Source organism: Bartonella sp. AA9NXGY (assembly GCF_042196845.1).
Taxonomy (GTDB): Bacteria; Pseudomonadota; Alphaproteobacteria; order Rhizobiales; family Rhizobiaceae; genus Bartonella.
Window position 1 is genome coordinate 230,685 of record NZ_JBHIRB010000001.1, and the last position, 50,215, is coordinate 280,899.

General features: G+C 37.3%; 42 protein-coding genes, 3 tRNA genes and 1 pseudogene (1 of these 46 running past the window's edge). 40 read left to right on the forward strand and 6 right to left on the reverse strand.

Annotated features, from left to right (window positions below):
• From ACFIM6_RS00950 to ACFIM6_RS00985, 8 genes are all read left to right on the forward strand, one after another.
• Positions 1-113: the 3' portion of a twin-arginine translocase subunit TatB gene (locus tag ACFIM6_RS00950; RefSeq protein WP_375611254.1), read on the forward strand. 328 nt of this gene lie to the left of the window's left edge; 113 of the gene's 441 nt are visible here — the last part of the coding sequence; the start codon falls outside the window, past its left edge; it ends in the stop codon at positions 111-113.
• A complete protein-coding gene (tatC, locus tag ACFIM6_RS00955) occupies positions 110-892 on the forward strand; it encodes a twin-arginine translocase subunit TatC (protein ID WP_375611255.1) in 783 nt (260 codons plus the stop codon). Before ACFIM6_RS00950 ends, tatC begins: the two co-directional genes overlap by 4 nt.
• Before the next feature lie 61 nt (positions 893-953).
• Positions 954-2,231, forward strand: coding sequence for a serine--tRNA ligase (serS, locus tag ACFIM6_RS00960; protein ID WP_375611256.1), 1,278 nt, complete (start codon positions 954-956; stop codon positions 2,229-2,231).
• Positions 2,232-2,364: 133 nt separating this feature from the next.
• On the forward strand, positions 2,365-3,024 hold the full coding sequence (locus tag ACFIM6_RS00965; RefSeq protein ID WP_273791164.1) for a protein-L-isoaspartate(D-aspartate) O-methyltransferase: 660 nt from the start codon (positions 2,365-2,367) through the stop codon (positions 3,022-3,024).
• Positions 3,025-3,179: 155 nt separating this feature from the next.
• Positions 3,180-4,361 (forward strand): peptidoglycan DD-metalloendopeptidase family protein, encoded by a 1,182-nt coding sequence (locus ACFIM6_RS00970; RefSeq protein ID WP_375611257.1) that lies wholly within the window; start codon positions 3,180-3,182, stop codon positions 4,359-4,361.
• A gap of 686 nt (positions 4,362-5,047) precedes the next feature.
• Entirely contained in the window at positions 5,048-5,500 is a 453-nt protein-coding gene (gene yajC, locus ACFIM6_RS00975; RefSeq protein ID WP_375611258.1) for a preprotein translocase subunit YajC, read from the forward strand.
• Between the two features lie 462 nt (positions 5,501-5,962).
• The gene (locus tag ACFIM6_RS00980; RefSeq protein WP_375611259.1) at positions 5,963-6,349 is read left to right on the forward strand and encodes an Mth938-like domain-containing protein; all 387 of its coding nucleotides are present in this window, start codon (positions 5,963-5,965) and stop codon (positions 6,347-6,349) included.
• 878 nt (positions 6,350-7,227) lie between these two features.
• Positions 7,228-8,088, forward strand: a complete 861-nt coding sequence (locus ACFIM6_RS00985; protein ID WP_375611260.1) for a phytoene/squalene synthase family protein — start codon at positions 7,228-7,230, stop codon at positions 8,086-8,088.
• Positions 8,089-9,000: 912 nt separating this feature from the next.
• Here the strand turns inward: ACFIM6_RS00985 and ACFIM6_RS00990 are convergent.
• On the reverse strand, positions 9,001-10,890 hold the full coding sequence (locus ACFIM6_RS00990; protein WP_375611261.1) for a peptidyl-prolyl cis-trans isomerase: 1,890 nt from the start codon (positions 10,888-10,890) through the stop codon (positions 9,001-9,003).
• A gap of 154 nt (positions 10,891-11,044) precedes the next feature.
• Here ACFIM6_RS00990 and tpiA point away from each other — a divergent pair, with 154 nt between their 5' ends.
• The 15 genes from tpiA (at position 11,045) to ACFIM6_RS01065 (ending at position 26,059) form a co-directional block, all read left to right on the forward strand.
• On the forward strand, positions 11,045-11,809 hold the full coding sequence (tpiA, locus tag ACFIM6_RS00995) for a triose-phosphate isomerase (RefSeq protein ID WP_375611262.1): 765 nt from the start codon (positions 11,045-11,047) through the stop codon (positions 11,807-11,809).
• Between the two features lie 82 nt (positions 11,810-11,891).
• Positions 11,892-12,344 (forward strand): preprotein translocase subunit SecG, encoded by a 453-nt coding sequence (secG, locus tag ACFIM6_RS01000; RefSeq protein WP_375611263.1) that lies wholly within the window; start codon positions 11,892-11,894, stop codon positions 12,342-12,344.
• A gap of 129 nt (positions 12,345-12,473) precedes the next feature.
• Positions 12,474-14,102 (forward strand): CTP synthase, encoded by a 1,629-nt coding sequence (locus tag ACFIM6_RS01005; RefSeq protein WP_375611264.1) that lies wholly within the window; start codon positions 12,474-12,476, stop codon positions 14,100-14,102.
• A gap of 36 nt (positions 14,103-14,138) precedes the next feature.
• Positions 14,139-14,975 (forward strand): 3-deoxy-8-phosphooctulonate synthase, encoded by an 837-nt coding sequence (gene kdsA, locus ACFIM6_RS01010; protein WP_273791141.1) that lies wholly within the window; start codon positions 14,139-14,141, stop codon positions 14,973-14,975.
• Positions 14,976-15,046: 71 nt separating this feature from the next.
• Positions 15,047-16,315, forward strand: coding sequence for a phosphopyruvate hydratase (gene eno / locus ACFIM6_RS01015; RefSeq protein WP_375611265.1), 1,269 nt, complete (start codon positions 15,047-15,049; stop codon positions 16,313-16,315).
• Positions 16,316-16,430: 115 nt separating this feature from the next.
• Positions 16,431-16,838 (forward strand): NINE protein, encoded by a 408-nt coding sequence (locus tag ACFIM6_RS01020; RefSeq protein ID WP_375611266.1) that lies wholly within the window; start codon positions 16,431-16,433, stop codon positions 16,836-16,838.
• 386 nt (positions 16,839-17,224) lie between these two features.
• Complete coding sequence (locus tag ACFIM6_RS01025; RefSeq protein ID WP_375611267.1) at positions 17,225-17,635, forward strand: TM2 domain-containing protein; 411 nt, start codon at positions 17,225-17,227, stop codon at positions 17,633-17,635.
• Positions 17,636-18,019: 384 nt separating this feature from the next.
• Positions 18,020-18,472 carry a TM2 domain-containing protein gene (locus ACFIM6_RS01030; protein ID WP_375611268.1) on the forward strand — a complete coding sequence of 151 codons (453 nt, stop codon included), beginning with the start codon at positions 18,020-18,022 and terminating at the stop codon, positions 18,470-18,472.
• Positions 18,473-18,654: 182 nt separating this feature from the next.
• Positions 18,655-18,966 (forward strand): septum formation initiator family protein, encoded by a 312-nt coding sequence (locus ACFIM6_RS01035; RefSeq protein ID WP_012754998.1) that lies wholly within the window; start codon positions 18,655-18,657, stop codon positions 18,964-18,966.
• Positions 18,967-19,101: 135 nt separating this feature from the next.
• The gene (gene pdhA, locus ACFIM6_RS01040) at positions 19,102-20,142 is read left to right on the forward strand and encodes a pyruvate dehydrogenase (acetyl-transferring) E1 component subunit alpha (RefSeq protein ID WP_375611269.1); all 1,041 of its coding nucleotides are present in this window, start codon (positions 19,102-19,104) and stop codon (positions 20,140-20,142) included.
• 16 nt (positions 20,143-20,158) lie between these two features.
• A complete protein-coding gene (locus ACFIM6_RS01045) occupies positions 20,159-21,526 on the forward strand; it encodes a pyruvate dehydrogenase complex E1 component subunit beta (protein WP_375611270.1) in 1,368 nt (455 codons plus the stop codon).
• Between the two features lie 14 nt (positions 21,527-21,540).
• Positions 21,541-22,884: a pyruvate dehydrogenase complex dihydrolipoamide acetyltransferase gene (locus tag ACFIM6_RS01050; protein WP_375611271.1), complete on the forward strand. Its 1,344-nt coding sequence runs from the start codon at positions 21,541-21,543 to the stop codon at positions 22,882-22,884.
• A 220-nt stretch (positions 22,885-23,104) separates the two neighbouring features.
• Positions 23,105-24,565 carry a dihydrolipoyl dehydrogenase gene (lpdA, locus tag ACFIM6_RS01055; RefSeq protein WP_375611272.1) on the forward strand — a complete coding sequence of 487 codons (1,461 nt, stop codon included), beginning with the start codon at positions 23,105-23,107 and terminating at the stop codon, positions 24,563-24,565.
• 67 nt (positions 24,566-24,632) lie between these two features.
• Complete coding sequence (lipA, locus tag ACFIM6_RS01060) at positions 24,633-25,595, forward strand: lipoyl synthase (RefSeq protein WP_375611273.1); 963 nt, start codon at positions 24,633-24,635, stop codon at positions 25,593-25,595.
• A gap of 2 nt (positions 25,596-25,597) precedes the next feature.
• On the forward strand, positions 25,598-26,059 hold the full coding sequence (locus ACFIM6_RS01065) for a type II toxin-antitoxin system RatA family toxin (RefSeq protein ID WP_375611274.1): 462 nt from the start codon (positions 25,598-25,600) through the stop codon (positions 26,057-26,059).
• A 597-nt stretch (positions 26,060-26,656) separates the two neighbouring features.
• Here ACFIM6_RS01065 and ACFIM6_RS01070 read toward each other — a convergent pair.
• The 3 genes from ACFIM6_RS01070 to rirA are packed head-to-tail and all read right to left on the reverse strand — an operon-like array spanning position 26,657 to position 28,800.
• Entirely contained in the window at positions 26,657-27,145 is a 489-nt protein-coding gene (locus tag ACFIM6_RS01070; RefSeq protein ID WP_375611275.1) for a CinA family protein, read from the reverse strand.
• Positions 27,142-28,332 carry a bifunctional 2-C-methyl-D-erythritol 4-phosphate cytidylyltransferase/2-C-methyl-D-erythritol 2,4-cyclodiphosphate synthase gene (locus tag ACFIM6_RS01075; protein ID WP_375611301.1) on the reverse strand — a complete coding sequence of 397 codons (1,191 nt, stop codon included), beginning with the start codon at positions 28,330-28,332 and terminating at the stop codon, positions 27,142-27,144. Before ACFIM6_RS01075 ends, ACFIM6_RS01070 begins: the two co-directional genes overlap by 4 nt.
• A gap of 24 nt (positions 28,333-28,356) precedes the next feature.
• On the reverse strand, positions 28,357-28,800 hold the full coding sequence (gene rirA / locus ACFIM6_RS01080; protein WP_375611276.1) for an iron-responsive transcriptional regulator RirA: 444 nt from the start codon (positions 28,798-28,800) through the stop codon (positions 28,357-28,359).
• A 172-nt stretch (positions 28,801-28,972) separates the two neighbouring features.
• Here rirA and ACFIM6_RS01085 point away from each other — a divergent pair, with 172 nt between their 5' ends.
• The 8 genes from ACFIM6_RS01085 (at position 28,973) to ACFIM6_RS01120 (ending at position 40,156) form a co-directional block, all read left to right on the forward strand.
• Entirely contained in the window at positions 28,973-31,240 is a 2,268-nt protein-coding gene (locus tag ACFIM6_RS01085) for an ATP-binding protein (protein ID WP_375611277.1), read from the forward strand.
• Between the two features lies 1 nt (position 31,241).
• Complete coding sequence (locus ACFIM6_RS01090; RefSeq protein ID WP_375611278.1) at positions 31,242-32,600, forward strand: sigma-54-dependent transcriptional regulator; 1,359 nt, start codon at positions 31,242-31,244, stop codon at positions 32,598-32,600.
• A 4-nt stretch (positions 32,601-32,604) separates the two neighbouring features.
• Entirely contained in the window at positions 32,605-33,981 is a 1,377-nt protein-coding gene (gene trkA / locus ACFIM6_RS01095; protein WP_375611279.1) for a Trk system potassium transporter TrkA, read from the forward strand.
• Positions 33,982-33,991: 10 nt separating this feature from the next.
• The gene (locus ACFIM6_RS01100; RefSeq protein ID WP_375611280.1) at positions 33,992-34,801 is read left to right on the forward strand and encodes a hypothetical protein; all 810 of its coding nucleotides are present in this window, start codon (positions 33,992-33,994) and stop codon (positions 34,799-34,801) included.
• 147 nt (positions 34,802-34,948) lie between these two features.
• Complete coding sequence (clpP, locus tag ACFIM6_RS01105; protein WP_375611281.1) at positions 34,949-35,581, forward strand: ATP-dependent Clp endopeptidase proteolytic subunit ClpP; 633 nt, start codon at positions 34,949-34,951, stop codon at positions 35,579-35,581.
• A gap of 182 nt (positions 35,582-35,763) precedes the next feature.
• Positions 35,764-37,038 (forward strand): ATP-dependent Clp protease ATP-binding subunit ClpX, encoded by a 1,275-nt coding sequence (clpX, locus tag ACFIM6_RS01110; RefSeq protein WP_273723371.1) that lies wholly within the window; start codon positions 35,764-35,766, stop codon positions 37,036-37,038.
• A gap of 183 nt (positions 37,039-37,221) precedes the next feature.
• Entirely contained in the window at positions 37,222-39,648 is a 2,427-nt protein-coding gene (lon, locus tag ACFIM6_RS01115) for an endopeptidase La (RefSeq protein ID WP_375611282.1), read from the forward strand.
• A 229-nt stretch (positions 39,649-39,877) separates the two neighbouring features.
• Entirely contained in the window at positions 39,878-40,156 is a 279-nt protein-coding gene (locus ACFIM6_RS01120; protein ID WP_375611283.1) for an HU family DNA-binding protein, read from the forward strand.
• A gap of 1,056 nt (positions 40,157-41,212) precedes the next feature.
• Here ACFIM6_RS01120 and trmFO read toward each other — a convergent pair.
• Entirely contained in the window at positions 41,213-42,625 is a 1,413-nt protein-coding gene (gene trmFO / locus ACFIM6_RS01125; RefSeq protein ID WP_375611284.1) for a methylenetetrahydrofolate--tRNA-(uracil(54)-C(5))-methyltransferase (FADH(2)-oxidizing) TrmFO, read from the reverse strand.
• Between the two features lie 134 nt (positions 42,626-42,759).
• Between trmFO and ACFIM6_RS01130 the strand changes: the two genes are divergently transcribed.
• From ACFIM6_RS01130 to ACFIM6_RS01155, 6 genes are all read left to right on the forward strand, one after another.
• Positions 42,760-42,842, forward strand: a tRNA-Leu gene (locus ACFIM6_RS01130).
• A 135-nt stretch (positions 42,843-42,977) separates the two neighbouring features.
• The gene (gene tig, locus ACFIM6_RS01135; RefSeq protein ID WP_375611285.1) at positions 42,978-44,405 is read left to right on the forward strand and encodes a trigger factor; all 1,428 of its coding nucleotides are present in this window, start codon (positions 42,978-42,980) and stop codon (positions 44,403-44,405) included.
• A gap of 130 nt (positions 44,406-44,535) precedes the next feature.
• A complete protein-coding gene (gatB, locus tag ACFIM6_RS01140; RefSeq protein ID WP_375611286.1) occupies positions 44,536-46,035 on the forward strand; it encodes an Asp-tRNA(Asn)/Glu-tRNA(Gln) amidotransferase subunit GatB in 1,500 nt (499 codons plus the stop codon).
• Between the two features lie 181 nt (positions 46,036-46,216).
• On the forward strand, positions 46,217-46,615 hold the full coding sequence (locus tag ACFIM6_RS01145) for an NADH:ubiquinone oxidoreductase subunit NDUFA12 (protein ID WP_375611287.1): 399 nt from the start codon (positions 46,217-46,219) through the stop codon (positions 46,613-46,615).
• Between the two features lie 89 nt (positions 46,616-46,704).
• Positions 46,705-47,130 (forward strand): DUF2155 domain-containing protein, encoded by a 426-nt coding sequence (locus ACFIM6_RS01150; protein WP_375611302.1) that lies wholly within the window; start codon positions 46,705-46,707, stop codon positions 47,128-47,130.
• An 875-nt stretch (positions 47,131-48,005) separates the two neighbouring features.
• The gene (locus ACFIM6_RS01155) at positions 48,006-48,737 is read left to right on the forward strand and encodes a rhomboid family intramembrane serine protease (protein ID WP_375611288.1); all 732 of its coding nucleotides are present in this window, start codon (positions 48,006-48,008) and stop codon (positions 48,735-48,737) included.
• On the opposite strand, the gene ACFIM6_RS01160 is transcribed toward ACFIM6_RS01155, so the two are convergent.
• Entirely contained in the window at positions 48,734-49,564 is an 831-nt protein-coding gene (locus tag ACFIM6_RS01160; RefSeq protein ID WP_375611289.1) for a TrmH family RNA methyltransferase, read from the reverse strand. The genes ACFIM6_RS01155 and ACFIM6_RS01160 overlap by 4 nt on opposite strands.
• A 205-nt stretch (positions 49,565-49,769) precedes the next feature.
• Here ACFIM6_RS01160 and ACFIM6_RS01165 point away from each other — a divergent pair.
• The 3 genes and pseudogenes from ACFIM6_RS01165 to ACFIM6_RS01175 form a co-directional block, all read left to right on the forward strand.
• Positions 49,770-49,853, forward strand: a tRNA-Tyr gene (locus tag ACFIM6_RS01165).
• Between the two features lie 31 nt (positions 49,854-49,884).
• A tRNA-Gly gene (locus ACFIM6_RS01170) sits at positions 49,885-49,958 on the forward strand.
• A gap of 181 nt (positions 49,959-50,139) precedes the next feature.
• Positions 50,140-50,215, forward strand: a pseudogene (locus ACFIM6_RS01175) (elongation factor Tu); the annotation flags it as partial.

The following is a 50,215-nucleotide window of genomic DNA, read 5'->3' on the forward strand; positions in this document are numbered from 1 at the left end:
TGGAATGTGATCAAAAGGTAATCAAGAAAGATATGACAGTTTCTATAGCTTCTCATCATTCTGAAAACATTTTTGTTTCTCCTAAAGATAAAGAAAAAGAAGATATGTCATGAATGTAAAAAAAAATGAAGTTGATGCTAATATGGCTCCACTTTTAGAACATTTAATTGAACTTCGTCAGCGAATTATTTCTGCCTTGGTTGCATTTATGATCGCTTTTATGATGTGTTTTCTTGTTAAAGATTATATCTTAAATTTTTTACTATGGCCATATCAGTGGGCAATGAAAATAGCAGGGGGTAACCCTGAGGGTATTCGTTTGCAATCAACGCAAGTATGGGAAACTTTTTTAACGAAGATGAAGCTTTCTGCTTTTGGGGGAATTATTTTATCTTTTCCCTATACGGCTTTTCAGTTTTATAGTTTTATTGCACCAGGGCTTTATAAAAATGAGCGGATGGCTTTTTTACCATTTCTCATTGGGGGGCCTATTTTATTTTGTATTGGGGGAGCGTTTGTTTATGGTCTATTAGCGCCAATAATACTATGGTTTAGCCTTTCTCAACAATTTCTTCCAGATGTTCATTTAAAAATAGAGTTTATAGTGCGTATTTCTGATTATTTGGGCTTTATGACATCATTTATCCTAATTTTTGGTTTGATTTTTCAATTACCTCTTGTCATCAGTCTTTTAACAAAAATTGGATTTTTAACGTCTCATGATTTGGTGTCTAAACGAAAATGGGCTATTTTGCTCTCTTTTATCATTGCGGCAATCATAACGCCGTCGGATTTTTTTACGATGTTTGCAGTGGCTTTACCAACAATAGCACTTTACGAGATTTCAATTTTAATTGCTTACAGTATAGAAAAGAGAAGAAAATCCGCTTAAGAAAAGTGTATAATCTTATGCGATAAGGAATGAATAAAAACAATATAAATGAGGAATTTTTATGCTTGATATTAAGTGGATTCGTGACAATCCTGAGAAATTAGATAAAGCACTCGTAAGTAGAGGTCTTGAGCCACAAGCTGAAAGGTTAATACAACTTGATCTTGCACGTCGGTCGCATATTGCTAAGGTGCAATTGGCGCAGGAACGTCGCAATGCTGTTTCAAAGGAAATAGGACAGGCTTTAGCGGTATCGGATCAGCAAATGGCTGAACGTCTTAAAGCTGAAGTTGAAGAGATTAAAGCTTTTCTTTCCTCTGCAACAGTGGAAGAAAAACAGCTGACGGAGAGTCTTGAGAAAATTCTTTCAGCACTTCCCAATATTCCATTAGATGATGTTCCAGAAGGTAAAGATGAAAGTGATAATGTCGTCATTCGACATTTTGGTACACCTCCAACATTTAATTTTACACCAAAGGAACATTTTGATCTTGGTCAAGATCTCAAACAGATGAATTTTGAACGAGCTAGTCGTTTGTCTGGAACACGTTTTACAGTACTTTCAGGGGCGTTAGCACGGCTAGAACGAGCATTAGGCCAATTTATGCTTGATGTGCATGTCAATGAGAATGGTTACACAGAAGTCTCAGTACCTCTTCTTGTTCGTGATGAGATTGTTTACGGAGCAGCACAATTACCGAAATTTGCTGAAGACCTTTTTCGTACAACAGATGGTCGATGGCTTATTTCCACAGCAGAAGTGCCATTAACCAATTTGGTCAACGATGAAATTTTTGAAATATCAGATTTACCACTGCGATTTTCTTCTTTATCTCCCTGTTTTCGTTCAGAGGCGGGAGCAGCCGGTCGTGATACGCGCGGTATGTTGCGTCAGCATCAATTTTGGAAAGTTGAAATGGTCTCGATTACCAGTGAAGAGCAGTCTTTAATTGAATTGGAACGTATGACGGAATGTGCAGAAGATATATTAAAACGGCTTGGTTTGCCTTTTCGCACAGTGGTTCTTTCTACGGGTGATATGGGGTTTGCAGCGCGTAAAACCTATGACATCGAGGTTTGGCTTCCTGGTCAAGAATGTTATCGTGAAATTTCTAGCTGTTCAGTTTGTGGAGATTTTCAAGGTCGTCGTATGAATGCGCGCTATCGTAAAGACGGCGATAAAAAATTGCATTTTGTTCATAGCCTTAATGGTTCTGGTACGGCTGTTGGACGTTGTCTTATTGCCGTACTTGAAAATTATCAACAGGCTGATGGATCAATTATTATTCCAGATGTTTTACAACCTTATATGGGAGGCATGCGCTGTATTACTGCTTAATTTTACGAAAGGAGAGACAATATGCGTTTATTGCCAAGAGGTGATGATACACAGATGCAAGTTTTTGCCTTTTTAAAAGAAGCAGTTTGTCAGTATGATAAAAGTGCACCTCCATTGGAGATTGAATGATACTATGGGGCAAAAGGGTATTTTACAATTTCGTGAGGAGTTAGCCGCTCTTGTACTGAAAATGCGTAGCAAAGGCATTGATGACGTGCGATTTTTTTCGGCATTAGAGAAAATTCCGCGTCAACAGTTTGTTGCTGCTCCTTGGTTCAATAGTGCTTATGATAATAAAGTTATTCCCCTTGAGTGTGGTGAATATATGGAACGTTTGGAAGAACAACTCTTAATTCTTTCGGCATTATCGTTGAAAAAAAGGCATCGTGTCTTAGAAATTGGTACAGGATCTGGTTTTTGTACTGCTCTTATGGCATGTCTGAGTGACCGTGTGACAACGATTGATCGTTATAAAACGCTTGTTGATTTAGCACGCCAAAAATTTCAAACTTTAGGAATTGAAAATATTGTTATACGGCAGATTGATGGAAGTCATAGCGTGACAGGCTTAGGATCATTTGATCGCATTCTTATTTGGCCATCACGTTTTGATGAACCAAAGGAATTTTTAGAACTTTTAGCTGAAAATGGAATTCTCATTCAGGCGATAGGACCTGACGAAGGGGTACAAACGGTGACGCGCTATACAAAAATTGGTAGTCGATTTGAGTGTTTAGAACTGTTCCAAGTGCGTTACCAACCTTTTATTAAAGGCATTGCGGAGATACTTTAATTTTTAAAAGCTAAGAAGTTTCTGCGAATTGTCTACGTTAAATTCATTTTGATCTTATATAAAGATATTTATGAATAAAACATCTCATTTTAACTCTTCGGTAATTTAAAAAAGCTTTAATGGAGTGAGTTGATTATTGATGAGTGAGCAAAACGATGTGTCTAAAAGCTTTGGATAATATTTTCCAGCATAATTTTCAGAGAATAACTTTGTTAGCGGTGGTAACTATTGTTGCTGGTTGTAGTTCTGGTACACAGCGTTTTTCCAATACGTTCTCTCATCGTACGGTATCATCTCAATCAAATATATCAAGCACTATGTATACAGACCCGCGAATGCTATCATACGGTAGTGGTATGATACAAAGCACTGAATTGCCACCTGTGGAATCAAGCGATGATTCGTGGGGAGATGATAATTCCCCCTATAATTTTCCACATCAAGATAGGATAACTTCTTCTGATGGTCGCGTTATGGGCTCCCCTCCACGTAATCTTGGAACACTTTCTCGTTCACAAATGGATAAATCTCCTATTTTTCGGCGGAATTCTTATATTGTCCAGAGCGGAGATACACTGCTCAGTATTGCACGACAAGTAGGGGTTAGTGTTGAGGCATTAAAATTAGCAAATGGTATAAACAGCAATTCCATTTATATCGGTCAGGTCCTTGTTGTTCCAAGCAGGCGTACATTAGCAGCTTCAAATGCACACAATAATAACGATTGGGCAGTGTCAACAACAGAATCTGCATCCCAATCTCAAGTGATGTCCTCTATAAAAAACAAGAAGTCCTCTCCTATATATAAAGCTCCTGTAACAACGCCACCCTCTGCAAAGATGAACAAATCAAGTTCTGAGAAAAATTTTTCTAAACAGATGACGCAATTGAAACATGAGACTGGTTTGTCAAGTACTGTTACGAATACAGATAATATGACGACTCCGCAAGCCACAGGAATTTCTAAGATGCGTTGGCCAGTACGAGGGCGTTTATTAAGCCAGTTCGGTCAAAAAAAGGGAACAGTAATGAATCGAGGAATAGATATTGCAGTGCCTGAAGGGTCTTCGGTAAAGGCGGCAGAAAATGGTGTGGTTATTTATGCGGGAGATGGACTAAAAGAGCTTGGTAATGTTGTGATGATTCGACATGAAAATGATATTATCACTATTTATGGATGTAATAGTAAGCTTGTTGTTAACAAAGGACAAAGGATAAGGCGCGGTGATGAGATTGCTAAATCTGGTGTTTCAGGAAATGTTAAAACGCCACGTGTCTATTTTGAGATGCGTAAGAATTCATTACCTGTTGATCCCCTTAAATATTTAGAAAACTAATTTATTGATGACTTTTACATTTGAATAGTCTTACAGTTTATAGAAAATTCATGAAAAACAATTGATTTTCTTAAATCAATAACATAGCAGCAAAAAATCATTGGTTTTAGAAAAGTAGTTCGTTGGGGTCGTTAGATATTACCATCTTTGTATTTATGAAAGTGTAAGACAATAGTATCATACTATTTGTCAGCTTTGAGTGTTCCAATTGCTCTTGCATTTGAGAGAAGCATGAAAAAAGATATTTTCACGCCTTTCTTAAAAAGTTTTTATCTACAGGCTCATTTCATATGTGTGACGTGCAAGAAAATCGTTTTGATTAATTCAGAAGGTTTGAAATGAGAGCGTTTTATTGTATTTAGATCTGTCATTTGATATCAAAAACGATAAATTATCTATATAAATTAAGTTTGTTCATTAGAAAAATTATCTTGTATAATTTATTGAGTTAGTGAAAAGATTTATATTGTAGGATATACAATAGGGGAAAGTGAATCTATTTTTTAAGATTTTTCTCATTGTATTTTGGTATTCTGCCTCTTAAGGATTTATTGTATTTTTGTAAAGCTGTGATTAGATTATGTAGTTATTGCTTTTTATGATAAATTCTTTAGGAATTTTTTCTGTATCGGAATTTCATTTTAATAGAGTGGGAAATACCTGAGGTTTAACTATAGGAGATAAAAATGTTTATGACGAACGCTTATGCTCAAGTTGCAGGCGATGTTTCCGGTGGAATTTCATTTGCTAGCGCTGTCCCATTCATTTTAATTTTTGCAATTATGTATTTTTTTATGATTCGTCCACAGCGTGCCCAAATGAAAAAACGCCAAGAAATGCTTAATGCAGTACGTCGTGGTGATACAGTTATAACGGGTGGTGGTATTATCGGCAAGGTTACGAAGGTTCACGACGAGAGTGGTGAATTAGAGGTTGAAATTGGTGAGAGTATGAATATTCGTGTTATTCGCTCAACGTTAGCTGATGTGCGCGTTAAAGGTGAGCCGATTGCAGAAAAAAAGTCAAAACTTAATGCTAAAGCAAAAACACCACAAAAGTCTAAATCTAAAAAGACAACGAAAGAAGATATGAGTATCTCTGAAGAGAAAAAAGCTGTATCAAAGGAAAATGCATCTTAAGGTGTAATGGCAGTTTATTACATTTTTTAAGCATTTTTATAAAAAGCTTGGCAAGATCAAGACAATTTCATTGAAAAAGAGGCTTTTATAGTGGCTACAGAAAATGGAGTTTTTGTTTTCTTTAGATTATTAAAATAGTTGTTTTATTTATAGAATGTTACGCAATTTTTTTCTGTTTTTTAAACAAGATCATTGTTTTTATAAAAAGCAATTTGTGAGTAAATAAGCTGAGGAAACTTTTTAAAAGATAGATTTATTTAAGCAGGTATAGCATTTTACCGCGGTTTATTCCCAAATTTTCATATATTTGTTGTATGAGAAGATTAGGGCATTATATAAAAATTTTTACTTCAATACTAGGCTATGTTTAACATATCAATGTTTATATCAGCCTTATTTTAATTTTTATGATGAGAAGAAGCAAAGACAATTGGATTATTCAAAAATAAAAGGTGCATATTCATGTTCGATGCAATTCAAATTCGTGAAGCACATTTTCCAAGTCGCGCACCTATTGATGCTTATGGAAATGGTGGGTTTCGTTTTGCTGATATGTCTCATAGAGGTTCTATTATTTGTGTACCATCAGGTATTTATGGCATTGAGATGGCAGGGCCTGTTCCCACTCAAAGGGATATATCTCGTATTTTAGAAGAAGCTTCTGAAATCGAAGTTTTATTAATAGGTACTGGAATTGAATTATTACGATTACCTGAAGAGTTACGGGTGCTTTTATGGGAAAAACGTATTTCATCAGATACAATGAGTACGGGAGCGGCGGTGCGTACATTTAATGTTTTATTGGCTGAAGATCGCGCTGTTGCGGCGTTATTATTTGCGGTAGAATAGAGTATTGTTTAATAAAACAAAGGCTCTGGTCTAGCATGAAAGACTTGTGTGATTATTTTCTGCGCTGTAAAATACTGTCGTTTAAGGCGGTGATATAAGGGTATAGAATATACATAACTTAACACATTAAGTGTTTTTTAAATACAGCAGCAAGTATTCAGGACAAAGTTTACTCATAGTTCCTAATGAATCACATGAGTGATCAGCTCTTGGCACTTAAGACGGTTCATAAGAGGCATTTTAATTCTTTCTTATACAGTTTTTACCTACAAGCCAGTTCCGCTTGTGACGTGCAAGGGAATAGTTTTTATTGATGTAACATGGAATTGGTTTGAAATGAAAGTATATCTACGATATTTGGGATTCTAATTTAACATACAAAACACAAAATTATCATTATAAATCAATGCGTTTATAGTAACAGAAACGTACCGAGAGCAATTGGATTTTTTACAAATTGGTGTTGGTAAGAGCCTTTGTCTTTTAGGATGGGGAGGAGGTCAATGATTTGATGAAGTTTTTGTGATCAGTGCATTTTTTATAAAATAACATTGTCATCTATCCACTGAAAAAGTGTCTTGCATTGTTTGTTGTTCAAGTTTTACTATGCATGTTACGATTGGTTTTTAGCTTTTTTATTGCAAATGAAAACTTGAAGTCCGATAAGATAAGTTTTATCAGAAAAATTATTTATTTAATTTTTTTCTTTCTAAAACGAAAAGGGATTAGAAAAGAAATTTTAATTCATAATACAGTTAAGAGACACATTTAAAAATCTTATTTTCTGAACTGTATTTGCTTATCCTTCATTTTTTAATATGAATAAAAAGAGGGTATTAATTTAATTGCTAAAAAAGGGACGTTAATAGGTTCATAGAATGATAGGCTCTCTTCCTTATTGTCTTGATATTTTACGTACCATAGATCGTGATCGCTATATATCGGTTTTATTTGCACCTAAAAAAAAGCGCCAAGCATTGGCTGCTCTTTATGTATTTAATGCTGAAGTTTCTCGTATCCGCGAAAGTGTACATGACCCACTCATAGGAGAAATACGGTTACGTTGGTGGTATGATGCTATTGCTCATGGTGAAATGCAAACGAGTGGAAACAATCCGATTTTGAATGATTTATTAAAAGCAATCACTCTTTTTAATTTACCTAAGACAGCTTTTTTACGTTATTGTGATGCGCAAATTTTAGATCTTTATCACAATCCAATAGAAACACTTCATGATCTAGAGCATTATTGTGGTGAGACAGCAGGCATAATTTTACAGCTTTCTTGTCAGATATTAGATCCTGAAACTGCACAAGAGTTTACAGATATCTATGAACATGGAGGGATTTCTCAAGGATTAAGCGGTGTATTGCGTCTTTTATCATTCATGCAATCACGATATCAATATTATTTACCCACTGATATATTAAAGGCTGTAGGAGTGAATAGGGAAGATTTGGAATCTCATCGTCTCAGCGATCAACAAAAGGGTTGTATTGTTGAAGCTATGGTAGCATTATCGCGCGATCATTATACCCAATTTTACGAGTATTCTTGTACTTTACCTAGAGTTCTTAAGCCAGCTTTTCTTCCATTGGTCATTGTACCAGCTTCTCTTCAAAAAGCTATACAGCTGGGGGCAGCAATTTTTCAAGAGAGTGCAACTTTGCCATTGATGTATCGCTATTGGTTGATAACAAGGGCAGCAATAAGCGGCAATTTTCCAAAGATATTGTAAAAAAATATTACTACGTTGGAATGCGTAACATGTAGACTGATTTTTTCATATGAAGATAAAAGGAGCTATTGTGATTCCAAACCATTTTTTTGTTATAAAAAATGTTGATGTTTTGGTTGTTATGAACGCAAAAGAATAAGAAATTTTATGATCTTGAAAATACGCTGTATTTCTTCATCAGTAATATGTTTTATTCAGAGTATTGGATGGGTGAGATGCAGAGAAAGAAAAACATGAGATAAATCTTAATACATTGGTTTGTTTGAAGAAGAACTTTTAAGTACTCTGAATGTATTGATTGTATCTCATTTGCAAATGAAATGAAATTTCTATTTTATGAGAGAAGTTATCTTAGCAGTCTATAAGTCTATAAAAAACTCTTATTTTTGAGAAATTATAACATCATAATTGATGACTGTTATGATTGATGAATATATTGATTTATAATGATAATACGTTTTTTCTTATATTGAATGAGAGTCTTGAATAGAAAAAGATTTCTCCATTTTTATAATGAATTTTAAAAATAGTTTTTTTATCTATTATAAGTTGGATGTGTAAATGAAATCATTTAAGGAAGAAGCAATACGCTCCCTATGAATGAATATTAAGAGTAGCAATATAATGAGCTATGAATGAATGACGATAGGGATGATGTTTATAGCTTAATGGGCGGCAACCTTTACGACCTTTGGATGGATAATGTTTTTTAATGCATTGCAAAAACGATTCTACATTCCATTGACTATTTTCTCGCAAATCCATACATGCACTGTTTTGCGAGAAAATGAATCATTATACAAACGCTGATCCTAAGATATGCAGACAAGAAATCCGTCTTACCTCTTCAACTATAGACGAAGAGCTGATGAAAACTTTATCAATAAGTTCTTAAAATTATGCACAATCTTTTTATTGGAGAGCGTTAAAGATCTGATTATAATTTGTGCTATTAATTTCCAAAGGATGTTCTTTATTGGCAACTTGTAGCATTTCTAGCTTGAGATCTTCTCTTATCATCATATCTATATTGGCGCGGACCTCAGTTGAAAGAGTATGAGACGTGATATCTTTAGGCATGGTTACAGTCTTTATTTGATAAATGATACGGTTTGTTGCAACCGGACCTTTTATGATGCCATAATGACCTTTGGGAGCAGCAAATAATGCTTTAATCCCTTCAACGCCAAGGATTTCAGATGAGTCTTGACGCCGGAGGGCGGGTGTTGTTTGTTTTGTAACACCAAGGGTATGAGCAAGAGCAACAAGACTTTTTCCTTCCGTGAGCTGTTTGAGAGCATTTTGGGCTTTTTCATCAAGAAGACGTTGGATTTCCTCATTTTTCCATTGAGAAAGAACATCTAGCTTAGCCTCTTCAAGTGTCTTATCACGGGAAGGAATAATTTTATCGACCTTGTACCAGAGATATCCACCATTTTGAAAAGAGAGAGGATCAAGATCGACTCCTTCGTTTGATTGATAGATGGCATTCAGTAAAATATCTTTTTGAGGTAAATCCGTGAGTATTGCACCTTCAAGCGTTTTTCCCGTTTTATCAATAGTAATTGTGCGCAAAGATAACTTGTATTGGTCAGCTAACTCTTTGAGAGAAGCACCCTCAAAACGAGCATTTTCAATGGCAGCATAATTGTTACGGATATCATCAGTAGCACGATTTTTGGCAAGTATTTGGCGAATATTTTCTTCTACACTTTCAAAAGGAAGAGAGCTTGAAGGTTCAATATGCGTAACGCGAATGAGAACAGGTCCCTGTAAGTCATTTATCACAGGACTGACTTGGCCTTGTTGAAGTTCAAAAATTTCAGATGTCAGATGATTAGGAAGTTCGTTTTCTGCGAGAGGACCTTTTTTTATGTCATTAAGAGTCTTTTTTTCAGCTTTTACCAGTTCATCAAAACTCAATCCGTCAGCTATTTTTTTTGCTGCATTATCGGCTTCTTCGCGTGAGGGGAATCGCAGTTCTTCGAATGTACGCTTTTCAGGCGTTACAAAACGTGAAGCATTTTGTGTATAATAGGCTTTTGCCTCATCTGTTGAGATATCTTTAGGTTTTACAAAATCATTAAGTTCCATAGATAGCAAAGAGACAGTACGGTATTCTGGAGCACGAAATTGACTTTGATGTGTTTCAAACCATTTTTGTAATGTTTCGTAATCAGGATCAGCAATTGTTTTCTTTTCTTTTAGATCAATAACGAGATAATCAGCAATACGCATTTCTCCTTGATAAAGAGCAAGTGCTTTATAAAAGAGATTTGGTGCCTTCATATCAGAAAGTAAAGCAGCAATAAGCTGATTACGCTTTTCTTGTTTGGTGTAATAATTAAGAAAAGCACTTTCACTAATACGTAAATGCTGAAGATAGTTATAAAACAAGTTTTTATCAAAAGTGCCATTTACTTGGAACATTTTATCAGAACCAATCGTATGAGCTATTGTATCTTTTGAAAGACTTATTTTCATTTTACGTGCTTGTTCATCAAGCAGTACATTTTGTTGTAATTGATTAAATACAAAAGCAGGAATTTGGTATTGCTGCATTTCATTTGTTGTAAACATTCGTCCAAGATGAGCAGCATATGCTAAACGTGCGCTTTGATCGGCGAGTGCAAGACGATAATCATCGACAGTTACTGTGGACTTTCCAGAAGTAATAAGATCTCTTTCACTTTTTTTGTGTAACTGCGGTACCCCCCATAAAAGAATGAAGCATAAGAGTAAAATAGCAAGGAAAATTCTAAAAATCCAAGAATTTGTAGCATTTCTTATGATGTCAAGCATTGTTCAAGTCCATTTTTAATGTGAGTTATTATCAAAGCTGTAATGGAATTTGCAATAAAGAGATGAAAGATGCAAGCTTTAAAGACTTGCTTTCATTTTATAATTTGGTAACTACAGATAAACAATATATTGTAAAAGCTCTTGAGGTGAAAATATGTCTCCAAATATTCGGCCTTTTCTTGCTGGAAATTGGAAAATGAATGGAACGAGTGAATCGCTTGGAGAGTTGCGTGCTATTGCTACAGGCGTTAGCTCTGATCTAGGTCATCTTTTTGAGGCGCTTATTTGTGTTCCAGCAACGCTTTTATCGCGTGCTTCTAATACGCTGAATGGTGAAAATCTCCTTTTGGGAGGACAAAATTGTCACTTTGATGATCATGGTCCTTATACTGGAGATATTTCAGCTTTTATGCTTAAAGAAGCGGGAGCAAGTCATGTTATTATTGGGCATTCAGAACGTCGTACAGTGTACCAGGAAAATGATGCGATTGTCTGTGCCAAAGTGCAAGCTGCGTGGCGAGCAGGTCTTGTGGCTCTTGTATGTATTGGTGAAACATTGGAGGAGCGTAATAATAATAAAGTACTGGATATTCTCACGCAGCAGCTTGAAGAATCTCTCCCAAATGATGCAACAGCAGAGAATACCATTATCGCTTATGAACCAGTTTGGGCGATAGGCACCGGCAATACAGCGACTCCAGAAGATATTGCAAAAGTACATCATTTCATTCGTGATAGGGTGCGCTCTCGTTTTGGTGATGAAGGCAATAAGATACGTTTGCTTTATGGTGGATCCGTAAAACCATCCAATGCATTTGAGCTTTTAAGCATTGCTCATGTTAATGGTGCTTTGATAGGTGGAGCAAGCTTAAAAGCGATTGATTTTTTAACTATTTGCGATGTTTGTCGTAAACTATAGCAGAGAAATTTGAGTTTCCCCTTGGATTGTGCGTTATTTATGTGTAAATAGCTATTAAAGAGTTATTTAAAGAGCAGGGTTTATGCAAACAGTACTTATAGTTATTCATTTTTTGATTGTGATTACTTTGGTTGGTATTATATTAATTCAACCTTCAGAAGGTGGTGGGTTAGGTGTGAGTAATAGCTCAGGGTTGATGAAAACTCGTGGATCTCGAAACCCTTTAACACGTTTGACTGCTATTTTAGCCTGTTGTTTTTTTGTTGTGTCTATTGGACTTACCGTGGTGAGTAATATATCAAATTCTAGTTCTGATATCTTAAAGCGTATACCGGTTAATTCAGAACAGAATTCTACCAATAAAGACTCAGGATCAGTCCCATCGTCAGATGGTGAGTCTTCCCCTTCTATTCTTGAACAGCTAGGAGGCACTTCGAATTCTTCGCAGGAACAGAAACAGTCCACAAATCCTGAAGCAGAAAGTCCAGTTCCTCAGGTTCTTGAAAATACAGTTCCCGATAACAGTACAAAATAGTTTTTTAAGAAAACATAGACTTTTTAAAAAAGGTGATTTTTTTCGCCTTTTTTATTTTAGAAGAAAAATTGTTTCTTTTTGCATTTTTTGCTGGAAAAATCATTATAAATTGCTTATCACCATAAGCCCATGGCACGTTATGTTTTTATTACTGGTGGTGTGGTTTCTTCCCTTGGAAAAGGCATCGCAGCGGCGGCGTTAGCAGCGTTATTACAGGCTCGTGGCTATCGCGTACGTCTTCGCAAACTTGATCCTTATTTAAATGTTGATCCAGGTACGATGTCACCTTATCAACATGGTGAAGTATTTGTGACCGATGATGGTGCAGAAACGGATCTTGATCTTGGTCATTATGAGCGTTTTACTGGGCGTTCTGCAAATAGCCAAGATAATATTACAACAGGGCGTATTTATCGCAATATCATTGAACGAGAGCGGCGTGGTGATTATTTGGGGGCAACAGTCCAAGTTATCCCTCATGTTACAGATGAAATTAAGAGATTCATTACGATGGGAAATGAAGAATTTGATTTTGTTTTGTGTGAGATAGGTGGAACGGTTGGTGATATTGAAGCAATGCCTTTTCTAGAAGCGATTCGTCAGCTTCGCAATGAGCTACCGAGACAAAATGTCGTTTATGTCCATCTCACATTAATGCCTTATATTCCTTCAGCAGGTGAATTAAAAACGAAACCAACACAACATTCTGTCAAAGAATTGCAAGCAGTTGGTATTTCTCCTGATATTTTGCTTGTACGTGCAGATCGATCTATTCCAGAAACAGAACGGTGCAAATTATCACTTTTTTGCAATGTTCGCTCCAATGCAGTCATTCAGGCATTAGATATGCCAACAATTTATGATGTTCCTATGGCATACCATAAGGAGGGTTTGGACTCTGAAGTTCTTTGCGCTTTTGGAATCGATTCGGCACCTTCCCCCAAAATGGATCGTTGGGAAGATATTACGCATCGTATTCACCATCCTGAAGGAGAAGTTACGATTGCTGTTGTGGGAAAATATACGGGCTTAAAGGATGCTTATAAATCTCTTATTGAAGCGATTGCGCATGGTGGTTTAGCGAATAGAGTGAAGGTTAATATTGAGTGGATTGATTCGGAGCTTTTTGAAAAAGAAGATTCTGTTTCAGCTTTACAAAAAGCCCATGGAATTTTGGTTCCAGGTGCTTTTGGGGCACGAGGGGCAGAAGGGAAGATTCGAGCAATTCAATTTGCGCGAGAGCGTAAAGTTCCATTTTTAGGGATTTGTTTTGGGATGCAATTAGCTTGTATAGAAGCTGCGCGCAATATTGCACAGATTGAGAATGCTTCATCAAGTGAGTTTTGTGAAACAGACAATCCAATTGTAGGTTTAATGACAGAATGGCTTAAAGGAGACGTTCTTGAAAAACGTACAAGAAATGGTGATCTCGGCGGTTCAATGCGCCTTGGTGCTTTTGCTGCTGAATTAAAAGAAGAGAGTCATATTGCTCAAATTTATGGGGTGACCAAGATTGTCGAGCGACATCGTCATCGTTATGAGGTCAATATTGATTATAAGGATAAGTTAGAACAGTGTGGTTTGATTTTTTCTGGGATGTCTCCTGATGGTATTTTACCAGAAACGATAGAATATGTAGATCATCCATGGTTTATTGGTGTTCAATATCATCCAGAATTAAAATCCCGTCCTTTTGATCCACATCCGCTTTTTTCTTCTTTTATTGAAGCTGCTGTAGAACAAAGTCGATTAGTTTAATGCATAAATTGGGTTACTTTGCTTTTGAGGGATAAAATGACTAAACCAAATGCCCGTGTGAAAGTTGGAAATATGATTTTTTCAAATGAAATGCCTCTTTCATTAATTGCAGGGCCGTGTCAGATGGAAAGTCGTGATCATGCTTTTGAAATGGCTGGTCGTATTAAAACAATTACCGATCAGCTTGGTATCGGGTTTGTTTATAAATCAAGTTACGATAAAGCCAACAGAACCTCTTTGGGGGCGGCACGTGGTATTGGTCTTGAAAAAGCAATGTCCATTTTTTCTGATTTAAAAAAAGAGTTTAATTGTCCCATATTAACTGATGTGCATACAGAAGAGCAATGTACAATTGTTTCTTCTACAGTTGATATTTTACAAATACCGGCTTTTTTATGTCGTCAAACAGATCTTTTGGTAGCAGCCGCCAAAACAGAATGTGTTATTAATATTAAAAAAGGTCAGTTTTTAGCGCCGTGGGATATGGAGAATGTTTTAAAAAAGGTTGTTTACAGTGGTAATCCGAATGTTATGCTTTGTGAGCGAGGCACGTCATTTGGTTACAACCGACTTATTTCTGATATGCGTTCGTTGCCTATTTTACGTTCATTTGGTGCTCCTGTTATTTTTGATGCAACGCATTCTGTTCAAGAACCTGGGGGGCAGGGGGCTTCATCTGGTGGGCAGCGTCAATTTGTTGAAATTTTAGCGCGTGCAGCTGTCTCTGTTGGGGTAGCTGGTATTTTTTTAGAAACACATCAAGATCCAGATAATGCACCTTCTGATGGACCCAATATGGTTAAAGTTGATGATTTACAAAGATTGCTTGAGACTTTAATGGAATTTGATTATCTGTCAAAAAAGTTGAGTTGAGAAGAGAAAAAATATTTCATTAATAGGGCATTATAAATGAATCGAGACTTTTATTGGATAAGGAAACACATATGACTATAATTGTCGATATCATTGGACGTGAAGTTCTTGATAGCCGTGGTAATCCAACGGTAGAAGTTGATGTTCATTTGGAAAATGGTGCGTTTGGTCGCGCTCTGGTTCCTTCGGGAGCTTCAACAGGAGCACACGAGGCTATAGAGCTTCGTGATGGTGGTTTGCGCTATCAAGGGAAAGGTGTTGAAAAAGCGGTTGCTGCAGTTAATGGCGAAATTCTTGAAGAACTTGGTGGGCGGGATGCAACAAATCAAATTGCTATTGATCAAGCAATGATTGCTTTGGATGGAACGCCAAACAAAGCCCGTCTTGGTGCCAATGCACTTCTTGGTGTTTCATTAGCTGTTGCAAAAGCAGCTGCGGATTCATTAAATTTACCTTTGTATCGTTATATTGGTGGTACACAAGCGCATATTCTTCCAACCCCCATGATGAATATTATTAATGGTGGTGTTCATGCTGATAATTTGATTGATTTTCAAGAGTTTATGATTATCCCTATAGGAGCTCCTACTGTAAAAGAAGCTATCCGTTATGGCGCTGAGATTTTCCATGCATTAAAAAAGCGTTTAAAAGATGCGGGTTATAATACCAATGTTGGTGATGAAGGTGGTTTTGCTCCTCAATTTAAAAGTGCTGATCAAGCAATTGATTTTATTATAGAATCTATCATGATATGTGGTTATAAACCAGGTGAACAAATTGCCATTGGTTTAGACTGTGCTTCAACCGAATTTTATAAAAATGGTTCGTATTTTTATAAAGGTGAGGGGAAATGCCGAGACACCCAAGAGCAGGTAGATTATTTAGCGCAGCTTGTGAAAAATTATCCTATTATTACAATTGAAGATGGAATGGCAGAGGATGATTGGGAAGGTTGGAAGCTACTTACTGACACAATTGGAGAAAAATGTCAGCTTGTTGGCGATGATTTGTTTGTAACGAATTCAGCACGTTTGCGTGATGGTATCAAAATGGGGGTAGGCAATTCTATTCTCATAAAAGTTAATCAAATTGGTACATTGAGTGAAACACTTGATGCTGTAGAAGTAGCACATAAAGCAGGTTATCGTGCCATTATATCTCATCGTTCAGGCGAAACAGAGGATTCTTTCATTGCAGATCTTGCAGTTGCAACGAATTGTGGACAAATTAAAACAGGTTCTCTTGCACGTTCGGATAGATTAGCCAAATACAATCAACTTATTCGTATTGAAGAAATACTGGGAGCCCAAGCGCGTTATGCTGGTGATGTATATCGTTGATAGTTGTGAGCACAAAGTGTGAGAGTATGATATTATTTAGATTATGAAATTGAGATTTCTTATCAAAGACATGTACTCAGTAATTTTATAGGTATTTAAGTTTATAGGGATTAAGATGAGAGGTATAATTATTACTCAAGATCAAGGAATGTATCTCGTTTCGGGTGATGACGGTAAGCGTTATCAGTTTGCGACTTGGGATTGGTTGGGAAAGAAACCACCAAGGATTGGTGATACTGTTGATTTTGTCTATGAAGGGGGTGTTGTCAGTTCTGTTTTTCCATTGTTGAGATCAGGTACAGAGAACTCAAAGATAATGTTTGCACTTCTTTGTTGGGTTGCAGGTATCTTTGGTGTTCATCGCTTTATGGTTGGGAGAGTTCGGACGGGTACTTTAATGCTCGTTTTATCTTTATCATTGTTTGGATTGATGATTACCGGTATTTGGGCGATTGTTGATTTTATACTCATTATTGCTGGAAAATTTACGGATAAAGATGGGAATCAGATTACAGATTTGTAAAAAATTTACAATAAAAAGAAAATAATAAAGTTTACTTTTTATTTCGATCAATATATTAAGTTGCAATAATGCAAGATTATTGTACTCTATTTCTTTAATGTGAGATATTAAGAGAAATATGCACAGTTGAATAAAAGTATTGAAAAAGACTGTGCTATTTTATGTGGGTAAATCAAAGATATAAATCAACTAAAGCATGTTTTTTGTTACTGCTTATAGCAGGGGGAAATATTAGATTATTGGGGAGTTCCGAACTATTTTAACTTCATGTTTATCATGGTGAGTACGAATTGTATTTACACCGTGAGGTTAATCCGCATATTATCGAATTAGAAATAATCTCTTTATGAATAACACATGAGGAGCAGCTTTATAGGTGGGCAAGAATGAAAGGTAAGATTATTGGTCAGGATCAAGGAGATTATTTTGTTTCAGGGGCTGACGGTAAGCGTTATCAATTTTCAAGTTTCGATTGGTTAGGAAAAAAAACACCAAAAGTGGGTGATACCGTTGATTTTGTATATGAAGATAATGTTGTTAAATCTGTTCTCCCTCTCGTGAGTAAAACTCAGTCAGAAAAATCAAGATTGGCGATAGCACTTGTTTGTTGGTTTTTTGGATGGTTGGGAATTCATCGCTTTATGGCAGGTAAAGTTGGAACGGGTATTGTAATGCTTCTTATAACGATAACAGGTATAGGGCTGTTAGTTACTATACCGTGGTCATTCATTGATTTTATAGTTATTTTATCCGGATATTTTAGGGATGAAAACGGGGATAAAATTATAAATTGGTAGAAATTTTAGAATAATATAAAATGTAAAGAGTGAGGCACTTTCTTTACTTTTAATGTTGTCAATATATTAATTTAATAATGTAAATTATTTTAATATATGTCTTTAAATGTGAAATATTAAAGAAAATTATGAATATTTAAATAAAACTATTGAAAAAGACTGTACTATTTCATATGAAAAAAAGCAAAGGTGCAAATCGAACAGCGTGCTTTGTATTACCACTTGTAATTGCGGGAATTTTAAGTTGTTGGGGAATTTTTAGCTTTTTAAATTGTCATATATCACGGTGAATACAGACTGTATTCATGCTGTGAGGTTTATTCAACATATTATCATATTAGAAGAAAAGCTTCTTTATGAATAACAATTTTATAGGTGGTGAAGATGAAAGGTAAGATTATTGGTCATGATCAAGGAGATTATTTCATTTCAGGGGCTGATGGTAAGCGCTATCAGTTTGCGAATTGGGATTGGTCAGGAAAAACGCCGCCGAAAGTTGGTGACGTCGTTGATTTTGTGTGTGAAGGGGATACCATTAAATCTATTTTCCCTATCTCAACTGAAGGTCAGTCACAGCAATCAAAAGTGACGTTAGCGGTCGTTTGTTTTTTTCTAGGTGGACTAGGACTTCATCGTTTTATGGTTGGTAAAGTTGGAACGGGCATTGCAATGCTTCTTATAAATATAATAAGTGTAATAAGTATAATAAGTGTAATATTTATGCCGGTAGGGCTTATAGGAATTTTTTTGATAATTACACCTTGGGTATTGATTGATTTTATAGTCATTTTAACAGGAAGTTTTAAGGACAAAGATGGGTGTAAAATCACAACTTAGAGGATATCCAATATTTATAATATAAAAAGTGGGGCATTCAGCTTACTTTGATCGTATTAAGGGGGGGATAAATTGAAATAACAAATTATTTTGGTGTAGATTTGGTAATGAGGTATTAATCAAAATCGTGCATAGTTGGGCTGATTATTAAGAAATTTGTGCTGTAAAGACTGTGCTATTTTATGTGGACAAAGCAGAAACGTCGATCAATCAAAGTACGCTTTGTACTACCTCTTATGACGGTGGGAGTCTTAAGCTATTTCAGTTATCACATTTATCATGGTGAGTATGGATTGTATTCACGCAGTGAAGTTAATCAGCATATTAGCGAATTAGAAAAGGAGCTTCATAAAATAGAAGCTGAGCGGATATTCATGGAAAAGCGTATTTCTCTTTTACGCAATGGGCATATAGAAAAAGATATGTTGGATGAGTATGTCCGAAAGAATTTGAACTTTTCTAAGCCAAATGAATTGACAATCTTAATACCTTGAAATGATACCAAAGGTAAATGAAAAATCGCTTAATTTAAACAACAATCAGCAATGATATTGTTTAAGCCGATTGATAAGGCTTGTAACTTTTGTTCGTAAAGGTTATTCCTAAATAATCATAAAAGGGAGTTTAATATGGCAGAACGACTTAAAAAAAATTCTGCGTCGGCGGCGCGCACTGCATTATCAAGCACCACAAAGAAAGCACCAATAGCAGATTTTACAAAAGAAGAAGAAATTGATGCTTATCGTGAAATGCTTTTAATTCGCCGTTTTGAAGAAAAAGCAGGACAACTTTATGGTATGGGGCTTATTGGGGGATTTTGTCACCTTTATATTGGTCAGGAAGCCGTTGTTATAGGAACATTGAAAGCGGCAAAAGAAGGTGATCAGGTTATTACGTCTTACCGTGATCATGGACATATGTTAGCGGTTGGGATGAGTCCGCGTGGTGTCATGGCAGAATTAACGGGGCGCCAAGGTGGCTTTTCCAAAGGGAAAGGTGGCTCGATGCATATGTTCTCTAAAGAAAAGAACTTTTATGGAGGACATGGTATTGTTGGTGCGCAGGTTCCCATTGGTTCAGGTTTGGCATTTTCGAATCAATATCTTGGTAAAGATAATGTGACATTGGTTTATTTTGGTGATGGTGCTGCAAATCAGGGGCAGGTTTACGAGAGTTTTAATATGGCTTCACTTTGGAAGCTTCCCGTTGTTTATATTATTGAAAACAATCAGTATGCTATGGGAACGTCAGTTTCACGTGCATCTGCAGAAACTGATTTTTCCCGACGCGGTCTTTCTTTTGAAATTCCAGGTATTGTTGTTGACGGTATGGATGTTCGATCAGTAAAAGGAGCTGCTGATGAAGCAATTTCTTGGGCACGCTCAGGTAAAGGACCGATCATTCTTGATATGCAGACCTATCGCTATCGTGGTCATTCCATGTCTGATCCAGCAAAATATCGTTCCAAGGAAGAAGTCCAAAAAATAAAAGAGGAGCACGATCCGATTGATCAAGTAAAAAGTCGGATTCTTAAAAAAAATTGGGCGAGCGAAGACGATTTAAAATCTGTTGAGAAAGAGGTCCGTGCAATTGTTGCTGATGCGGTAGATTTTGCACAAAGTGATCAAGAGCCAGATGCTTCTGAGCTCTATACTGATATTTTAGTTTGATGCGAGGGAAGCAAGTATGTCTATTGATATTTTGATGCCGGCGCTTTCACCAACTATGGAAGAAGGTAAACTGTCTAAATGGCTCAAGAAAGAAGGTGATAAGGTTAGCTCTGGCGATGTTATTGCTGAAATTGAAACGGATAAGGCTACAATGGAAGTAGAGGCCGTTGATGAAGGTACTCTTGGTAAAATTTTTGTGCCTGAAGGTTCAGAAGGCGTAAGGGTTAACACTGTTATTGCAATTTTGTTAGAAGAAGGTGAGCGTGCTGAGGATATTTCGCAGCCTACGGATACAGCACAAAAACCTAAGGAATCTCCTCTTTCTCTACCTTTGTCAGTTCCGCAGGCTGCTCCTACTTTTGATACATCTCTTAATTTTGATATTCCAGCGGGAACACAAATGGTTACAATGACAGTTCGTGAAGCGCTTAATCAGGCTTTGGCTGAAGAAATGCGGCGTGATGAAAAAGTTTTTCTCATGGGGGAAGAGGTCGCGCAATATCAAGGTGCCTATAAGGTTAGTCAGGGTTTGTTGGAAGAGTTCGGGGAACGCCGAGTTATTGATACCCCAATTACAGAGCACGGCTTTGCTGGGCTGGCTGTTGGGGCTGCTTTTGGTGGGTTACGTCCTATTGTCGAGTTTATGACCTTTAATTTTGCGATGCAGGCGATGGACCAAATTATTAACTCAGCAGCCAAAACACGTTATATGTCTGGTGGACAAATGACCGCTCCTATGGTTTTCCGAGGTCCCAATGGTGCAGCTGCCCGTGTTGGTGCTCAACATTCTCAATGTTATGCTGCATGGTATAGTCATGTACCAGGTCTGAAAGTTGTCATGCCTTATAGTGCTGCAGATGCAAAAGGTTTGCTGAAAGCTGCTATTCGTGATGATAATCCTGTTATTTTCCTTGAAAATGAGATTTTGTATGGGCATCAATTTGATGTTCCTCAACTGGATGATTTTCTTTTGCCTATTGGTAAGGCGCGTATTCATAAGTCTGGACAAGATGTGACGATTGTTGCATGTGGAATTGGGATGCATTATGCTGTTCAAGCGTTACCAGAAATCGAAAAACTTGGTATTGATGTTGAATTGATTGATTTACGAACCATTCGCCCGATGGACCTTCCAACAATTCTTTCGTCAGTTAAAAAAACAGGTCGTTTGGTAACAATTGAAGAGGGATTTCCTCAGTCATCTGTGGGAACTGAAATAGCAACGCGTGTTATGCAGCAGGCTTTTGACTATCTTGATGCGCCAATTGCTACGATTTCTGGCAAAGATGTTCCGATGCCTTATGCCGCTAATCTTGAGAAGTTGGCTTTGCCTAATACTGCTGAAATTATTGAGGCCGTTAAGGCTGTGACATACAGAGCATAACGGAGGAAAGCATAATGCCCATTAAAATTACAATGCCAGCGCTTTCCCCTACGATGGAAGAGGGAAATTTAACAAAATGGAATATTAAGGAGGGAGATAAGGTTTCCTCTGGTGATGTTATTGCTGAAATTGAGACGGATAAAGCGACAATGGAAGTCGAAGCCGTTGATGAAGGTAGGGTTGCTAAAATTGTTGTTCCTGCTGGAACACAAGGCGTTAAAGTAAATGCTTTAATTGTTGTTTTAGCAGAAGAAGGTGAAGATTTAGCTGAAGCTGCAAAAGTTGCAGAAGAAATCTCTTCTTCTACAAGACAAAAACCAGAGGGCATCAAACAGACAGATTCTCTGAAACAGACGGACTCAAAGGGAATAAAAATGTCTCATGAATCATCAACTGGGCAATTAATACAGCAAGATAAAAAGGAAGCTCGTCTTTTTGCCTCTCCCTTAGCGCGGCGATTAGCATCTCAGGCAGGTCTTGATTTATCCCTTATTTCTGGAAGTGGTCCGCATGGCCGTATTATTAAGCGCGATGTAGAAAAAGCTGTGAGCAGCGATATGTCTAAAGTGTCTTATTCATCACAGATAGGGGAGCTAATAGCTACAGGTGCTTCGGACAAACAGATATTGAAACTCTTCAAAGAGGATGAATATAGCTTCGCTCCCCATAATAATATGCGTAAAACAATCGCGACACGTTTGGTGGAATCAAAACAGAGAGTCCCACATTTCTATGTAACGGTAGATTGTGAACTTGATGCGCTATTAGCACTGCGTACACAACTAAATGCTGCTGCTCCAATGGTTAAGGGGCAGGAAGAAACTCAGCCTACTTATAAGCTTTCTGTTAATGATATGGTGATCAAAGCTGTCGCACTTTCTTTGAAAGCGGTTCCTGATGCGAATGTTTCTTGGCTTGAAGGCGGGATGCTTCATCATAAACATTGTGATGTTGGGGTTGCTGTTTCTATTCCCAATGGATTAATTACACCGATTATTCGCCATGCAGAGAAAAAGCCGTTATCACTTATTTCCAAAGAGATGAAGGATTTTGCAAAGCGTGCGCGCGAGGGCAAGTTAAAAATGGAAGAATATCAGGGTGGAACAACAGCTGTATCAAATATGGGGATGTATGGTATAAAAAGTTTTTCGGCTATTCTTAATCCACCGCATGCGACGATTTTTGCGATTGGTGCAGGGGAGCAACGCGCCGTTGTTAAAAATGGTGCATTAGTTGTTGCGACAGTTATGTCAGTTACGCTTTCTGCGGATCATCGTGCTGTCGATGGTGCTTTAGCAGCAGAGCTCGCGCGGACTTTTAAGAAGATGATTGAAAATCCATTAGCAATGTTGGTTTGAACTGTTTAACAGTTCTTCACGTAAATTGTGAGAAAGCGTGTTAAGAGAATAGAAACAAATTTAAAGAGTTTAAAGAGCAATGTTATTGCTATTTCTGGTTTGGGTAAAGCATTTACGTGAAGCTTAAAGCAAAGACATAAGATAATTCTCTCATGTTGTTTTACAGTCTTAAGTTCAAAAAATGCATATCCGTTTTTTATATATCCATGGAGGAATTACTGTGGCAAATCTTTATGATGTAATTGTGATTGGATCAGGTCCAGGCGGATATGTAACCGCAATTCGTGCAGCACAATGTGGCTTTAAGACTGCGATTGTTGAACGTGAACATTTGGGAGGGATCTGTTTAAATTGGGGATGTATTCCAACAAAGGCCCTTCTACGTTCAGCGGAAATGAAACATTTTGCTGAACATGCGACAAATTATGGATTAAAAATTAATGGTTCAATTGAGGCAAACATCAAAGATGTTGTGGCACGTTCACGGGGTGTTTCAGCACGTTTAAATGCTGGTGTTGGTTTTTTAATGAAAAAAAACAAAATTGATATTATCTGGGGTGAAGCAAAGCTTACTAAAGAAGCAAAGGGAAGCCTTCCTGCGGAAATTATGGTTTCTTCATCCTCCAAACCGATTATGCAACCGCAAAATCCAGTCCCTAAAGGGACGTTAGGGGAGGGAACTTATCAAGCAAAGCATATCATTATTGCAACGGGTGCACGTCCTCGTGTCCTTCCTGGTATTGAGCCAGATGGAAAACTCATTTGGACTTATTTTGAAGCTATGATACCGCCAGCAATGCCAAAATCGCTTTTGGTTATAGGGTCTGGGGCTATTGGCATTGAATTTGCTTCTTTTTATCATGATATGGGGGCGACAGTAACTGTTGTTGAAATGATGCCCCATATCATGCCTGCTGAAGATATTGAAATTTCAACGTTTGCTCGTAAACAGTTAGAGAAAAAAGGTTTACGTACTCTTCGTCAAGCAAAAGTAACAAAGGTTGAAAAATCTTCCGATTCTGTAAGTGTACATATTGATGTTCAAGGTAAAATAGAGTCAATGACTGTTGACCGGTTGATTTCTGCTGTTGGGGTGCAAGGTAATATTGAGAATCTTGGTTTAGAAGCTTTGGGAATAAAAACCGATCGCGGCTGCATTGTAACTGATGAATGGAGTTGGACGGGGGTGGAAGGTATTTATGCTATTGGTGATGTAGCAGGCCCACCTATGTTGGCCCATAAAGCAGAAGAAGAAGGTGTGATATGTATTGAGCATCTTGCAGGTTTGAAAAGCGCTCATCCACTTGATAAAAGAAAAATTCCAGGGTGTACATATTGTACACCACAGGTTGCCTCTGTAGGGCTTTCAGAAGCGGCAGCAAAAGAAGCAGGTTATGATATACGTATTGGTCGTTATTCTTTTGCTGCGAATGGTAAGGCGATTGCTTTGGGTGAAGATCAGGGGTTAGTAAAAACGATTTTTGATAAAAAAACAGGACAGCTTCTCGGGGCCCATATGGTAGGGGCTGAGGTAACAGAATTGATACAGGGTTTTGTTATTGCTATGAATCTTGAAACAACAGAAGAAGAATTAATGCATACTGTCTTTCCACATCCGACTTTATCGGAAATGATGAAAGAAAGTGTATTAGATGCTTATGGTCAAGTTTTAAACGCTTGATGACTGGATTGTATGAAAAATTTTATATTTTTGATTGTTACTTCGTATTTATAAGGCAAAGGCTTAAATGGTTACGGTTGTTGATAGAGTTGCAAATAGACGATTGCGTCATCCTGAAAAGGCACATCGTCCTGATACAAGCGTTCAAAAAAAGCCAGATTGGATTCGTGTAAAAGCGCCAACATCACCAATTTATAAGGAAACACATGGTATTGTACGTACGCATAAGCTAGTGACTGTATGTGAAGAAGCTGGTTGTCCTAATATTGGCGAATGTTGGAGCCAGAGGCATGCTAGCTTTATGATTTTAGGTGAAATATGTACGCGTGCTTGTGCTTTTTGTAACGTTGCAACAGGTATTCCACTTGCCGTTGATGATAATGAGCCAGAACGTGTCGCTGATGCTGTTGCAAGGATGGAATTAAAACATGTTGTCATTACATCTGTTGATCGTGATGATCTTGCTGATGGTGGTGCTGAGCATTTTGCAAAAGTTATTTATGCGATTCGTCAAAAAACTCCTAAAACAACAATTGAAGTTCTTACACCTGATTTTCGTCATAAGGATGGCGCTTTAGAAGTTGTTGTTGCTGCTAAGCCTGATGTTTTTAATCATAACTTAGAAACAGTTCCTTCTAAATATTTGAAGGTCCGTCCAGGGGCACGTTATTTTCATTCAATTCGTTTGTTACAACGTGTTAAAGAACTTGATCCAACAATTTTTACAAAATCGGGAATTATGGTTGGCCTCGGGGAGGAGCGAAATGAAGTTTTGCAATTGATGGATGATTTGCGCGCTGCTGATGTTGACTTTATGACAATTGGACAATATTTGCAGCCTACACGAAAACATCATCCAGTTGTTCGTTTTGTGCCTCCTGAAGAATTTGAGTCTTTTGCCAAGATTGGTAAAGTAAAAGGATTTTTACATATGGCCTCCAATCCTCTAACGCGTTCATCTCATCATGCTGGAGATGATTTTGCCATTTTGCAAAAAGCGCGTGATGAAAAATTTTCCTTACAGAGATAATTATGCCGATTTTTACAATACATCGGCAGATCACCCATAGTGCCAGTGAAATGTTTGATCTGGTTTCAGATATTGAGCGTTATCCTGAATTTTTACCAATGTGTGAGTCTTTAATAATACGTTCTCGAAAAGAATATGGAAAAAAAATATTGCTTCTTGCGGATATGACCGTTGGCTATAAGATTATTCGTGAAACTTTTACGACTCAAGTATTTCTTCAGCCGGAAAAAAGTCTTATAGAAGTTAAATATATTGATGGTCCATTCAAATATCTTGAAAATCGTTGGGCCTTTCATGATATTGAAAATACCAATGCATGTAATATAGAGTTTTTTATTGATTATGAATTTAAAAGTAAAACGCTTGGATTAGTCATGGGCTCAATGTTTGATATTGCGTTTCGTAAATTTACCGAGGCTTTTGAGAAGCGTGCGCATCAGATTTATGGCTCTACGGTAACATAGTCTATTCTGTTATTTTTTAACAATACCTATTGCTTAAACAGCGTGAAGGTGAAAACCGGTTTCCATCTTTACTATTTGTTTTTAATTCAGCTTTCAAAAGCATATTGAAGGAATATCATTTTAAATGATGAAGATGATGCACAGCTTCATGCTTTTGTTTCTCTCTTTTTTAATGGATGCACACTCGTTAAACAAAACGCCCAAATAGAACCTGCTTGCGTCATACCCATTTCATAATAGTGCTCATAATAAATAGTATAGATTTTCGTAAAAGTATATAAAATCTACATCTGTACACTTATGAAGAATTCCTCCTGTATCATTTATTTGCCATCTCTCAAGATGTTGTGCCAGCTCTTAGCACTTGAGAGAAGTACAAGTGTCTCTTTCTTTAATCATTTTATTTATACAGTTTTTTCTCTTGTGGCGTGCAAGTGAATAAATTTGATTAATTCAATCTACACAGGACTGAAGTGAGATAACTTTACGCTATTCAGATCTTTCATTTTCAAGTTGTGATACAATAAAATTTTTTCAAGATGTTGACGATTATAGACTCGATGGGGAATAAAGAATTTTGAAATTAGTATGGGGAATTCAGTGAAGCAATTCCAGAATCATTTTAAAAGCATTTTCAACAGTTGCGTGGCGGATAGCATTGCGATTAAGATGAGCAAAGTGCATTTCTTTGTGCAGGGGAGAGTGGTTTTTGTAAGCAACTGCGCAATGCACAAGTCCTACAGGTTTATCAAGACTTGCACCTCCTGGACCAGCAATTCCTGTTACAGAAACTGCAATGTCAGCTTGTGAATGTTTTAATCCACCCTCAGCCATTGCAAGAGCAACTTCTTTTGAAACGGCACCATAGGTTCTTATAAGTTCAGCACAAACGCCAACAAGGCGTGTTTTGGATTCATTTGAATAAACAACAAATCCACAATCGAGAACATCTGACGATCCTGCTATATTTGTGAGGCATGCAGCAATGAGTCCCCCTGTACAAGACTCTACAGTTGTTAACAGCAAACCTTTTTGGCGAAAGGTATTAAGGACTTCATGTGCGTGTTTTTCACAAAGATATGTCATTGGGGAATTTCTCCTGAATAAAGGACGCTCACTGTTGCAAGAGCAGCAATTCCCTCACCACGACCAATAAATCCAAGCCTTTCATTTGTTGTTGCTTTGATAGAGATTCGATCAGGTGTTATTGCAAGTATTGTTATAAGATTTTCTGTCATGGCATGACGATATGGACTAATTTTAGGATTTTCAGCGATAATTGTGATATCAACATTGGCGATACGACCACCTGCTTGTTTTATAATATCAAGAGCATGACGGAGAAAAATTTCTGATGATACATTTTTCCATTGAGGATCAGAGGGAGGAAAATGTGTACCGATATCTCCAGCACCTTGAGTTGCAAGAAGGGCATCTGTTAATGCATGAAGAGCAACATCCGCATCGGAGTGTCCATTTAATTTTTTATGAAAAGGGATTTTTATACCACATAATATAAGAAAATCACCATCCTCAAAAGAGTGAACATCATAACCATTGCCGGTACGAATATCAGGAAATATTTGCATTTTCTTTTGGAGATATAAATGTGCAGTATTAAAATCTTCATGCCATGTAATTTTTATGTTGTTAGGATCCCCAGGAATGGTACGCATAGGAATTCCAAACCATTCGGCAATTGCAGAATCGTCAGTGAATTCTTGTTTGCAAGCTTGTTTTGCTTGTTTATGGGCCGCTAAGATATGTTCAAAGGGAAAACACTGTGGAGTTTGTGCACTATAAAGATGGGTACGGGGAATTGTTTCTAAAACATGCTGATTATTTATACGTTTAAGGGTATCAGAGATGGGCAGAACAGGAAGAACACCTTCTTGAGGCATGATAGTGTTGTGAATATTATTAAGAAGCTTGTTTTCGATAAAAGGGCGTGCACCATCATGAATATGCACATATTGGGGGGCAATTTTTTTGAGTGCCTGAAGTCCATATAAGGTAGAGATTTGACGTGTATTGCCTCCTTCAACGATAATAAGGCGCTCTTTAAAATCGTCAATAGCTTGTTCACAGATTTGACGATCTTCTGGATGAATAACAAGAATAATTGTTGTGATAGCTGGATGCTGCAAAAAACAATGCACGGTATGATAAATAATTGGCTTTTGTCCTAGAAGCCGATATTGTTTTGGAATTTTATGGGGAGATCCTGCTCTTTCACCCCGTCCAGCGGCTAATATTATTGCTGCAATAGAAATACTTAATCTCCTTGTATTATAATCTTAGTTTGCTTTTTTGTCATTAATTTTAAAATGATTTTGAAAGGATGGTTGTTGTAGATCAGCAAGGGATATCACGGATAACACCTCAAAAAAAGCATTTAATGCTTTTTGAAGTGCGGTATTTAAACCACAAAAATCAAACAAGGGGCAAGTTGGTTCTGCAGTATCGAAACATTCTGCGAGGGAAAAGTTGTCTTCTGTTACTTTCACAACATCCGCGACTGAAATTTCTGCTGCGGGTTTAGCCAATCTAACTCCACCATTGCGTCCACGCACTGTTTGTATAAAACCTGCTTGAACAAGCAGCTGAAGGATTTTAAATAAAAAAAGCTCTGAAACGGCATATGCTTTAGCAATTTCTGGAACACGACTGAGAGTTCCCTGATTATCTGCACAATACATAAGCATTCGAAGAGCATAATTTGTTTGTTTTGTTAATCGCATCTCATTTCCTTCGTAAAGTATCGTCGAACACAGTCTATTTTAAAGATATTTTGCAAAATGTAGAAGTTTTTTCTCGTTGACTATATTTGCCTATTTTAAATGTAGTATTAGTATTGTCAATTTTTGCTACAAAAGGTTATATGAGAATAATGGGATAAGGGTATGTAAGCTCATGACGAATATAACATCTGTGACGAATCTTCAAGACATAGATAAAAATACTTATAACGATGAGTTGTATCGTTTAAGTAAGGTATATATTTTTTTAGGGATTACAATTATTGTATTGGCTTTACTTACGGCCTCTGTTTCATTTATTATTCTTATTGGATTAACTCCTGTTGTTCCCAGTAGAACAGTAACCCTTATTCTTATAGGAATTAATAGTTTTTGGGTTTTAGGGCTTATTGTCATCGTTTTTTATGAGATGATACCGATCATTCGTGCTTGGCGTTCAAGGCGTGCAGGATCGCGTCTTCATGTGCGCCTTATTTCATTGTTTGCACTTGTTGCGACAATGCCAGCTGTTGCTGTAGCTCTTGTATCGGGTCCAGCACTAAATTTGGGACTTGATCGATGGTTTGATACAACAACGCGGCAAATTGTGGGCTCTTCTATTGATTTAGCAAATGCTTATGCAGATGAAATGCTCCAAAATTTAAAAAATTTATCCTACGCGATGGCATTTGCACTTGATAACAAAAAACTCTTAGAACGTAATCCAGCTGAATATAGGATGCAATTGACGCGTCATGCTCTAGGACGCAATTTGCGTGGTGCATTTTTGTTAAGTTCTAGTGGAGCTATTTTTGTATCGAGTGCTCTTGGTGATGAAGATAAACTGCCAATTCCTCCTTCTCATCTTATTGAACGTGCAACTAGTGCGAGACCTTTTTCTTTTCAACCAGGCGTCCATGATTATTTTGGTATTATTTTAAAATTTACCAATATTCCAAACACATTTTTATATTTGGTGCGTGACGTTGATAAAGGTGTTTTATCTGCTTTGCGTTTGACGGAAGTTAATACAGATCGTTATCGTGATTTAAATGAGAATCGCCTGCTGACACAGATTGCATTTGGTATGCTTTATTTGTGTCTTTTTTTTAGTTTATTCTTATCAGCCATTTGGGCTGCTATTGCTGTTGCTGATCGCTTAGTACGTCCTATTCGTCTTCTCATTAGTGCTGCCGATGATGTTGCTTCTGGAAATATGGAAATTTTCGTGCCAGTACGAGCAAAAGATGGAGATATTGGGCAATTATCCAAAACTTTTAATTACATGGTCAGTGAATTGAAAAGTCGGCGTAATGAATTGATTGCAGTGCGTGATCAAATTGATGAAAGACGGCGTTTTTCTGAAGCTGTGTTATCGGGTGTAACAGCGGGAGTAGCAGGTATAGATGATAATGGTGATATCACCATTATCAATCGGTCTATTGAAGCGATGTTTGATATTCGCTCAGAGCGCGTTGTTGGAAAAAGTCTTTTATCTTTAAGCGCTGAAATTTGGCAGGTTTTTCAGTTTGTGCGTTCATTGGATCGTAAAAACCATCGTGAGCAGGTCACTTTAAACGTTGCAGGAAAAGAGCGTGTCTGTAATGTCCAAGTTACGATGGAGGAGGATGATGGACAAGGGCAATCTTGGGTTCTAACAATTGATGATATTACAGACCTTGTTGCAGCGCAACGTACAGCGGCGTGGGCGGATATTGCGCGGCGTATTGCACACGAAATTAAAAATCCTCTTACACCTATTCAGTTATCCGCTGAACGCATTCGTAAACGTTATAACAAAGCTATTACACAAGATAGAGAGGTCTTTGAGCGGTGTATTGACACAATTATTCGGCAGGTTGGAGATATTGGGCGTATGGTTGATGAGTTTTCCTCTTTTGCACGTATGCCCAAACCCAAAATGCATATTTTAGATATACGAGAATTGTTGCGCGAAGCATGTTTCTTGATAGAGGTGACGCGACATGATATTCATTTTGAGCAAGATTTAGGAACTCTACCACTTATGGGTGCATTTGATAACCGTCTCATTGTACAGGCTTTTTGCAATGTTATCAAAAACGCGAGCGAATCCATAGATTCAGTTATGCGAGAGGAAAATATTCACGGTCATATTCTTATCCGTTCTTATCGTCAGGAAGAATGGGTGGTTGTGGATGTTGTTGATAACGGGAAAGGACTTCCTAAAGAGCAAAGACAAAAGTTATTAGAACCCTATATAACAACGCGGGAAAAAGGAACAGGGCTGGGGTTAGCTATTGTGCGCAAAGTTATTGAAGATCACGGTGGTTTCATGGAGCTTCATGATGCACCGGAGAGTTTTTATGAAGGTCGTGGTGCGATGATCCGTTTGATATTTCCAGCGGATGGGGGTAAGCAGGGTAATATTATACAAGCCATAAATCATAAGATAGGGGAATAGTATGGTATCAGATATCTTGATTGTTGATGATGAAGCAGATATTCGTGAGCTTGTTGCTGGTATTTTAGATGATGAAGGTTATGAAACGCGTGTTGCTTGTAACTCTGATGAAGCATTGGCTCAAATTAGTGAGCGTATTCCAAAGCTCATTTTTTTGGATATTTGGCTACAGGGTAGTCGTCTCGATGGTTTAGCACTGCTTGATGAAATTAAAACACAATATCCGGCTCTTCCGGTCGTTATGATCTCTGGTCATGGTAATATTGAGACGGCTGTTTCCGCTATAAAGCGAGGGGCATATGATTTCATTGAAAAACCTTTTAAAGCTGATAGACTTGTATTGGTTGCAGAGAGAACACTTGAAAATTCAAATTTAAAACGTGAGCTTTTAGAATTGCGAAAGCGTTCGAACGAGACATTAGAGTTGCTCGGAAAATCGACAGTTATAAAAAATTTGCGTCAAATCATAGAAAAAGTAGCACCAACCAATAGTCGCATCATGATAACAGGTCCTTCAGGGGCAGGAAAAGAGACTGTTGCACGAGCTATTCATGCGCTCTCAACGCGTTCGAATGGGCCATTTGTTACAATAAATGCTGCAACGATTACTCCGGAAAGAATGGAAATAGAGCTGTTTGGCAGCGAAATGGAGGGAAGAGAGCGTAAAATTGGTGCCTTAGAGGAAGCTCATGGCGGTATCTTATATCTTGATGAAATTGCTGATATGCCGCGTGAGACTCAAGGGAAGATTCTTCGGGTTTTAACGGGGCAAACATTTGAGAGAATTGGCGGCACAAAACGTGTTAAGGTGGATGTCCGTATCATTTCTTCGACAGCGCAAAATCTTGAAAACCTTATTTCTGATGGGCGCTTTAGGGAGGATCTTTTTCACCGTCTTTCCGTTGTTCCTATTGTTGTTCCGCCCCTTTCAGCGCGTCGTGAAGATATTCCAGAACTTGTACATCATTTTGTAAAAACAATATCACAGCAGGTTGGGATTAAACCGCGTGCAATCAGTGATGATGTGATTGCTATTTTGCAAACGCACGCTTGGCCGGGTAATGTGCGGCAATTACGTAATAATATTGAGCGTCTTCTTATTCTTGTGCGGGATGGTGATGGTCCTATAACAGCGGACTTTCTTCCCAGTGAAGTAAGTGATTCTTTGCCACGTCTTCAAATGGATTCAGATGAAAGTATAATGGATTTGCCGTTACGTGAAGCTCGAGAATTATTTGAAAAGAGATATTTAGTGGCGCAGATTGGGCGTTTGGGTGGAAATATATCACGTACTGCTGAATTTATAGGCATGGAGCGTTCAGCTTTGCACCGTAAACTTAAAGCGCTTGGAGTTTCTTAAAGCGATGCGTATTATTATTTGTGGAGCAGGACAGGTTGGTTATGGGATAGCAGAGCGTCTTGCTGCTGAAAATCACGATGTTACTGTTATTGATATTGAAACGAGATTAATTGAAAAGATTCGCGATACATTGGATGTGAGAGGTTTTGTTGGTCACGGTTCACGGCCTGAAGTTCTTTTGGCTGCAGATGCAGACAAAGCTGATATGTTGATTGCTGTCACTTTGTTTGATGAAGTTAATATGGTAGCTTGCCAAGTAGCACATTCATTATTTAATGTGCCCACAAAAATTGCTCGTATTCGCTCACAATCTTATTTAGAACCACGTTATAAGACGCTTTTTTCCAGAGAGAATATTCCCATTGATGTGGTTATTTCGCCAGAAGTTGAAGTTGGGGAAATGGTTTTGCGCCGTATTGCTTTACCTGGTGCAATAGATGTTCTTTATTTTTGTAATGATGATATTGTGGCACTAGCTTTGGAATGCATGGAAGATTGTCCCGTTATTAATACACCTTTGCGTCAATTAACAGAGCTTTTTCCAGATCTTCATACGACGGTTACTGCTATTAAACGTGGCGCGGAATTATTGGTTGCACATTCAGAAACGCAACTACGCGTTGGTGATATAACCTATCTTGTTGTTTCTCGTGAACAGATGCGTCGTGCTGTTGGGCTTTTTGGTCATAAAGAACAAGATGCCCACCGCATGATTATTGCAGGGGGTGGTCACATTGGCCTTTATGTTGCACAGGCTATTGAAAAGCGTTTTCATAAATTAAAATTGAAGATTATAGAAGCGCATAGAGAAAGAGCCCTCACAATTGCTGATCAGCTTGAAAAAACAACAGTTTTATACGGTAACGTGTTAGATCCAGTGATTCTTCAAGATGCGGGAATTGATCAGTCCGATTTAATGATTACATTGACCAATCAAGATCAGGTTAATCTCTTAAGCGCTATTATTGCTAAAAGATTGGGCTGCAAAGCCAATATGGTATTGATTAATAATGTTGCCTATCAAGAATTTAGTCGTGCTGTTGGTGTGGATGCATATCTTAATCCCCATAGTGTTACAATATCGAGAATTTTGCAACAAATGCGCCGTGGGCGTATTCGTTCTGTTCATTCAGTTTTTAATGGCCGAGCAGAAATTATTGAAGCTGAAGTGATGCAAACATCTTCATTGGTTGGTAAGTCATTATCAGAGCTCAATTTATCAGATGGTTTGAGAATTGGTGCAATTTATCGCAATAAGACAATAATACAGCTTTCGGCAGATACGCGTATTTTGTCTGGTGATAGAATAGTGATTTTTGCTCTTGCTGATAGGGTTCGTGATGTTGAACAACTCTTTCGCGTAAGTTTAGAATATTTTTGATGTATTATCTATGGATATTTGTACTTTTTGGTATAGTGGACAATTAAGATTGGTAGATAGGCTTTGTTTGTCTTCAATGGTTAAAACTGGACAGCGCGTTAAGCTTTTTAGTTATGATAAAAAAATAGATAATCTCCCTGCTGGTGTTGAGCTGTATGAAGCCGAATCAATTTTACCACGCTCAGCAATTTATCGCCTTGATCCCGATTTTTCTGATGATAAACTAGGGTGTACAATTGTTCAGTTCTCGGATTTTTTTCGTGTTATGCTGATGAAATATCAACAAGGTGTTTGGTTAGATACAGATGTTTACCTTGTTAAACAATTTCATCCAGATGCGGATAAGGTTTGGTTGGCAAGAGAAAATAATACAAGAGTAGGCGTTTCTGCACTTTATTTTCCGCCCAATAACCCTATTATAAAAATATTTGAGGATTATTGGGCAGGTGCAGAAATTATTCCTCATTGGCTTGGGTTTAAGCGTCGTGTTTGGAGACCGTTCTGGTTAAAGAGGAAAAACATGCCGATTTTACCGGGAAATCTTGGCGTTACAATATTTGGCAATGATGGTATTTCACGATTAGCAAAACGATATGGTTTTTTTCATGAAGCAAAGGAAAAGGAAACTTTTTATTATTGGACTGGGCGAAAAACTGAACGTATTTTTGAACCAGCTTTTGGCGTAAAGCCGCTTACAGATTCACGCTTGATAGGTTTTCATATTCACAGAAAGACAAAGACTACGAAAAGACCTCAGGAAGGAAGTTTTTACCATTGGGCGGTATCTCGCATTCCGGATGTTCATCATTTGTTTAGGTAGAGTTATTATTGCTATTTTAACTATTGAGATTTTAATCTATCTTATACAATCTCTTGATTGTAGCTTGCACAAGAGAGTAATGTTAACATATGGACAAAAACATTGAATGTGTAAAGAGCGGTTGTTATATGAACGGAAAGTAAAAATATGAGTGATCCAATGAAAACAGCATTAAGCCTTGTTCCTATGGTTATTGAACAAACAAATCGTGGTGAACGGGCCTATGATATTTTTTCCCGTCTTTTAAAGGAACGGATTATTTTTATTAATGGACCTGTTGAAGATGGTATGGCAATGCTTGTTTGTGCACAATTGCTTTTTTTGGAAGCGGAAAATCCTAAAAAAGAAATTAGTCTTTATATTAATTCTCCAGGTGGTGTCGTAACATCTGGTATGGCTATTTATGATACTATGCAGTTTATTCGCCCTCCTGTTTCTACGCTTTGCATGGGGCAAGCGGCATCTATGGGGTCTTTATTATTAACGGCTGGAGCAAAAGGTCATCGTTTTACATTGCCAAACGCACGTATTATGGTGCATCAACCATCTGGTGGTTTTCAAGGTCAAGCTTCAGATATTGAGCGACATGCGCAAGATATTATAAAGATGAAACGGCGTTTAAATGAAATTTATGTTCAACATACGAGTCAAGATTATGAGGTTATAGAGAGAACTCTCGATCGCGATCATTTTATGACAGCAGAAGAAGCCAAAGCGTTTGGCTTAGTTGATGATGTTATACAATACCGTGCAGAAACTGAAAAAGAAGAAAAAGATTAAGAATTTTTATAGAAAAAACAGCTACTTTAAATCAAGAGTTTTATAAAAAATATCGCAAAATAAGAGAAACACCTAAAAGTATTGAGACATGCATGGTTTTCTATATGTCTTTTAGTTTTCATGATGAAAGGCTTCCTTTGAAAAGGCAAAGTGTTCATATATTGTGGTGAAAGGAAAGAAAAATGAGCAAAATTAGCAATAGCGGGAACGAATCAAAAAATACTCTCTATTGCTCGTTCTGCGGCAAGAGTCAGCATGAGGTGCGTAAGCTCATTGCGGGGCCTACTGTATTTATCTGTGATGAATGTGTAGAGCTTTGCATGGATATTATTCGGGAAGAAAATAAGTCTTCTGGGGTTAAGGTGCGTGATGGTGTTCCTACGCCACAGGAAATTATAACAGTTCTTGATGACTATGTTATTGGTCAGCAGCATGCAAAGCGTGTTCTTTCTGTTGCTGTTCATAATCATTATAAACGGTTGGCGCATCAGTCTAAAAGCAATGATATTGAGTTGGCTAAATCAAATATTCTTCTTGTTGGTCCAACGGGTTGTGGTAAAACTTATCTTGCACAAACATTAGCACGTATTATTGATGTGCCTTTTACGATGGCGGATGCGACCACTTTGACTGAAGCGGGTTATGTGGGAGAAGATGTTGAAAATATTATTTTGAAGCTTCTTCAAGCAGCAGATTATAATGTTGAACGTGCGCAGCGTGGTATTGTTTATATTGATGAGGTTGATAAGATTTCTCGTAAAGCAGACAATCCTTCTATTACAAGAGATGTTTCGGGGGAAGGAGTTCAGCAAGCATTATTAAAAATTATGGAAGGAACGATTGCTTCTGTTCCTCCTCAAGGTGGACGTAAGCATCCGCAACAAGAGTTTCTTCAGGTTGACACCACAAACATCTTATTCATTTGTGGGGGAGCTTTTGCAGGTTTAGAACGGATTATTTCAGGGCGTGGTGAAAAAACTTCTATTGGTTTTTCTGCGACTGTTAAGGCTCCGGATGAGCGTTGTGTCGGTGAAATTTTTCGTGATTTAGAGCCTGAAGATCTTATTAAATTTGGTTTAATACCAGAATTTATTGGGCGGCTTCCTATAGTCGCTACCTTAGAGGATTTAGATGTTAACGCCCTCATGCAAATTTTATCCCAACCTAAAAATGCGTTAGTAAAGCAATATCAGCGTCTTTTTGAAATGGAGAATGTTGAGTTAGCATTTCATGAAGATGCTTTACGTGTTATTGCAAAGAAAGCAATTGAACGTAAAACTGGTGCTCGTGGTTTACGTTCTATTATGGAGAAGATCCTTCTTGAGACGATGTTTGAGCTACCGGCTCTTGAAGGCGTTCAAAAAGTGGTTATTTCGAGTGATGTCGTTGATGGTAAAGCGCGTCCTCTTTATATTTACTCAGAACGTGCAGAAGATAAAGAAAATGTATCAGCATGACATTGTGCGATGCACAATATAAAAGGTGGTAGTGAACGGTATTTGATAGGTGTTTCTAATAATATCATTATAATGCTTGATTTATGTATGAGTAATTACCACTTCATGTACAGTGAAGAGCTGAGATTTTCTAAAGGTGGGCTAATTGTTGTAGATAGCTCATAGGCTCCAGAAAGGAGAGTTATGCAATATATTGATGAAAAGACAGATGAAGTAAGAGATGGGGTTTATGCTGTTTTACCTCTTCGTGATATTGTTGTCTTCCCCCATATGATTGTTCCACTTTTTGTGGGCCGCGAAAAATCAATTCGTGCTCTTGAAGAAACGATGGCGGTTGATAAGCAAATACTATTGGTGACACAAAAAAATGCTTCTGATGACGATCCAAAATCAGAGGATGTTTATCATATTGGTACATTTGCTAATATTCTTCAACTTTTAAAGCTTCCTGATGGTACTGTAAAGGTTTTGGTTGAAGGAACTGCACGTGCAAAAATTAGTCAATTTTCTTTAAGTGAAGGTTATCATCAGGCTTTTGCAACTGTTACAGAAGAACCTAGAGAGAGTGATGTTGAGATTGAAGCTCTTTCAAGGTCAGTGATTACTTATTTTGAAAACTATGTAAAGCTTAATAAAAAAATCTCTCCTGAAGTTGTGAATGCGATTGGCCAGCTTGATAATCCTTCTAAGCTTGCCGATACGATTGCTTCTCATTTGATGATTAAACTGGCAGAAAAACAGGAAATATTAGAGCTCTTACCTGTGCGGGCCCGTCTTGAACGTGTTTTGTCCTTCATGGAAGGAGAAATTTCTGTTTTGCAGGTTGAAAAACGTATTCGTTCGCATGTTAAACGGCAAATGGAAAAAAACCAACGAGAATATTATCTCAATGAGCAGATGAAGGCTATTCAAAAAGAGTTAGGAGCAGGTGATGATAGCCGAGATGAACTCTCTGAATTAGAAGAACGTATCAAGAATACAAAACTATCCAAGGAAGCACAGGAAAAAGCTGGAGCAGAATTGAGAAAATTACGGAATATGTCTCCTATGTCTGCAGAAGCGACAGTTGTACGTAACTATCTTGATTGGTTATTAGCAATGCCTTGGGGTAAAAAATCTAAGATTAAAAACAATTTAGATTTTGCTGAAAAGGTCATGAATAATGAACATTTTGGTCTTGAAAAAGTTAAGGAGCGAATTATTGAATATTTGGCCGTACAAAGTCGCGCGTCAAAGATAAAAGGTCCCATTATTTGTTTATTAGGTCCTCCAGGTGTAGGGAAAACATCATTAGCGCGCTCTATTGCAAAGGCAACGGGACGTGAGTATGTTCGTATCTCATTGGGAGGTGTCCGAGATGAAGCAGAAATTCGTGGACATCGCCGAACATATATTGGATCGATGCCTGGAAAAATTATCCAGTCTATGAAAAAAGCAAAAAAATCTAATCCGCTTTTCTTGCTTGATGAAATTGATAAAATGGGCCAAGATTTTCGTGGTGATCCTTCATCCGCTTTATTAGAAGTTCTTGATCCTGAACAAAATGGTACATTCATTGATCACTATTTGGAAGTTGAATATGATCTTTCTGATGTCATGTTTATCACAACTGCCAATACGCTTAATATTCCAGGTCCGTTAATGGATCGTATGGAAATTATTCGTATCGCTGGTTATACTGAATGTGAGAAAATGGAAATTGTTAAACAGCATCTTTTACCAAAGGCACTAAAAGATCACTGTTTATCTAAAAAAGAACTCAGTATTTCTGATGGCGCACTAAGGTCAATTATTCAGTTTTATACACGTGAGGCAGGCGTTCGTAACCTTGAACGTGAACTCATGAAAATTTCCCGCAAATCCGTTACAAAAATTCTCAAAACACATCAAAAATCTGTAAAAGTTACAGAAAGTAATATTCATGATTTCTTGGGTATTAAACGTTATCATTACAATCAGATTGAAGGAGAAAATCAAGTTGGTGTTGTAACAGGTCTTGCGTGGACAGAAGTCGGTGGAGAGTTATTGACTATTGAAGGAGTTATGATGCCCGGCAAAGGGAAGATGACTGTAACTGGAAATTTACGTGATATTATGAAAGAGTCCATTTCAGCGGCAGCATCTTATGTACGTTCTCGTGCTGTTGATTTTGGTATTGAACCTCCACTTTTTGAAAAACGCGATATCCATGTTCATGTTCCAGAGGGTGCGACACCAAAAGATGGCCCATCGGCTGGGATTGCAATGGTGACAGCAATTGTTTCGGTCCTTACAGGAGTAGCTGTGCATAAAGATATTGCAATGACTGGTGAAATTACTTTACGTGGACGCGTTTTACCCATTGGTGGATTAAAAGAAAAACTCTTAGCAGCTCTTCGAGGAGGGATAAAAAAAGTACTTATTCCTGAAGAAAATGCAAAAGATTTGGTTGATATTCCTGATGATGTCAAAAATAATATGGAAATTATTCCGGTAAATCATGTGAGTGAAGTTTTGAAACACGCTTTGGTTCGTTTTCCAGACACTATTGAATGGAAAGAACCCTCTACAGGGGCTGTGCCAATCCGGTCAGAGAGCAGTGATAGTGAAGGAATACAGATTGCGCACTGATTCACTTATCTCATTTATAACGGCATTTTTTAGGTGGTAGAAGATGTTGTTGAGGTTATTATTCTGTTTTTTGTTGGAAAAAGTGAAAAATTCCGTGAATAACTGTGATTATTGCTAAAAAAACAATGTTTTGGATAAAAATAAGACTTCTGTTTGCTGTACTTTTCAATAAACTGACCAATAACATGATTAAGTCATGTTCAGGTAATATAGGGAAAGGAAATATTTTATGAATAAAAGTGAATTCGTTAGCTCCGTTGCTGAAAAGGCAGGTGTTTCGAAAGCGCAAGCTGGTGCTGTTGTTGATGCTTTTATGGCTTCTGTAACAGAAGCTTTGGCTTCAGGGGGAGATGTTCGTCTTCCAGGTTTTGGCACTTTTGAAGTTTCTCATCGTGCTGCAACAAAGGGGCGTAATCCTTCAACTGGTGCTGAAATCGATATTCCAGCACGTTCTGTACCCAAATTTTCTGCAGGAAAAAGCCTTAAAGAAGCAGTTAATAAAAAATAATTTAAGCTACATTAAAAAAACCCGATTTATTTATAAACGGGTTTTTTTAACACATGTGTTATGCTTGTTTTTCACATAAAACTTTGAGATCCTTGCGATATTTTTTATTTTCATGTATTGCTGAAATATATTGTTTTTAGTCTTTTCAATGAAATATTGTACTGTATTAATTGAGCGCGGGTATGGCTTATAAAATGTAATATTAACTTTTATTACGCTGAAGTGTTACGGTATTTATTTCAAAACAAGATCCGTAAATAATATGAAGCGGAAAACTCTGTAAAGTCCATAAAAGTTATTATATATCACCATTTACGCTTAATAAAAGTGCATGTTGGTGCCACCTTGCTATCTATTTTCTCAGTTCCTATAATGTTGCGACTAGCCCCAGATATCTGAGACGAGTGCATAAGGGATAGTTTTATTCTTTTACTCTTATACGCCAACCTTTCTTGTGACGCACCAAGAGGATAATTTTATTGATTTATTATAAGATCCTGAAATAAAAAAATCTTTTGATATTCAGATTTGGTTTTTAATATTGGGATTTTTCTTGGCATTTGAGAGGGGAGAGATAGCTCCAGCTCTATCCTACAAATATTTTTTCCATATCTTTATTTCACTTGTGATATGCAAGCGAGTATTTTTCCTTCATCATACAAGAGTTAAAATGAGAGAACATCACAAATTTTGAGGGAGGAAGTTAAAAAACAGAAAAATTACTCTTATAAAATAATATACATTACGTAATATAAAAACTATTAATAAAGATAGTACAGTATTACTTGTGTATCTCCATTTATTTATTTTGATTATTCATAATATGTTTATATAATTATTTTGTTTTTAGTCATTAAATCATATTAAATTATTGATAGCGGTAAAGTTTTTTTATAGCCAAAAGTTATTTTACAGCATCTACATAATTGAATAAATGATGAAACGTAGGGTAGTATTTATTGATTGGGGGAGACAGTCTTTAAAAGGCTTTAGAATGATTTTTTCACGAGAGTTATAAAGATCTATTCAGTAGGAGAGAGGCGAATCGTGTGTTTTTTATAAACAGGAGCTCTTTGATTCTTTATTTGCTAACCACTGAGTACAATCATTGAGAGCTCTCGCTGTTATGGCTTGTTTTTTTACTAATTTTTTTTCTTTACTTGGTAAGCGTTTTCCTGAATGTTTAATAGAAGCAATAGGCGGAAAGAGTCCGAAATTGATATTCATTGGCTGAAAAGATTGTGTTTCTGCTTTTTCATCTATGATGTGTCCCCCTGTAATATGATTCAAAAGGGCTCCGAATGCTGTAGTTTGTGGGGGTAGGTCAGGGGAAATATGATGATATTCGGCAGCAGCAAAACGTCCAGCAAGAAGCCCTATTGCCGCTGATTCTACATAACCTTCACATCCGGTAATTTGCCCTGCAAAGCGTAGTTGTTTTTTTTGTTTTAAACGAAGGGTTTGATCAAGAATAATTGGCGAGTTGAGGTAGGTATTGCGGTGAAGACCACCAAGACGCGCAAACTCTGCTTTTTCAAGACCGGGAATCATTCTAAAAATGCGAATTTGTTCACCATATTTCAATTTTGTCTGAAAGCCGACCATATTATAAAGCGTTCCAAGTTTATTATCTTGGCGTAATTGAACGACAGCATAGGGTTTAACTGTAGGGTTATGGGCATTAGTTAAGCCCATAGGTTTCATAGGACCATGTCTTAACGTTTCAATTCCGCGCTCAGCCATAATTTCAATGGGGAGGCATCCATCAAAATAGGGCGTTTTTTCAAAGTCACGAAACTCTGTTTTTTCAGCATTTTTTAACGCTTCAACGAATGTTTCATATTGTTCTTTGTTGAGGGGACAATTAAGATAATCTTTTCCTGTTCCCTCAGGACCAATTTTATCATAGCGAGACTGATACCAACAAATGTTGATATCAATACTGTCGGTATGGATAATAGGTGCAATTGCATCAAAAAAAGAAAGAGCTTTTATACCGGTTATTGCTTGTAATTTTTGAGCAAGTGCAGGCGATGTAAGGGGGCCTGTTGCAATGACAACATGTTTCCAAGCTTTAGGAATTTCTTGAATTTCTTCACGTTTGATTGTTATAAGAGGGTGGTTTTCAAGTGCTGTCGTAACGGTTTTTGAAAATCCATCACGGTCAACAGCAAGAGCACTACCTGCGGGAACTTTGTTGGCATCAGCAGCTTTCATAATTAACGATTTTGCTAATCGCATTTCAGCATGTAAAAGTCCTACGGCATTTGTTAATGAATCATCGCAACGAAACGAATTTGAACAAACCAGTTCTGCCAATTTATCGGTTTTATGGGCATCTGATTTTTTTTCGGGTCGCATTTCATGCAAAACAACAGAAATTCCTGACTGAGCGATTTGCCAGCTTGCTTCACACCCCGCAAGACCGCCACCGATGATATGAATTGGGATATCAAATGTCTTTAACATAATTGACTTTTAGCGTAAGCAGTTATGTATGAAAAGCATAGATTTTGTTTTTTTTAATATATTTGTTTGCTTTTTTTCTGTAATTAATGGTATAGAAACGCCGCTTGTATAAGGTTATTAGCTTGTAAGTTTGAGCGGATGTGGCGAAATTGGTAGACGCACCAGATTTAGGTTCTGGCGGGAGACCGTGGGGGTTCGAGTCCCTCCATCCGCACCAAAGCAATCCCTTAAGTGCTACGGATTTCTACGTGTCTGAAATTCCGCTTCATGGTAAATGTAACACTCGAAGTGTTAGAATGTAATGATTATTAGAGTGGGTTGATCCCTCTCCTTAGAAAAATGAAGGTGTTTAATGCAGGTTACCGAGACGCTTAATGAAGGACTGAAGCGCGAAATTAAGATCGTGGTTCCAGCGAAAGATTTAGAAGAAAAGTTGAATGAACGATTGGATGATACCAAGGGAAAAATCAAGCTTAATGGTTTTCGTCCCGGTAAAGTGCCTAGTGGGCATTTGCGAAAAATGTATGGTAAATCCTTTATGGCGGAGATTCTCAATGAGATACTCAGTGATGCACCCCGTTCTATTTTAGCGGACCGCAATGAACGTGCAGCGATGCAGCCAAAAATTGATATAGATGAAGATGAAAAAATTCTAGATGGCAAAGCTGATTTTACTTTTAGTTTAAAGTATGAAGTTTTACCAAAAATTGACATTAAAGATTTTGAACATATTAAGGTTATCCGTGAAATTGCAATTATTCCTGAACAGGATATTGATGATCAAGTCAATCGCGTCCTTTCTTCTACACGTAATTATTCTCTAAAAGAGGGGAATTCTGAAGAAGGTGATCGCATTACTATAGATTATCAAGGTAAGCTTGAAGGCGTTCCATTTGAAGGTGGGGCAGATAGTGATGCACAACTGATTCTTGGGGCAAAACAATTTATTCCTGGTTTTGAAGAGCAATTGGTTGGTGTGAAAGCTGGGGATGTAAAAACGATTTTTGTTAAATTTCCTGATAATTACAGTGCGGCACATTTGGCGGGACGGGAAGCAGAGTTTGACATTACTGTCAAAGCTGTCTTTAAACCAGATGAATTAAAAATTGATGATGAAGCAGCGCAAAAAGTTGGTTTAGAGTCTCTAGATCGCTTACGTGAGGTCGTTCGTGGGCAGATTGAAAGCCAATATGGTTCAGTGACACGTCAAAAAGTTAAGCGTCAAATTCTTGATGCTTTAGATGCTGATTATAATTTTGAGATTCCTGAAGAACTTTTAGAGGTTGAGTTTAACAGTATATGGGCTCAGGTTAATGATGATTTGAAAAAGGCTGGGCGCAGTTTTGAAGATGAAGGTATTACAGAAGAAAAGGCACGGGAGGAATATCGTGTCCTTGCGCAGCGTCGTGTTCGTCTTGGTTTGGTGCTTTCTGAAATTGGAATGAAGGTTGGTGTTAAAGTTAGTGAGGATGAGCTAAAAGCAGCAGTTTTTGATCAGGTTCGCCAGTATCCTGGACAAGAGAAAGAGATTATGGATTTTTTCCGTAAGACTCCGGAAGCTGTTGAAAATCTACGTGCTCCGATTTTTGAAGAAAAGGTCATTGATCATTTATTAGCACAGATAAAAGTCACAGATAAAGAAGTGACGGTTGAAGAGTTGATGAAAGAATATGACGAATCAGATATCCCTGAAGAAAAGCCGGCAAAGAAAAAGTCTGCAGTGAAAGAAACGTCTACAGAGAAAAAACCAGCTAAGAAAAAGGCTCCTAAAAAAGCTTAATATTTATGCAAACAGAACAAGCCCGATAGAAACGGGCTTGTGTTGTAAGATTTATGTCCTGGGGTTACACTGAGAGAATGGTTTTAGATAAGCCATGAGTAAATTTTAAAATATTGGTAGTGGATTGGCAATGAGCATCATTGATACGCGTACTCCTGATTCTAAGCGTTTTATTTCTGGAGTTACAGGTGATTGGGAAGTCATCATTGGCATGGAAGTTCATGCGCAAATCATATCAAATTCAAAACTTTTTTCAGGAGCATCAACAAAATTTGGTGCAGAGCCGAACAGTCATGTATCACTTATTGATGCAGCCATGCCAGGTATGTTACCTGTTCTTAATCAAGAATGTGTTCGTCAAGCGGTTCGAACGGGGTTAGGATTAAAGGCGCATATTAATTTAAGATCTGTTTTTGATCGCAAAAACTATTTTTATCCAGATTTACCGCAGGGGTATCAGATTTCTCAATTTCGCTATCCGATTGTGGGAGAGGGAAAGATTATTATATCTGTTGGTCCAGATTCGAATGGCCAATTTGAGGATATTGAAGTGGGAATTGAGAGGTTGCATCTTGAACAAGATGCTGGAAAATCGATGCACGATCAACATCCAACAATGTCTTTTGTAGATCTTAATCGTTCTGGTGTTGCTCTTATGGAAATTGTTTCCAAGCCTGATATGCGCTCATCAGATGAAGCCAAAGCCTATATGACAAAATTGCGTACGATTGTTCGTTATTTGGGCACTTGCGATGGCAATATGGATGAAGGTTCTATGCGTGCAGATGTCAATGTATCTGTTCGTCGTCCTGGTGAAAATTTTGGAACGCGCTGTGAAATTAAAAATGTGAATTCTATTCGCTTTATTGGTCAAGCAATTGAATATGAAGCGCGTCGTCAGATCGCAATTTTAGAAGATGGAGGCGTCATAGATCAAGAGACTCGGCTTTTTGATGCCGCTAAAGGTGAAACGCGCTCTATGCGCTCAAAGGAAGAAGCGCATGACTATCGTTATTTTCCTGATCCTGATCTTTTACCGTTAGAATTTGATCAAGCATTTGTGGATGCTTTGGCAGCAGACTTACCAGAGTTGCCTGACGCTATAAAAGCACGTTTTGTTAAGGAAATGGGATTGACAGTGTATGATGCTTCCATTCTTGTGACAGAAAAGGCTATTGCTGATTATTTTGAAGAGGTAGCGCGTGGGCGTGATGGAAAAATAGTTGCCAATTGGGTGATTAACGACCTTTTAGGGGCTTTAAATAAAGATAATCGTGAGATTGAAGAGTCACCAGTATCGCCAAATCAATTGGGAAGCATTATTGATCTTATAAAAGAAGGAGTTATTTCTGGAAAAATTGCCAAAGATCTTTTTGAGATTATTTGGAATGAGGGGGGAGATGCACGCCAAATTGTAGAAGAACGAAATATGAAGCAGGTAACGGATACAAAGGCTATTGAAAGAGCTGTTGATGAGATCGTTGCCAATAATTCTGATAAAGTTGCGCAAGCAAAGCACAAACCTGCTTTAGCTGGTTGGTTTGTTGGACAGGTAATGAAAGTAACAGGTGGTAAGGCAAATCCCCAAGCTGTTAATGAATTGGTTAAGATGAAACTTGGCATAGATTAAATTTTATGGGGTGGAGAAGAAGCCATACATATGATATCTTCTTGAAATTAAAGGATAGCACGTTAACCTATCAATTGGAATTGTAGTTGAATTTACTAGTAACTTTTTCGATAATTTCAATCGTTAATAATTTTATTCCAACGATTAATTTCATGAACGCACTAAATGAATGGAATAGCAGATGGCTCGTTTTTTTAAGCAAATCTTCACATGGTGGAATGGCAATACCATTGGTACGCGTTTTTTCACATGGCGCAAAGGTAAGCAGATAGGGGAAGATCAATTTGGAAATATATATTATGAAGGAGGACTTCATAAGGATGGTTATCCGCACCGTTGGGTTATCTATAAAGACTATTCTGAGGCCTCTACTATTCCACCAGGTTGGCATGGCTGGATTCATCATCGCTGTGAGTGTCCACCAACACAAGAGGATTATCATCCTTATGAATGGGAAAAGCCACATGTTGCCAATATGACAGGAACAAATGAGAACTATCGACCAAAGGGGGCTATCACCTCCAATGGAGAGCGTTCTTGTGTGCATGAAGATTATGATGCGTGGTCACCTAAAAAATAACATGTTTTAATGTGCGTGTGTATTTTTGTCTTATTTGACTCTATGTTATGAAAAGAATTATTTTTTAAGGTGCGATTGATTTTGATATGATGAGATTTTTTTTATTGTTAGGGGCGAGGCATTTTTTTTATATTTTTTTTATGGAAATTTTAGTGTTTTTATCCTTAAATAATGGGGTGCGGGCTGAGCGTATTAGCAATGGAATTGCTGTTTTTGCAGGTCTTGACAAAATCACGGGACGGACCACACGTTTTGAAGTTACTCTTGGTAAAATTTATCAGTACGGCGCATTACAGGTAACACCACGTGCGTGTTATACGAGCTCTAAAGATGAACCCACGCGTACAACTGGTTTTGTTGAAGTCAATGAAGTAACATTAGATAAAAAAATACGGCGTATTTTTACAGGATGGATGTTTGCAGATAGTCCTGGTTTGAACGCTGTTGAGCATCCTATTTATGATGTGTGGTTAAAGGATTGCAAGCAGAATGCTCAAGATCTTCCTCTTCAATAATTAGTGTGTTATCTATTTATAATACATTGATTTATAATGGTCCTTTATCATTTTACAACTTAATAGCAAATTCCTATGATTACCTCATTTAATTTTTTTTATATTGAATAATCCAAACTATTCTCTTGCGCGTTACAAGTGGCGGATGTGTCAATAACACTGTCTAAAAAAGGAATAAAAAATTCCGTCATGAACTGTTTAAATTCAAAGATGCATGATTAGAATCAACATATTTTTTAAGTGTTTCATAAGAGACAGTTCTTGAATTATATCTGTTAAAGGTTGAAATGAAAGGCTTGTTTATATTTGTTAAAGAGATGAACTGACGCTTTTGCATGTATGTGGGAAACAGATTATCAAGTAAGTAATTTATCATGAAACACTAATTATTATATCTAGAGAACGCTGTATTGGTATTTTTCTCATAGAGATGTCGTTTTTCGTTCAAAGCGTAGAAGCAATGCAGGCCATATTAATGGAAAAATTGAGATTTAAGATTCTTTAAAGTTTATCAATCGAAGTATAGCTTGGTTAAAAAATGCAATAATCAATATATTTCTAGTAAGAAAATAATGTTTATATATTTTTATTATACACCACCTCATAAGTGAGTTTGTCTATTCGTAAGTTCTTGTATATTGCATGGTAACTTCACATTTAAGTAAGTAGGATACCACTAAGTTTGTAAATCATATTCTTGATATCCATGCTTTTTAAAATCTTTTGTATAAAATACACGTGTTTTCATATAGAGCTATTGAAAATTTAAAAAGGGGTTTCGAAGAGGCGTTGAGAAGATTCTGCATCACTGGGAATGGTATATTTATTTTGTATAAAGTATAACCCATTTTCTAAAAAATACGAGATTTTATACAATGAAAGTTTCTAGTCACCAACATAATGATGTTTCCCGATTGCCAAAACAACCTAAAGAACCCTTATTGAATGTTCCATTTATTATAGTTGTTTTGATAGCATTTTGTTTTTGTCTTTATTGCATTTCTCAGTATTTTTTTTCTCATCATGTTTATGTTGAAAGTCTTGAGCTTTTTTCATTTATACCAGCATTGTTTAAGAGGGATCCTGTAGCATTTTGTTATACCATGGTGAGTTATTCATTTATGCATAGTAGTTTTAAACATGTTGCTCTTAATATGGTTTGGCTTTTGGTTTTCGGCTCTCCTTTAGCAAGGCATTTTGGTGTTTTACGTTTTTTAATTTTTTGGGTGTTAACGGCAGTTATTTCTGTTTTGACTTATTTTACATTTCATCAAGAAAGTACCATATCACTTATTGGGGCGTCAGGTTCCGTATCTGGAATGATGGGTGCTATTGCACGTTACGGTTTTCCTAGTGGTAATCTAGCTGTCAATGCGCAGAACGAAAAACTTTTAGGACCTTTATTATCTGTCAAAAAAGCTCTGTGTTCTAAGGGGGTTCTTGTTTATATGAGTGTATGGCTGACGACTGATTTGATCATAGGTATTTCTTCTATTTTGTTTGAAGAAAATGGCATCTCAATAGCATGGGAAGCTCATATTGGCGGGTTTTTTGCGGGTTTTTTGTTGGTTGGTTTTTTTGATGTTTCACAAAAAATTAAAAACTAGAATCTAAGATATTGATGTGCCACATAAAGAGCTATTGTTGCTGCATTTGAAACATTTAATGATTTAATATTTCCAGGCATGTCAAGGCGTGTTAAAGCGCAAACGGTTTCGCGTGTTTTTTTACGTAAACCTTTACCTTCTGCTCCTAAAACAAGAGCAATTTTATTCCCTGTTAATGCTGTTTCTAGAGGTTGGTCACCTTCTGAATCGAGACCAAAGCTTGTAAAACCTGTTTGATGAAGTTCTTGAAGAGCTTCAGCAAGGTTTCGTACGGTAATATAATGAATCATTTCCAGAGCTCCAGATGCCGCTTTCGCAAGAACACCGCTTTCGTGGGGAGAGTGACGGCAAGTTGTAATAAGTGCTTTAGCTTTCAATGCAACTGCAGAGCGCATAATAGCGCCAACATTATGTGGATCGGTAATTTGATCCATGACAATGACCAGATCAGTATTGGTTAGTTCCGACAGTTTGCATGGTTTGAGGGGGAGAGTTTCCAAAACAATACCTTGATGAACAGCCTCACTTCCAACAAGCGAATCAAGATATTTGGGGGTGCATAATGTAACAGAGCAAGGATAATCTGATTCGGATATATTTAATCGTTTTAAGGCATTTTGTGTAACGTAAAGACATTTTAAAATTCTTTTTGGGTTTTCTAAAGCAGCCTGAACAGAATGAATGCCATAAAGATGGATGATCTCTTGCTGTAAAGAAGCAGCTTTCTTCTTTGGGTGTGTAAAAAATCGAGAAGGAGAGCCTTTTATATCGCGATATCGGCGACGCAAACGAGCATAATGAGAATTTTGTGATGTTTTTTCTTTCATAGCTTCTTTATAACGTATTAATAAGAAAAATAGAGAGAAAAAATCTATGATTTAAAATTATGAGCAGGAAATTTGTACAGAATTGTATTTATTCTGTTGACAGATACAATAGTAATCGTCATAACCACTTCGCAATCAGATTGAATTGAATGGGTATTCAAGGTGGTTGTCGTGATGTCTCATTGCGCGACTTTATCGGTGTAATGGAGGGGTGCCCGAGTGGTTAAAGGGGGCGGACTGTAAATCCGTTGCGTATGCTACGTTGGTTCGAATCCAACCCCCTCCACCATTCATCGAAGGAGAGTTAGTACGTGGGTCATGCGGGTATAGCTCAATGGTAGAGCAGCAGCCTTCCAAGCTGAATATGCGGGTTCGATTCCCGCTACCCGCTCCAAATGGTTGTTAATGATTGGGCAAATAGGTATGATGGAGGATATTCCATTTATAAATTTGGTGGGGTTTTCCGTCTAAGAGTTGTGGTGATTGGGCTGTTTACAGTCTGGTCAGACTTAAATTTTGCAGAACTGTCCCTAGGTGCTAATAAAAATAGGGAATAAAACAAGAGATTAATAGCAATGGCGAAGAGCAAGTTTGAACGAACAAAACCGCATGTTAATATTGGTACGATTGGTCACGTTGATCATGGGAAGA

What these genes read in the sequence shown, in the direction of transcription:
- trkA (WP_375611279.1), top strand. Translation starts at nt 32,605, where the DNA reads ATGCGTATTATTATTTGTGGAGCAGGACAGGTTGGTTATGGGATAGCA.
- serS (WP_375611256.1), top strand. Translation starts at nt 954, where the DNA reads ATGCTTGATATTAAGTGGATTCGTGACAATCCTGAGAAATTAGATAAA.
- ACFIM6_RS01005 (WP_375611264.1), top strand. Translation starts at nt 12,474, where the DNA reads ATGGCACGTTATGTTTTTATTACTGGTGGTGTGGTTTCTTCCCTTGGA.
- ACFIM6_RS01035 (WP_012754998.1), top strand. Translation starts at nt 18,655, where the DNA reads ATGTGGACAAAGCAGAAACGTCGATCAATCAAAGTACGCTTTGTACTA.
- ACFIM6_RS01045 (WP_375611270.1), top strand. Translation starts at nt 20,159, where the DNA reads ATGTCTATTGATATTTTGATGCCGGCGCTTTCACCAACTATGGAAGAA.
- ACFIM6_RS01065 (WP_375611274.1), top strand. Translation starts at nt 25,598, where the DNA reads ATGCCGATTTTTACAATACATCGGCAGATCACCCATAGTGCCAGTGAA.
- ACFIM6_RS01050 (WP_375611271.1), top strand. Translation starts at nt 21,541, where the DNA reads ATGCCCATTAAAATTACAATGCCAGCGCTTTCCCCTACGATGGAAGAG.
- ACFIM6_RS01070 (WP_375611275.1), bottom strand. Translation starts at nt 27,145, where the DNA reads ATGACATATCTTTGTGAAAAACACGCACATGAAGTCCTTAATACCTTT.
- eno (WP_375611265.1), top strand. Translation starts at nt 15,047, where the DNA reads ATGACTATAATTGTCGATATCATTGGACGTGAAGTTCTTGATAGCCGT.
- ACFIM6_RS01030 (WP_375611268.1), top strand. Translation starts at nt 18,020, where the DNA reads ATGAAAGGTAAGATTATTGGTCATGATCAAGGAGATTATTTCATTTCA.
- clpX (WP_273723371.1), top strand. Translation starts at nt 35,764, where the DNA reads ATGAGCAAAATTAGCAATAGCGGGAACGAATCAAAAAATACTCTCTAT.
- ACFIM6_RS01085 (WP_375611277.1), top strand. Translation starts at nt 28,973, where the DNA reads ATGACGAATATAACATCTGTGACGAATCTTCAAGACATAGATAAAAAT.
- secG (WP_375611263.1), top strand. Translation starts at nt 11,892, where the DNA reads ATGCAAACAGTACTTATAGTTATTCATTTTTTGATTGTGATTACTTTG.
- gatB (WP_375611286.1), top strand. Translation starts at nt 44,536, where the DNA reads ATGAGCATCATTGATACGCGTACTCCTGATTCTAAGCGTTTTATTTCT.
- kdsA (WP_273791141.1), top strand. Translation starts at nt 14,139, where the DNA reads ATGACTAAACCAAATGCCCGTGTGAAAGTTGGAAATATGATTTTTTCA.
- lon (WP_375611282.1), top strand. Translation starts at nt 37,222, where the DNA reads ATGCAATATATTGATGAAAAGACAGATGAAGTAAGAGATGGGGTTTAT.
- rirA (WP_375611276.1), bottom strand. Translation starts at nt 28,800, where the DNA reads ATGCGATTAACAAAACAAACAAATTATGCTCTTCGAATGCTTATGTAT.
- tatC (WP_375611255.1), top strand. Translation starts at nt 110, where the DNA reads ATGAATGTAAAAAAAAATGAAGTTGATGCTAATATGGCTCCACTTTTA.
- tpiA (WP_375611262.1), top strand. Translation starts at nt 11,045, where the DNA reads ATGTCTCCAAATATTCGGCCTTTTCTTGCTGGAAATTGGAAAATGAAT.
- ACFIM6_RS01120 (WP_375611283.1), top strand. Translation starts at nt 39,878, where the DNA reads ATGAATAAAAGTGAATTCGTTAGCTCCGTTGCTGAAAAGGCAGGTGTT.
- ACFIM6_RS01090 (WP_375611278.1), top strand. Translation starts at nt 31,242, where the DNA reads ATGGTATCAGATATCTTGATTGTTGATGATGAAGCAGATATTCGTGAG.
- ACFIM6_RS01100 (WP_375611280.1), top strand. Translation starts at nt 33,992, where the DNA reads ATGGATATTTGTACTTTTTGGTATAGTGGACAATTAAGATTGGTAGAT.
- ACFIM6_RS01150 (WP_375611302.1), top strand. Translation starts at nt 46,705, where the DNA reads ATGAGATTTTTTTTATTGTTAGGGGCGAGGCATTTTTTTTATATTTTT.
- ACFIM6_RS00970 (WP_375611257.1), top strand. Translation starts at nt 3,180, where the DNA reads ATGTGTCTAAAAGCTTTGGATAATATTTTCCAGCATAATTTTCAGAGA.
- ACFIM6_RS00985 (WP_375611260.1), top strand. Translation starts at nt 7,228, where the DNA reads ATGATAGGCTCTCTTCCTTATTGTCTTGATATTTTACGTACCATAGAT.
- ACFIM6_RS01145 (WP_375611287.1), top strand. Translation starts at nt 46,217, where the DNA reads ATGGCTCGTTTTTTTAAGCAAATCTTCACATGGTGGAATGGCAATACC.
- ACFIM6_RS01025 (WP_375611267.1), top strand. Translation starts at nt 17,225, where the DNA reads ATGAAAGGTAAGATTATTGGTCAGGATCAAGGAGATTATTTTGTTTCA.
- ACFIM6_RS01155 (WP_375611288.1), top strand. Translation starts at nt 48,006, where the DNA reads ATGAAAGTTTCTAGTCACCAACATAATGATGTTTCCCGATTGCCAAAA.
- pdhA (WP_375611269.1), top strand. Translation starts at nt 19,102, where the DNA reads ATGGCAGAACGACTTAAAAAAAATTCTGCGTCGGCGGCGCGCACTGCA.
- trmFO (WP_375611284.1), bottom strand. Translation starts at nt 42,625, where the DNA reads ATGTTAAAGACATTTGATATCCCAATTCATATCATCGGTGGCGGTCTT.
- ACFIM6_RS01020 (WP_375611266.1), top strand. Translation starts at nt 16,431, where the DNA reads ATGAGAGGTATAATTATTACTCAAGATCAAGGAATGTATCTCGTTTCG.
- lipA (WP_375611273.1), top strand. Translation starts at nt 24,633, where the DNA reads ATGGTTACGGTTGTTGATAGAGTTGCAAATAGACGATTGCGTCATCCT.
- ACFIM6_RS00965 (WP_273791164.1), top strand. Translation starts at nt 2,365, where the DNA reads ATGGGGCAAAAGGGTATTTTACAATTTCGTGAGGAGTTAGCCGCTCTT.
- yajC (WP_375611258.1), top strand. Translation starts at nt 5,048, where the DNA reads ATGTTTATGACGAACGCTTATGCTCAAGTTGCAGGCGATGTTTCCGGT.
- ACFIM6_RS01160 (WP_375611289.1), bottom strand. Translation starts at nt 49,564, where the DNA reads ATGAAAGAAAAAACATCACAAAATTCTCATTATGCTCGTTTGCGTCGC.
- ACFIM6_RS00990 (WP_375611261.1), bottom strand. Translation starts at nt 10,890, where the DNA reads ATGCTTGACATCATAAGAAATGCTACAAATTCTTGGATTTTTAGAATT.
- tig (WP_375611285.1), top strand. Translation starts at nt 42,978, where the DNA reads ATGCAGGTTACCGAGACGCTTAATGAAGGACTGAAGCGCGAAATTAAG.
- ACFIM6_RS00980 (WP_375611259.1), top strand. Translation starts at nt 5,963, where the DNA reads ATGTTCGATGCAATTCAAATTCGTGAAGCACATTTTCCAAGTCGCGCA.
- clpP (WP_375611281.1), top strand. Translation starts at nt 34,949, where the DNA reads ATGAGTGATCCAATGAAAACAGCATTAAGCCTTGTTCCTATGGTTATT.